This is a genomic window from Pseudomonas sp. 39004 (genome assembly GCF_028682155.1).
Taxonomy (GTDB): domain Bacteria; phylum Pseudomonadota; class Gammaproteobacteria; order Pseudomonadales; family Pseudomonadaceae; genus Aquipseudomonas; species Aquipseudomonas capeferrum.
Map to the genome: position 1 here is coordinate 1 of NZ_JANIAG010000011.1, position 56,669 is coordinate 56,669.

The following is a 56,669-nucleotide window of genomic DNA, read 5'->3' on the forward strand; positions in this document are numbered from 1 at the left end:
GTAGCGGGAGGCGAATCATACAGCGTTTAGAAGCGCTGTCAACCACCATCTTAACCGCTGACGATCTTTCGATCGAAGCCCTTCAAACTTCGTCTTGACTATTTAACTCGTTGAAACTCAAGGAGTTTTTCGTTCCGACTACGCTGGAAGTGGGGCGCATTATAAGGGGATTCGAAACCCCGTCAACCCTTAATTCCAATAAACTTCGATATCGCTGAAAAGCAAAGCGGGGAGGCCTTCGTCCTCCCCGCTATTTCATTGCTCTATATAGCCTCAAAGCACCCCGGCACTGCGTAAGCGGTGTACCGCCTCGGCGTCCAGCCCCAATACATCACTCAATACCGCCTCGGTATGCTCACCCAACAACGGTGGCGCCCGTCGGTACTCGACCGGTGTCTCCGACAGCCGAATCGGGCTGGCCACCTGCGGCACGCTCCCCGCCAGCGGGTGCGCGATACTCACCGCCAAGCCACGCGCTACTACCTGCGGGTCCTGGAACATCTGCGCCAGGTCATTGATAGGCCCGCAGGGCACGCCAGCCGTCTCAAGCTGGCTCACCCATTCTGCAGTGGTCTTGAATACCGTTGCCTGACGAATCAACGGAATCAGCTCACCACGATTGGCAACCCGCAGCTTATTGGTAGCGAAGCGCGGGTCATCCGCCCATTGCGGCCGCCCCGCCACCTCGGCGAACTTGCGAAACTGACTGTCGTTACCCACGGTAAGAATGAAATCGCCATCGGCCGTGGGGAAGTCCTGGTAGGGCACGATGTTGGGATGCGCATTGCCCAGGCGCCGGGGCGGGTTGCCCGTAGTCAGGTAGTTCATGGCCTGGTTGGCCAGGCATGCCACCTGCACATCGAGCAATGCCATGTCGACATGCTGACCGATGCCAGTTTGATCCCGATGGGCGAGGGCGGCCAAGATAGCCACCGTCGAATACAGCCCAGTGAGGATGTCAGTCAGCGCCACGCCAACTTTCACCGGCCCCGCGCCTTCCTCGCCCTCAGGCCGCCCGGTCAGGCTCATCAGCCCGCCCAGCCCCTGGATCATGAAGTCATAGCCCGCGCGCTTGGCATAAGGCCCCGTCTGACCGAAGCCGGTAATGGAGCAATAGATAAGCTTCGGGTTTAGCGCCTTCAGGCTTTGGTAATCCAGCCCGTAGGCCGCCAGGCCACCTACCTTGAAGTTCTCGATGACGATATCCGACTTGGCCGCCAGCTCACGCACCAGGCGCTGGCCTTCAGGCTGAGTGAAGTCGATCGTCACCGAACGCTTGTTGCGGTTGGCCGAAAGGTAATAAGCCGCCTCGCTGGTGTTCTCTCCCTGGGCGTCCCGGAGAAAGGGCGGGCCCCAAGAACGGGTATCGTCGCCACTGCCCGGGCGCTCGACCTTGATCACGTCAGCACCAAGGTCAGCCAGAATCTGGCCAGACCAGGGGCCGGCCAACACGCGCGAAAGGTCCAGCACCCGCAGATGTGATAGCGCGCCCATGGGCTGGCTCCTTATTAATAGAAGGCCTGGATGCCGGTCTGTGCACGCCCCAGGATCAGCGCATGCACGTCATGGGTACCCTCATAGGTGTTGACCACCTCGAGGTTGACCAGGTGGCGGGCCACACCGAACTCGTCGGAAATGCCATTACCCCCGAGCATGTCACGCGCCATGCGAGCGATATCCAAGGCCTTGCCGCACGAGTTGCGCTTCATGATCGAAGTGATCTCGACAGCCGCTGTGCCTTCATCTTTCATACGCCCCAGGCGCAGGCAGCCCTGCAGTGCCAAGGTGATTTCGGTCTGCATGTCGGCGAGCTTTTTCTGGATCAACTGGTTGGCTGCAAGCGGGCGGCCGAACTGCTGACGGTCCAGGGTGTATTGACGCGCGGTATGCCAGCAAGCCTCAGCGGCGCCCAATGCCCCCCAGGAAATGCCATAGCGCGCCGAGTTCAGGCAGGTGAACGGGCCCTTGAGGCCACGCACGTCCGGGAAGATGTTCTCTTCAGGTACGAATACGTTGTCCATCACGATTTCGCCGGTGATCGAGGCGCGCAGGCCGACCTTGCCATGGATCGCCGGGGCACTGAGGCCTTCCCAGCCCTTTTCCAGCACGAAGCCGCGGATATCGCCCGCGTCATCCTTGCCCCAGACCACGAACACATCGGCGATCGGGCTGTTGGTGATCCACATCTTGCTGCCGGTCAGGCGGTAGCCACCGTCGACCTTCCTGGCCCGGGTGATCATCGAACCGGGGTCGGAGCCATGGTTAGGCTCGGTGAGGCCAAAGCAGCCGATCCATTCACCACTGGCCAGCTTGGGCAGGTACTTCTGCTTCTGCGCCTCGGTGCCAAATTCGTTGATCGGTACCATGACCAGGGAAGATTGCACACTCATCATCGAGCGATAACCCGAGTCGATGCGCTCTACCTCGCGTGCAATCAACCCGTAGCACACATAATTCAGGCCGCTGCCCCCGTACTGCTCGGGAATGGTCGCACCCAGCAAACCGATTTCGCCCATCTCGCGGAAGATTGCCGGGTCGGTCCGCTCATGGCGGAATGCCTCGAGCACTCGCGGCGCCAGCTTGTCCTGGGCAAACTGATAAGCGCTGTCACGCACCATGCGCTCTTCTTCAGTGAGCTGCTGATCCAGCAACAGCGGATCGATCCAGTGGAAGCTTGCTTTACCGGCCATGAGTGAAATCCTCGATATAGAGAGAGCAAATTCTTGTGCCCTTGAGCCTAGGCCTGATCGGCTGCCGGGACAAACGAGGATTGCGCACGGATTAGTGATAATTTGTCACTCCGTAAATCGGCAGAACGCCACATTGACAGCCTTACAAGTGAGGTTGACGTACATGCGCCGCAAGATCCCCAGTACCGCCGCCCTGGTCTGCTTCGAGGCGGCGGCGCGTAACGAGAGCTTTACCAAGGCTGCGCAAGAGCTTGCGCTGACCCAGAGCGCCGTTTGTCGGCAGATCGGTGGCCTGGAGGCCTTCCTTAATGTCGAACTGTTTCGTCGCTCACGGCGTGGGGTAAAACTGACCGAGGCGGGCCTGTCCTATAGTCGCCAGGTCGCCGCGCAGCTGGATGCCGTTGAGCGCGACACCCTCTCGGTGATGCGCCAGCAAGGCGCCAACGTGATCGAACTGGCGGTGGTCCCGACCTTTGGCACCCAATGGCTGCTGCCCAGGCTCAAGGACTTCCAGCAGGGCCACCCGGACGTCACCGTCAACCTGACCAACCGCACCCGCCCGTTCCTGTTCGCCGACACCGCCTTTGATGCCGCCATCTATTTCGGTGATGCCGACTGGTCAGGCACCCAGTCGCACCGGCTGATGGGCGAAAACCCTGTACCCGTGTGCAGCCCGACCATGCTGGACGGGCAGGGCATGCTCGACGCCCGGCGCATTGCGCAACTGCCCTTGCTGCAGCAGACCACACGCCCGTATGCCTGGCGACAGTGGTTCGCCAGCCTGGGCATGAACGTGGAGCGCGACATGACAGGCCCACGCTATGAACTATTCTCCATGCTTGCGCAGGCAGCGATGCACGACATGGGCGTCGCACTGATACCACCCTTCCTGATTCAGCGAGAGTTGCAGGAGGGTAGGTTGGTAGTCGCTAACAGGCATGCCCTGAGCAGCGACAAGGCCTACTATCTGATGATTCCCGAGCGCAAGGTTGAGTCCGCTTCGCTGCGCGCCTTCCGCGACTGGCTGGTGGCACAAGCCAAGCAATACACGGCGTCAGCGTAGGAACACGGCGCAACCTGACCCCGTAGTCAATTATTTTAAACACCTACAGATATATGTATTTGTCGCATATACGTAAACTGTTATGTAAGCCTGAAAATCCCCTTTAACCCTGCTGACTACGCGGCTTTCAGGGCGGAATTGCGACATTCAGCAAGTCGTAAGCGAATTACGGCCATTTTTTTTGATTTTTTCTCCTAATCTCCCAATAGCCCATGTTTGACGGGCTGCGACGGTAGGCTTGCGACATACGGTCACAGGGTGACTTGTAGTTTTAACTTCGTTTCGCTCCATAACCGGTTGTAGGCCCCCGGGTTCATCTGCAAAATGCCTGGCCCGCCTAGGACTCGGCGGGTTGACGCTCAACGACCGCACCAGCGCACCACCCGAAGTACGCTGGCTTCCACAAAGACAAAAGGTCACCGCAGGAGATAAAGTCGTGCACATTGGTGTTCCTCTCGAGACGCAGACGGGTGAGACAAGGGTCGCCGCGACCCCTGAAACCATCAAAAAACTGGTTGCTCAAGGCCATCAGGTCACCGTCCAACGGGGGGCAGGGCTAAACGCCAGCATTCCGGACAGTGCCTATGAGGCCGTGGGTGCCTCCCTGGGAAGCGCCGCCGACGCCTATGGCGCGCAACTCGTACTCAAAGTGGTCGCGCCCAATGATCAGGAGCTCGCGCTGATCAGCAGTGGCAGCCTGCTGGTGGGTATGCTCAACCCGTTCAACGGCGAACTGATCGGCAAGATGGCCGAGCGCGGCATCACTGCCTTCGCCCTGGAAGCAGCGCCACGTACCTCACGTGCGCAAAGCCTCGACGTGCTGTCGTCGCAGGCCAACATCGCCGGTTACAAGGCAGTGCTGCTGGCCGCTCACTACTACCCGCGCTTCATGCCCATGCTGATGACCGCCGCCGGCACCGTTAAGGCTGCCCGCGTGCTGATTCTGGGCGCCGGCGTTGCAGGGCTGCAGGCCATTGCCACGGCCAAGCGCATGGGCGCCGTGATCGAGGCCTCGGATGTGCGCCCCGCCGTCAAGGAGCAGATCGAGTCGCTGGGCGCCAAGTTCATCGATGTGCCTTACGAAACCGACGAAGAGCGTGAGTGCGCCGAAGGCGTGGGTGGCTATGCGCGGCCGATGCCGGCCAGCTGGATGCAGCGCCAGGCCCAGGCCGTACACGAGCGCGCCAAGCAGGCCGATATCGTCATCACCACGGCATTGATCCCGGGCCGCAAGGCGCCGACCCTGCTCAGCGCTGAAACCGTCGCGCAGATGAAGCCGGGCTCGGTGGTCATCGACCTGGCGGCAGCCCAAGGCGGCAACTGCCCGCTGACCGTTGCCGACCAGGTGGTGCTGGAAAACGGCGTGACCATCGTCGGCCCCACCAACCTGCCAGCCCAGGTGGGGGCCGATGCGTCGGCGCTGTACGCACGCAACCTGCTGGACTTCATGAAGCTGTTGTTCGACAAGGACAACGCGCTGGTCATCAACCTCGAAGACGATATCGTCGCGGCCTGCCTCATGTGCCGCGACGGGCAAGTCGTCCGCAAGAACGGCTAAGGAGCACGACAATGGAAGACATGCTGATTTCCCATGGCATCTACAACCTGATCATCTTCGTGCTGGCCATCTATGTGGGCTACCACGTCGTGTGGAACGTTACCCCGGCATTGCACACGCCGCTGATGGCGGTCACCAACGCCATCTCCGCCATCGTCATCGTCGGCGCCATGCTGGCCGCCGCGCTGACCGTGACACCGGCCGGCAAGGTGATGGGTACGCTCGCCGTGGCCTTGGCCGCAGTCAACGTGTTCGGTGGCTTCCTGGTCACCCGTCGCATGCTTGAGATGTTCAAGAAGAAAGCCAAGAACGAGGCGAAGAAGTAAGCATGAGCATGAATCTGGTAACGCTTCTCTACCTGGTCGCCTCGATCTGCTTCATCCAGGCGCTCAAGGGCCTTTCGCACCCGACCACGTCACGCCGCGGCAACCTGTTCGGCATGATCGGCATGGGCTTGGCCATCGTCACCACCGTTGGCCTTATCTATAAGCTGGGCACAGAGCTGGCGACTGCCGGCATCGGCTATGTGATCGTCGGCCTGCTGGTCGGCGGCACCGCTGGCTCGGTCATGGCCAAGCGAGTCGAGATGACCAAGATGCCGGAGCTGGTCGCCTTCATGCACAGCATGATCGGCCTGGCTGCGGTATTCATCGCCATTGCCGCCGTGCTTGAGCCCCAGTCGATGGGCATCGTCGCCGCCATCAGCGACCCGATCCCCACCGGCAACCGCCTGGAGCTGTTCCTCGGTGCAGCCATTGGTGCCATCACCTTCTCAGGTTCGGTAATCGCCTTCGGCAAGCTGTCGGGCAAGTACAAGTTCCGCCTGTTCCAGGGCGCACCGGTACAGTTCGCCGGCCAGCACAAGCTGAACCTGATCCTTGGCCTGACCACCATCGCCCTTGGCCTGCTGTTCACCTTCACCGGCCATTACAGTGCCTTCACCCTGATGCTGGCCCTGGCCTTCATCATGGGCGTACTGATCATTATCCCGATCGGTGGCGCGGACATGCCGGTGGTGGTGTCGATGCTCAACAGCTATTCGGGCTGGGCCGCTGCGGGTATCGGCTTCTCGCTGAACAACTCGATGCTGATCATTGCAGGCTCACTGGTCGGCTCCAGCGGTGCGATCCTCTCGTACATCATGTGCAAGGCGATGAACCGTTCGTTCTTCAACGTCATCCTCGGCGGCTTCGGTGGCGCGACGGATGTTGCAGGCCCAGCGGGCGCCCAGGAAGCTCGCCCGGTAAAATCCGGCTCGGCCGACGACGCCACCTTCCTGCTCAGCAATGCCGACACGGTGATCATCGTGCCTGGCTACGGCCTGGCGGTTGCCCGTGCCCAGCACGCGTTGAAGGAGCTGACCGAGAAGCTGACCCACAACGGCGTGACTGTGAAGTACGCGATCCACCCGGTGGCAGGCCGTATGCCAGGGCACATGAACGTGCTGCTGGCCGAAGCCGAAGTGCCTTACGACCAGGTGTTCGAGATGGACGACATCAACGCCGAGTTTGGCCAGGCCGATGTGGTACTGGTGCTGGGCGCCAACGACGTGGTCAACCCGGCAGCGAAGAACGACCCCAAATCGCCGATTGCCGGCATGCCGATCCTTGAGGCGTTCAAGGCCAAGACCATCATCGTCAACAAGCGCTCCATGGCCAGTGGCTATGCAGGCCTGGACAACGAACTGTTCTACCTGGACAAGACCATGATGGTATTCGGTGATGCCAAGAAGGTAATCGAGGATATGGTCAAAGCGGTGGAGTAACTCCATCGCGGCAAACCGTGCGCTATATAAGAAGCCCCGCCGAGAAATCTGCGGGGCTTTTTGCATTTGCCTGATCCAGATCAACGGCTCTACTTCCGGGCTTCTCATACGACCATGGTCGTGGGACGGCAACCGGCGAAATCTCTAGACTGCGCTCCAGTAGCTTCAGTAGCCTGAGATAACAATCCATGTACCGTGATCGTATCCGCTTGTCCTCCCTGCACAGCAAGGTAATGAGTGCGGCTGATGCCGCTGGTCTGATCGAGGACGGCATGACTGTCGGCATGAGCGGTTTCACCCGCGCCGGCGAAGCCAAAGCCGTACCCCATGCCCTGGCCGAACGTGCCAAGCAGTCGCCACTGAAAATCAGCCTGATGACCGGCGCCAGCCTGGGCAATGACCTGGACAAGCAGCTGACCGAGGCCGGCGTGCTGGCCCGCCGCATGCCCTTCCAGGTCGACAGCACCTTGCGCAAGGCCATCAACGATGGCCAGGTGATGTTCATCGACCAGCACCTTTCGGAAACCGTCGAACAACTGCGCAACCAGCAGCTCAAGCTGCCGGATATCGCGGTTATCGAAGCGGTGGCCATTACCGAGCAAGGCCACATCGTGCCGACCACCTCGGTGGGCAACTCGGCCAGCTTCGCGATCTTCGCCAAGCAAGTGATCGTCGAGATCAACCTGTCGCACAACGCCAACCTCGAAGGCCTGCACGACATCTATATCCCGACCTACCGCCCGACCCGCACACCGATCCCGTTGGTCAAGGTCGATGATCGCATCGGCAGCATGGCCATCCCGATCGACCCGGCCAAGATTGTCGGTATCGTCATCAGCGACCAGCCGGACTCGCCGTCCACCGTGTTACCGCCTGACCACGAGACCCAAGGCATCGCCGACCACCTGATCAACTTCCTCAAGAAGGAAGTCGACGCCGGCCGCATGACCAACAAGCTCGGCCCGCTGCAGGCCGGTATCGGCAGCATCGCCAACGCGGTGATGTGCGGTTTGATCGATTCGCCGTTCGAAGACCTGACCATGTACTCCGAAGTACTGCAGGACTCGACCTTCGACCTGATCGACGCTGGCAAGCTGAGCTTTGCCTCGGGCAGCTCGATTACCTTGTCCAGCCGCCGCAACGCGGATGTGTTTGGCAACCTGGAGCGCTACAAGGACAAACTGGTGCTGCGCCCGCAAGAAATCTCCAACCACCCCGAGGTGGTACGCCGCCTGGGCATCATCGGTATCAACACCGCACTGGAGTTCGATATCTACGGCAACGTCAACTCCACCCACGTCTGCGGCACGCGGATGATGAACGGCATCGGCGGTTCTGGCGATTTCGCCCGTAACGCCCACCTGGCTGTGTTCGTCACCAAGTCGATTGCCAAGGGTGGGGCGATTTCCAGCGTGGTGCCGATGGTCAGCCACGTTGACCACACCGAGCACGATGTCGACATCCTGGTCACCGAGCAGGGTCTGGCAGACTTGCGCGGCCTGGCGCCACGCGAGCGCGCCCGGGCGATCATCGACAACTGTGTGCACCCGGATTACCGCGCAGCGCTTAACGATTACTTCGAGCGTGCGTGCCAACGTGGTGGCCATACCCCGCACATTCTGCGCGAGGCGTTGAGCTGGCACGAAAACCTGGAAGAGACTGGGCGTATGCTCGCCAGTTGATCAGTTGGAAGGGGGCTGCTGCACAGCAGCCCTTTCGCGACGCAAGGTCGCCCTCATGATCATCTGAACAAACTGTACTACTGTACTGATCATCACGCTTCAAGCCTGCCTTCACAAACCTGTCTTTACTCATTAACGCACCATAAAAGTGCAGACCAGTACAGTTGCGCCTATTTCGAGTGCAACAGTAGGGTTACACAGTTAACTGAACCATCGTAATGCAACAGAACTGTATCTACTGTTATGGACAAGAGAGGAGGATCATTGGCATCAGTTAAATCACTACCTAATCCCGCCATAAGCGGAAGGATGAAACATCATGGAACGTACACTCAGTTCCGGTCTGGTTTTTGAAAGCAACGCCCAGCAATCCAGCGCTTCGATGCCTCTGCGCGCTCTGTCCACCCTGCTGCTGTGGCAGCGTCGCATGGCCAGCCGCCGTCAACTGGCTCGCCTGGACTCCCGCCTGCTGGCCGACGCCGGTATCAGCGAGTCGCAGCGTTACGAAGAGCTGAGCAAGCCTTTCTGGCGCTAAGCTCCGGCTTGCCGGCTGCGGCCGGCACCGCAAATTCCAAAACCCGTTGCAGGTGACTGCAACGGGTTTTTTGTGTCTGGCCCTCGCGCTAGAGCACTTGGCAGCACAACAGGTACAGTTTATTTAAAATCATAAACACACCAGCACAGTTTTTGAGCGCGCCGTTCATTAACATCCAGAAACACCGGCGCGTGATACGCTTGGCTTAACAGTCTGGTAGAACCGGATGTTGAAAAAGTACCGAGGCGCGCAGTGCGAGCGTCCGATTAGCAGAATCCCCAGGAGTCCACGATCATGTCCCGTAAACATCTGATTGGCGCCGCCCTGATGCTGAGCCTGGCAGGCACCGCCAGCGCCACCAGCTTCGTCGTCACCACCGACGCAGTCGTGGGCGCTGTAGCCGCCTCGACCGACGCCACTTCCGACGTGTCTTCGTCGTTCCGCGACGACAAGATCGTCCAGGCCGCCCGTGACGACGCCGCCAGCTTCGTCGGCAGCCAAGGCGCTATTCGCGGCGCCAAGCTGGAAAGCGCCTTCCTGCACATTCGTGGGCAAATGCCGACCCTGCAGGCCAGCGACGCACAGTTGGCACAGGCCATCCTGGCGCTCTGACCTGCCACCGAGCCATGCGGCTGCGCGGGTGTTCGCCCGCACAGCCGCATGCGCCTTCACTGCCCACGTTTTCAGCCTTTAGAAGCCCATGCGTTATCTTTTGCCGTTGTTGTTCGCCGCCGTTGGCGTGCCCCTGAGCATGGCAAGTGCCCATGCCATGGACACCACCACACAAAGCCTGGTCATCACCGGCTATGTCACCAGCCAAGTCACCACCGCGCCGTTCGACCGCAAGCTGGTCAGCCAAGCCCGTGACGATGCAGCAGCATTCGTCGCCAGCGATGGCATGATTCGCGGTGCGCGCCTGGAAGCGGCTCTCGATTCACTGCGCCACCACTGTGCACGGCAGGCTGTCGGCGACCTGGAACTGGCGCAGGCAATTCTCGTCCAATGACTACACCTGACTCCCTGTATTTTTCGGAGATGCTCCATGCGTAAACCGCTGATCGCCGCTACCCTCGGCATGCTGCTGCTGGCCGACCTGGCCCAGGCACAGACTCTGGTGGCCACCAGCAATATCATCGTGCGCGCCTTCGGCCGCTCGATCGATTTCACCTCAGACACCACGACATCGATCCGTGACTCCAAAGTCGTGCGTGAAGCGCACGACGATGCTGCCAGCTTCGTCGCCAGCAACGGTGACATCCGTGGCGCCCAACTCGAGGCTGCCTTCAACACCCTGCGCGAGCGCCTGCCTGAAGCGCGTGGCGCCAGCGACCAGGTACTGGCCGAAGCCATCTTGGCACTGTGAACCAGGTGCGTGCCTGGCTGCTCGGCTGCGCCCTGACGCTGCTCGGTACGCCCGCCCTGGCCGACCTGCAGCTGGTGCTGCAGGCTTCCGGCCTCGACCCTCAACAAACTCAAGCCAGCCAGGCACTGCTCGACGAAGCGCTGGGCAAGCTGCCGCCGCGCTTCAAACAGCAACTGGACCGGCGTGTGCTGGTCAGCTGGAGCGCGCGCATGCCTGCCGACGCATATGGCCAGGCATCGCTGGTTTCCACCCTGGAGCTCAACAGCCGCCTGTTGCCAGGGCTGGCCGATGGCAGCGCCGCCCACGAACGTACCGACCGCCCGCATGGCACCGTGCGGGAGGAGCTGTTGGCCACTGTGCTGCATGAGCTGACCCACATTTACGACCGCGCACGGCTATGGCCCGCTACCGAGCGCTCGCTGATCGCCCGCTGCAAGCGCCAGCAGGGCACCGTGGGCAAAGTCGGCCTGCCAGAGGCGTGCCGCGGCCAGGCCGAGCGGCGCTTCACCTTGAGCGATGACCCACGCCTGCTCGACCTTGCCGGCTGGCAGCAGTATGTCGGCCGCCGTGGCGAACGCGAGCAGCACAACGGCCAGTTCGTACGCAGCCCCGACAGCTATGAGCTGAGCAGCCCCAAGGAATTCATCGCGGTCAATATGGAGTACTTCCTCCTCGACCCGAGCTATGCCTGCCGGCGCCCAGCCTTGAACCAGTACCTGCGCGACCACTTCGGCTGGGCCCCCGAGCAGCAAGCCTGTGCCAAAGGCCTGCCGTTCCTCAATGCCGGCAGCGACTTCGCCCGCCAACCATTGGGCGAGATCGACCCCGAGCGCGTCTATGAGGTCGACTACCTGCTGGCCGAGGCCAATCAGAACTGGGTCAGCCGCTGGGGCCACAGCATGCTGCGCCTGGTCATCTGCAAGCCTGGGCGGCCGCGCGGCCCGGATTGCCGCCTGGACCTCGACCAGCACCTGGTGCTGTCGTACCGCGCCTTCGTCAATGATGTGCAGCTGTCCAGTTGGGACGGCCTGGTCGGCGCTTACCCGTCGCGGTTGTTCGTGCTGCCGTTGGGCCAGGTGATCGACGAATACACCAAGACCGAGCTGCGCAGCCTGGCCTCGATCCCGCTCAGGCTCGACCGCCAGGAAGTCGAGAGCCTGGTGCGCCAGGCTGCAGAAATGCACTGGAGCTACGACGGCAATTACTACTTCCTGTCCAACAACTGCGCGGTCGAGTCGCTGAAACTGCTGCGCAGCGGCACGGCTAACCCACGCCTGAACGACCTGGACAGCATCATGCCCAACGGCTTGCTGGAAGTGCTCAAAGGGCGGGGCATTGCCGATACCCGTGTGCTCGATGACCCACGCGAAGCGCTGCGCCTGGGTTACCGCTTCGACTCCTACCGCGACCGCTACCAGGCCATGTTCGACGTGCTTAAAAAACAGCTGCCGATCAAGCAGGACAAGGTCGAGGACTGGCTGGCCCTGGATGCCGAGCAGCGCCGCAGCTGGTTCGCCCAAGCCGACCTGCGCACCAGCGCCGCCTTGCTGCTGCTGGAACAGGCCAGCTTGCGGCGCCAGCTGTTGCTGGCCCAGGACGAAGTCAAGCAGCGCTACCTGAACGCTGCTGCACTGAAGGATGGCAGCATCGACAAGGCCAACCAGACGCTGCAGCAGATGCTCGCCAATAGCGGTTTTCTCAGCCGCCCGGCAGAACTGCTGGATGCCAAAGGCTACGGCCTGCCGCAGCCTGATGAGCGCAAGCACCTGGAGAAGGTCAGCAGCGAGCGGCAGGCCCAGTTGCTGCGGTTGAGCACCGACCTGGACAAAGAGGTGAGGGCGCTGCTGGACCCGTCGCGGGCCAAGGAAATTGCCGCGATAGAGGCCAACGTGAAGCAAGTGGGCGAGCATTTGCGGGCATTGCACAAGGCCGCAGGTGGGCTGCAGTTGTAGGAGAGGCCTACAAGCTTTCCTCAGCCTCGCCCGGCAAGTCCTCATCCAGGTGCAACCAGGGCAGCCGGCTACCAATCCAGATATGCCGGTTGGCCCGCACCCGTTCCGGGTGGTCCAGCGTCGCCACCGTCACATCGATGCTGTGCGGGCTGTGCGCAGTGACCAGTGCCACATGCGCCCCGCAATGCCCACAGAAGTACCGGCTGCAACTGGCCGGCGCCACATAGCAGTTCGGCTCGCCCGACAGCCATTGAAAACCCGTGCGGGGCAGGGTCAGCCAGGTCACCACCAAGCCACCACTGACCCGCCGGCAAATCGTGCAATGGCAGTGGGCAACATCCGTCAGCGTGCCCTCCAACCGATAACGCAAGGCGCCACAATGGCAGCCACCCTCGGTCACATCCTGCATCACCTACCTCCTGTCGCCTTTGTCTCAGCGAAAGCTGGCTGAAAGCTTGCCCTCATAGGATAGCGCCCACTACCGGCACAAGACCGGTCAGCCAGGGCATCCGGAATTTTCCGCGCCCGGCCCAATCAACAACAACAATGGTGATTCTGATGTATTCCTGTGCCCGCCCTCTCGTAGTGCCCCTTCGCAAGCTCCCTGCGCAGCGCCCGACGCGCTGATCCGCCCGAATCGACAGTCCTTTCGCCGCGCCACGCCTGGAGTATTGCCATGCTGACCTTCCTCGGCTTTGCCATGGTCATCACCTTCATGTACCTGATCATGACCAAGCGCCTGTCGGCCTTGATCGCGCTGATCCTGGTACCGATCCTGTTCGCCCTGTTCGGTGGTTTTTCCGCCAAGATCGGCCCGATGATGCTCGAAGGCATCAGCAAACTCGCGCCCACCGGTGTGATGTTGATGTTCGCCATTCTCTATTTCGCCCTGATGATCGACTCTGGCCTGTTCGACCCGGCCGTGCGCAAGATCCTCAAGCTGGTCAAAGGCGACCCGCTGAAAGTCTCGGTGGGCACCGCCGTGCTGGCCCTGGTGGTCTCGCTCGACGGTGACGGCGCCACCACCTACATGATCTGCTGCGCCGCCATGCTGCCGATGTACAGCCGCTTGGGCATGAGCCCGCGGATCATGGCCGGCCTGATCATTCTCGCCGGCGGTGTGATGAACATGACCCCGTGGGGTGGCCCGACCGCCCGCGCCGCCAGCGCCCTGCACGTGGACCCATCGGACATTTTTGTGCCGATGATCCCGGCGATGCTGTTCGGCGTGCTGGCGATCCTGGCCATTGCCTATATGTACGGCAAACGCGAGCGTGCCCGCCTGGGCGAGCTGCACCTGCCGACCGACGACATCGACCACAGCGAAATCACCGTTTCGCAGTACCCGGATGCACGCCGCCCCAAGCTCCTGTACTTCAACGGCGCCTTGACCGCAGCCCTGATGGTTGCCCTGATCGCAGGCGTACTGCCACTGCCGGTGCTGTTCATGATCGCCTTCAGCATCGCCATGATCGTCAACTACCCCTGCCTGCAACAGCAGAAGGACCGCATTGCCGCCCATGCCGGTAGCGTGCTGGCCGTCACCGGGTTGATCTTTGCCGCCGGTATCTTCACCGGCATCCTGTCGGGCACCGGCATGGTCGATGCCATGTCCAAGAGCCTGCTGGCGGTCATCCCCGATGCAATGGGCCCGTACCTGGCGGTGATCACTGCGATCGTGAGCATGCCGTTCACCTTCTTCATGTCCAACGACGCCTTCTACTACGGCGTGTTGCCGGTGCTTGCCGAAGCGGCCAGCCACTATGGCATCAGCCCGGTCGAGATGGCCCGTGCGTCGATCGTCGGCCAGCCGGTACACCTGCTCAGCCCCCTGGTACCCTCCACCTACCTGCTGGTGGCCCTGGCCGGCATCGAATTCGGCGACCACCAGCGCTTCACCTTGAAGTGGGCAGTTCTGGTGTGCCTGTGCATAATGCTCGCCGCATTGCTGATGGGCATTTTCCCGCTGTTCAGTAGTCTTTAATAAACACGTATTACCCTACCGCGACGCGCCCCTTGTCCGGGCGCGTCGCCTTTATCGCTCGAAGGAATACACATGGAATGGCTGACCAGCCCGGAAATCTGGGTTGCCTTTTTCACCCTCACCGCGCTTGAGATCGTGCTCGGGATCGACAACATCATCATGATCTCGATCCTGGTCAGCCGCATGCCCAAGCACATGCAGCCACGTACCCGGATCTTCGGCCTGGCCCTGGCCATGGTCACGCGCATCCTCTTGCTGCTGTCGATCACCTGGGTCATGCGCCTGACTGCCGACCTGTTCGAGGTCTTCGGCCACGGCATCTCCGGGCGCGACCTGATCCTCTTCTTCGGTGGCCTGTTCCTGCTGTGGAAGAGCTCGCAGGAGATCTACCACGGCCTGGAAGGCGAAGACGAAAGCAGCGACGAGCCAAAAGGCGCGGGCGGCAAGTTCTTCTACACCATCATCCAGATCGCCATCATCGACATCGTGTTCTCGCTGGACTCGGTGATCACCGCAGTAGGCATGGTGTCTCATGTGCCGGTGATGATCGCCGCCATCGTCGTCGCCGTGCTGGTGATGATGCTGTGCGCCGGTGCCATCAGCAACTTCATCGACAAGCACCCTTCGCTGAAGATGCTCGCGCTGTCGTTCCTGATCGTGGTCGGTACCGTACTGATCGCCGAATCGTTCGACGTGCATGTGCCAAAAGGCTACGTCTACTTCGCCATGGCGTTCTCGCTGGCGGTGGAAGCGATCAACATCCGTATGCGCACTGCCTTGTCGCGCAAGGATGGCAAAGAGAGTGATCCGGTGAAACTGCGCAAGGACATTCCGGGTCAATAAACCCAGGAAGCGTTTTGCAGAAAAGGGCCCTACGGGGCCTTTTTTCGTTTCTGAGGCCACAGAAATACAGGGCAATCATTCATGCGCGGTGTGTTTCAAATGAATGACAGCCATGCGAAGCTGGCAACAGCTGCGCAAAACAACTAAAGCTTTGAGTGGGCACTGAAATTTCTCAAGCGCCCACGCTCCACTTCTTGGCCCGCATGGGCCATCGGCAACAGGGGGCTTCGCCATGCTGACCCTGCTCAACCTGCTCTCGGCCGTGACGCTATTGGTCTGGGGCACACATATCGTGCGTACTGGCATCCTGCGGGTATTCGGGTCCGACCTGCGCCGCATCATCAGCCAGAACATGAACAAGCGCCCCCTGGCGTTCATCGCCGGGATCCTCGTCACCGCCATGGTGCAGAGCAGCAACGCCACTGCCATGCTGGTCACATCCTTCGTTGGCCAGGGCCTGATGGCCATGACGCCGGCCCTGGCGATCATGCTCGGCGCCGATGTCGGCACCGCGCTCATGGCCAGGGTGCTGACCTTCGACCTGTCGTGGCTGTCACCGCTGCTGATTTTTCTGGGGGTGATCTTCTTCCTTTCCCGCAAGCAGACCCGGGTCGGCCAGTTGGGCCGGGTAGGGATCGGGCTTGGCTTGATCATCCTGGCCCTGGAGCTGATCGTGCAGGCCGCTGCGCCGATCACCCATGCCCAGGGGGTGAAAGTGCTGTTCGCCTCGCTGACCGGCGACATCTTGCTCGATGCCCTGGTCGGCGCGCTGTTTGCCATGATTTCCTATTCCAGCCTGGCGGCCGTGTTGCTCACCGCGACGCTGGCCGGCGCCGAACTGATCAGCTTGCCGGTGGCCATCGGCCTGGTGGTCGGTGCCAACATCGGTAGCGGCTTGCTGGCGTTCATCAGCACCAGCATGCAGAACGCCGCCGGGCGGCGTGTGGCCCTGGGCAGCTTGCTGTACAAGCTGATCGGCCTGGTGCTGATCATTCCGGTGCTGCACCCGCTGGTGACGTGGATGGACACACTGAGCTTCAGCCCTCAGGAACTGGTGATCGGCTTCCACCTGCTCTACAACACCTTGCGCTGCCTGATCATGCTGCCCACCGTCAAACCCATGGGCCGACTGTGCAACACCTTGCTGCCCGAACGCGAAAACGGCAACGGCCAAGTGCGCCCGCGCCACCTCGATGCCTCGGCGCTCGACACCCCCAGCCTGGCACTGGCCAATGCCGCCCGCGAGACCCTGCGCCTGGGCGATATCGTCGACAGCCTGCTCGAAGCCATGCTCGGCGCCCTGCGCGGCACCCAGACAGCCCTGCCACAGCAGGTGCGCGCCTTGGGCGAGGACGCCGAGGCCTTGTACAGCGCCATCAAACTGTACCTGGCGCAAATGACGCGGGAGGACCTCAGCGAGCGCGACAACCGGCGCTGGGCCGAAATCATCGAACTGGCGATCAACCTCAAGCTGGCCTGCGACCTGGTCGAGCGCATGCTGCGCAAGGTCCAGCAGCAGAAAACCAGCCAACGCCGGGCGTTTTCCCAGGTCGGCCTGGAGGAACTGACCGGCCTGCAAGAACAGCTGTTGTCGAACCTGCGCCTCGGCCTGTCGGTGTTTCTCAGCGCAGACCCCGAGAGCGCGCAGCTGCTGCTGCGCGAAAAACGCCGTTTCCGGGCGCAGGAAAGGCGCCTTGCCCACGCGCATGTCAGCCGCCTGCAACGCAAGGTGGTGCAAAGTATCGAGACCAGTTCGCTACACTTGGAGCTGATTGCCGACATGAAGCGGTTGAACTCTTTGTTCTGCAGCAGTGCCTATGTGGTACTAGGCGGCTCTGACACCGGCGGGCTGATGCTCGACACTGTGCCGGACGAAGCCCGCTTGCCGTGATTTCGCCTACCAGGAGAGCCAAGCTCGCCCATGCGTTGCCTGATGTTCGTTTGCCTGCTGATCTGCAGCCTGCCCACCCTGGCCCTCGACCGCTCGCGGGTAGAGGGGTACCTGTTGCCCAACGGTCTGCAGGTCATCCTCAAGGACGGCTATGAACGTGACCACGTGGCCATCCGCCTGGTGGTCGGGGTTGGCCTGGATGACTTCGACTGTGAGCAGAAGGAGCTGCCACACCTGCTCGAGCACCTGCTGTTCAGCGGTATCGACGAAACCGGCGAGGGCGGCCTGGAAGAGCGCCTGCAAGCCTTGGGTGGCGAGTGGAACGCCTATACCAGCAGCGCCGACACCACGTTCGTGATCGAGGCACCTGCGCGTAACCAGCGTAAAGTGCTCGACCTGCTGCTGGCGGTGATCCGCGACACCCCTATCGACGCCAAGGCCCTGGCCACGGCGAAAAGGATCATCGAGCGCGAGGACGGCGGCCACTATGGCCACCTGCAACGCTGGCTGGACCGCCAGGACATCGGCCACCCCGCCAGTGACCAACTGGCGACCGAACTGGGCCTCAAGTGCGCCGAGCGCTCGAACATCGACGACATGACCCTGGAGCAGGTGCAGGCCTTGCGCGACCGCTGGTACGCGGCCAACAACATGACCCTGATCATGGTCGGCGGCCTCGACCGCCTGCTGCCGGCGTACCTGGAGCGCACCTTTGGCGAGCTGCCGGCAACCGAGCCGGAAGAGCGCCGCAACCTCGAAAGCATCAGCCAGCAGGCCGAGCAACGCCGCGACCTGACCCGCGGCTGGCTGGGCGACAGCGTCAAGCTGCACTGGCTGTTCATCGAGCCGGTGCTGGACAACGACCATCAGCCGACCCTCGACCTGCTGTCGCGCTACCTGGATTGGGCGCTGTATGACCAGCTGCGCCTGCGCAATGGCTTGTCCTACGGGCCGTCGGTACAGCGCGAGAGCTTCGGTGACAGCGGCATGCTCAGCCTCAACGCCGACCTGGAACGCGACGACGTCGACCAGGCGGTCAAGGTGATGCAGGGGTTGTTCGACCACCTGCGCAAGGAAGGCCTCGACCCGGACACCTTCGCCCGCATCAAGGGCGCCAGCATGGCCCGGGAAAGCTGGAGCACCCAGGGCAACAGCGCCTTGGCCGACTACTACTGGGGGGCGTTGAACGACTACAACGACGGGCGCTTTGCCAACCCGGTGCGCAAGTTGCGGCAGGTCAGCCTGGCGCAGGCCAACGAAGCGTTGCAGGCTCTGCTCAAGGATCAGGGCTACCTGCGCATCGAGAAGCCCCTGCTGGGTTATGACGAGCTGTACGGGTTGCTCGCCTTGCTGCTGGGGCTGATCCTGGCGGCCGGGTTGCTGCGTTGGCGCCGGCATACCCCGCAACCACCGAGCGGTGCTACACGCAAAGCGTGATTCGGCGGTATCCTTTAGCCAGTACCGGCCTCTTCGCGGGGTTGCCCGAAAAGAGACCGGCACAGCCACCCTATCTCTCCCTGTTGTAGACCCATGCCCCCAATTCCCCGCATCGTCCAGCGCATCATCGAACTGCTTAAACGCTACCCCGGCATCATCGCGCTCGGAGGTTTCCTCTCCGGCATCGGCAGCTTCATCCTGGTCGACCGCCAGGCCGGCCTGGCCAGCTGGGTGGCGATCCTGATGCTGGTCAGCTGGGTCTGGCTGATGCTGGAAAACACCCTCACCGGCCTGTTCGCCCGCACCTTCAAGCGCGAGATCCCGCAACCGTTGCTGCGCTATGCGACGCAGATGATCCACCAGGAAACACTGTTCTTCGTCCTGCCGTTCTTCTTCATCACCACCACCTGGAACAGCGGCCAACTGGTGTTCACCGGCCTGCTCGCCGCCGCCGGGCTGATCTCGATCGTCGACCCGCTGTACTACAAGTGGTTGGCGCCACGGCGCTGGCTGTTCCTCGCGCTGCACACACTGACCTTGTTCGCGGCGCTGCTCACCGCACTGCCGATCATTCTTCACCTGACCACCGCGCAAAGCTTCAAGTTGGCATTGATCATTGCCATGGCCCTGTCGTTCCCGAGCCTGGCCAGCAGCTTCCCGGTCAATACCTGGCGGCGCGGCGTGGCGCTGGTTCTGGTAACCCTGTCGGTGGGCGGCGGGGGGTGGTTGCTGCGCTCGTGGGTACCACCGGCGACGTTGTGGATGACCGAAGTGGCCGTGAGCACCGAAGTACTCAATCGCCAACCTGGCGAGTCGCTGGACGAGATTGCCGCCAGCCGCATCAAGACCAGCGGGCTGTATGCGTACACCTCGGTCAACGCACCCCGGGGTCTGAACGAGCGCATCTACCACGTGTGGCAAAAAGACGGCAAGGAAGTGGACCGGATTGCGCTGGATATTCATGGCGGGCGCAAGGAAGGCTACCGGGCCTGGACCCACAAGCAGAACTTCCCGCCTAACCCGGTCGGTAAATGGCAGGTGAGGGTGCTGACCGAGGACGGCCAGGTGATCGGGGTGCTGCGGTTCAAGGTGGTCGACGATGCGCCGAGCCCATAGCTTCCTGGTTTAAGCACACAATCAATAAACCGCCCCATGCCCTCTGCGCTATGATCAGCCCCTAAGCCTTAGCGCCGAGTCAGTTGCATGGAGCCTATGACACCCCCCAGCGCCACCTTGGACACCAGCCACCAACCGCCCTGCCTGCGTATTACCGGTGACTGGACCCTGGCCCACTACGCCAGCCTCAAGCGCGACAGCGAACGCCTGCGCACGCAATGCAGCAACGACGCCGTTGCCGACCTCAGCCAACTGGGCCGTCTCGACACCGCCGGCGCCTCGCTGCTGGCCGAACTGCTCGGCGCCGAACGCCTGTCGCACTGCACCGATGGCCTGCCCGACGCCAGCCGTGCCCTGCTCAAGACCGTGTACTGCTCGGTGCAGGACTACTGCATTCCGGTCAAGGAGGCCGAACGCCCGGTGCTGCTGTTGCTGCTCGAGCGTATCGGCCGTGCCGTCAGCACCCTCTGGCAAGACACCCGGCAGTTGCTCGGCTTCGTCGGCCTGATTCTCGAAACCTTGCTGCGCCGGGCCTTCCAGCCCCACCGCTGGCGGCTTACGCCGGTCGTGGCGCACATCGAACAGACCGGCCTGGATGCTGCGCCCATCGTCGCCTTGCTGACCTTTCTGGTGGGCGCAGTGGTGGCGTTTCTGGGCGCAACGGTGCTGGCCGCGTTCGGCGCGACCCTTTTCACCGTCGACCTGGTGGCGTTCTCGTTCTTGCGTGAGTTTGCCGTGCTGTTGACCGCCATCCTCATGGCCGGCCGCACGGCCAGTGCCTTCACCGCGCAGATCGGCTCGATGAAGGCCAACGAAGAAATCGACGCCATCCGTACCCTGGGCCTCAACCCCATGGAGCTGCTGGTGGTGCCACGGGTATTGGCACTGCTGATTTCGTTACCACTGCTGACCTTCCTCGCGATGATCTGCGGCATCGTCGGCGGCGCGGTGGTGTGCGCCCTGTCGCTGGACATCTCGCCCGCCATGTTCCTGTCGCTGCTGCAAACCGACATCGGTGTGCAGCACTTCCTCGTCGGCCTGGCCAAAGCACCGTTTTTTGCCTTCCTGATCGCCGCCATCGGCTGCCTTGAAGGCTTCAAGGTCAGCGGCAGCGCGGAGTCCGTGGGCGCCCACACCACCTCGGCAGTGGTGCAGTCGATTTTCGTGGTCATCGTGCTGGATGCGGTGGCGGCACTGTTCTTCATGGAGATGGGCTGGTGAGTGGCCGGGAAACCGTGATCGAGGCACGGGGCATCTGTAACCGCTTCGGCAGCCAGAGCGTGCATGAAAACCTCGACCTGGACCTGTACCGGGGCGAGATCCTTGCCGTGGTCGGTGGTTCGGGTAGCGGCAAATCGGTGCTGTTGCGCAGCATCATCGGCCTGCGACGGCCAAACGAGGGGCAGATCAAGGTATTTGGCCAGGACCTGGCCGAGTTGCGTGAAGAACAGCGTTCGTTGGTCGAGCGACGCTTCGGCGTGCTGTTCCAGAAGGGCGCGCTGTTCTCGTCGCTGACCATCACCGAAAACGTCGCCTTGCCGCTGATCGAACACGCCGGCTTGTCCCGCACCGACGCCGAGCACCTGGCCGGGGTCAAGCTGGCCCTGGCCGGGCTGCCCATCTCGGCCGCCGACAAATACCCCGCCTCGCTGTCCGGCGGCATGATCAAGCGCGCAGCGCTGGCACGTGCCCTGGCGCTGGACCCGGACATCCTGTTCCTCGACGAGCCCACCGCAGGCCTCGACCCGATCGGCGCCGCCGCGTTCGACCAGTTGATCCTGACCCTGCGCGACGCACTCGGCCTGTCGGTGTTTCTCATCACCCACGACCTGGACACCCTTTACACCATCACTGACCGGGTGGCGGTGCTGTCGCAGAAAAAGGTCCTGGTGGCCGGCCCCCTGGCCGAGGTCGAGCAAGCCGACGACGCCTGGATTCAAGAATACTTTCACGGCCCACGCGGGCGCGCAGCCGAACAGGCCGCCGCCCGCCCGGGCCAGGAGCGCTGAACGATGGAAACCCGAGCACATCACGTCCTCATCGGCCTGGTCACCGTCCTGGTGGTGGCCGGTGCCATGCTGTTTGGCCTGTGGCTGACCAAGTCCAGTGTCGACGATGCCTTCAAGGATTACGAAGTGGTGTTCAACGAAGCCGTCTCGGGCCTGTCCCGCGGCAGCCCGGTGCAGTACAACGGCATCAAGGTGGGCGACGTGTCGACCCTGCGCCTGGACCCGAAGGACCCTCGCCGCGTGCTGGCCCGGGTACGGCTGAGCGGCGACACGCCGGTCAAGGAGGATACCCAGGCCAAGCTGACCCTGGCCGGGGTCACCGGCAACGCGTTCATCCAGCTCAGCGGCGGCACGCCGCATAGCCCCGAGCTCAAGGGCAAGGATGGCAAGCTGCCGGTGATCATCGCCTCGCCTTCGCCAATCTCGCGCCTGCTCAACGACAGCAGCGACCTGGTTACCAACATCAATCTGCTGCTGCACAACGCCAACCTGATGTTCTCGGAAGACAACATCGGCCACCTCAGCAGCACCCTGGCCAATCTCGACAAGACCACCGGGGCCTTCGCCGGCCAGCACGGCAGTATTGCCGAGGCCATCACGCAACTGGTGCAGGTCGGCAAACAGGCCAGCGCCACCCTGGCCGAAACCCAGGCACTGATGCGCAACGCCAACGGCCTGCTCGGCAGCGAGGGCAAACAGGCCATCGGCAGCGCCGAGCAGGCCATGCAGTCGCTGGCCGAAAGCACGGCGACCATCAATGCGCTGCTCAAGAACAACAGTGAGGCCATCGGTGACGGTGCCCAGGGCCTGAACCAGCTAACCCCCGCCATCCGCGAGCTGCGCGAAACCCTCAACGCACTCAAGGGCATTTCCCGGCAGCTGGAGGCCGACCCGAGCGGCTACCTGCTCGGACGCGACAACAACAAGGAGTTCCAGCCATGAACGCATCGCTGCGCCTGTTGGCCCTGGCGGCCGCGGTGAGCCTGGCCAGTGCCTGCTCGATCCTGCCGCAAAGCGAACCCGTGGACCTGTATCGCCTGCCGGTGAACCAACCCAGCCGCGTTGCCGCGCCGCTGGACTGGTCGCTACGGCTCAACAAACCGCTGGCCAGCGAAGTACTGGCCGGCCCACGGATCGCGGTGATCCCACAGGGAGACGTGGTCAGCAGCTACAAGGGCGCACGCTGGAGCGACGCCGCGCCAGTGCTGCTACGCAACCGCCTGCTCGATGGCTTCCAGCGTGACGGCCAGGTTCAACGCCTGAGCGCCGATGACAGCAACCTGCAGGCCGACTACGAGCTGGCCGGCGAGCTGCAGGCGTTTCAGAGTGAGTACCGCCCGGACGGGGCCGTGGAGGTGGTGATTCGCTACGATGCGCGTCTGGTCCAGGGGCGCAGCCAGCGTATCCTCGCCAGCAAACGCTTCGAGATCCGCCAACCGCTGGCCGCCAGGCAGGTTTCGGCGGTGGTGGCAGGCTTCGGCGGCGCCAGCGACCAACTGGTCGGGCAGGTGGTCAGCTGGACCGTCACCCAGGCCACGCAGGCCCAAGCTCAGGTCCAGGCTCAGCCGAAGAACCAGTAGCAGACCAAGATCGCCGCGACCACGCCGGAAAATTCGGCCAGCAGGGCGCAACCGACCGCGTGGCGTACCCGCTGGATGCCCACGGCACCGAAGTACACCGCCAGCACATAGAAGGTGGTCTCGGTGCTGCCCTGAACGGTCGCCGCGACCAGTGCCGGGAAGCTGTCCACACCGTGGGTCTGCATGGTCTCGATCAACATGGCCCGCGCCGCACTGCCCGAGAACGGCTTGACCAGCGCGGTGGGCAGGCCTTCGACGAAGCGGGTATCCATGCCCATCCAGTTCACCGCATGGCGAATGCCGTCCAGCGCCAGCTCCAGCGCGCCCGAGGCGCGCAGTACGCCGACTGCCACGAGCATGGCCACCAGGTAGGGCAGCAGGCTCTTGGCCACATCGAAGCCTTCTTTGGCGCCTTCGACAAAGGCTTCGTACACCTTGACCCGCTTCAGCGCACCAATCACCAGGAACAGGATGATCACGCCGAACAGCGTGAGGTTGCCAAGGATCGACGACAGGCCCGCCAGCGCAGCCGCCGACAAGGTGCCGAGGAAGGCCATGAAGCAGCCCAGCAGCAATGCACCGGGGATCAGGTAGGCCAGCACCACCGGGTCCCACAGGCGCAGGCGCTGCATCACCGCCACCGACAGCAGGCCCACCAAGGTCGACACGCTGGTAGCCAGCAGAATCGGCAGAAACACCAGCGTCGGGTCGGTCGCGCCTTGCTGCGCGCGGTACATGAAGATGGTCACCGGCAACAGGGTCAGCGACGACGCATTGAGTACCAGGAACAGGATCTGCGCGTTGCTTGCGGTGCTGCTGCTGGGGTTCAGCTCCTGCAGCGCACGCATGGCCTTCAGGCCGATCGGCGTGGCTGCGTTGTCCAGCCCCAGGCCGTTGGCCGCGAAGTTCATGGTGATCAGGCCCAGGGCCGGGTGCCCCGGCGGCACCTCGGGCATCAGCCTGGCGAACAGCGGGCCGAGAACCTTGGCCAGCCACTCGACGATACCGGCCTTCTCGGCGATTTTCAGAAAGCCCAGCCACAGGGTCAGGGTACCGAACAACAGGACCATCACCTCCACCGACAGCTTGGCCATGGCGAAGATGCTCTCGACCATGGCGGCGAAGATGCCGGCGTTGCCGCCGATCAGCCACTGGGCCAGGGCGGAGACGGCCGCCACCAGGAAAAAGCCGAGCCAAAGGCCGTTGAGCATCCGATTGTTCCCCCTGAAAAGTGCCCGAATGATAACGGAGATTGCAGGCGCCCACACAAGACGCAGTCCCTAGAAAGGGGCGCAACGCGCCCCCCCACAATCCCCCACACAACAAAAAGCCCCGACAAGTCGGGGCTTTTTGTTCAACGCATCAGCTTCAGCGCTTGGCGGCTTCGCCAACCACCACGGCTTCCTGCTTGTCGGCCATCAGCGAGGCATAGTACTGCTCGCCCTTGGCAGCGTCGTACATGCCTTCCCAGCGTGCGATGACCAGCGCGGCCAGGGCGTTGCCGACCACGTTCAGCGCGGTACGGGCCATGTCCATGATGCGGTCGACACCGGCGATGAAGGCCAGGCCTTCCAGCGGGATGCCCACGCTGCCCAGGGTCGCCAGCAACACCACGAACGATACGCCCGGTACACCGGCAATACCCTTGGAGGTGACCATCAGGGTCAGCACCAGCAGCAGCTGCTGGCTCCACGACAGGTCGATGCCGTACAGCTGGGCGATGAAGATTGCCGCGATGCTCTGGTACAGGGTCGAACCGTCGAGGTTGAACGAGTAGCCGGTCGGCACCACGAACGAGCAGATCGACTTCGGCGCGCCGTACTTCTCCATCTTCTCGATCACCCGCGGCAGCACGGTTTCGGAGCTGGAGGTGGAGTAGGCCAGGATCAGCTCATCTTTCATGATGCGCATGATCTTGATCACCGAGAAGCCGAACACGCGAGCCACCAGGCCCAGCACCATGAAGGCGAAGAAGGCGATGGCGAAGTACACCAGCAGCACCAGCTTGGCCAGCGGTAGCAGCGAGCTGAAGCCGAAGTTGGCGACGGTGACGGCGATCAGGGCGAACACGCCGATCGGGGCGTAGTTCATGATCATGTGGGTGACCTTGAACATGGTCTCCGACACGGCCTGGAAGGTACGCACCAGCGGGTCGCGCAGCTCTGCCTGAAGGCTCGAAAGGCCCAGGCCGAACATCACCGAGAAGAAGATGATCGGCAGCATTTCGCCACGCATCAGCGCCGCGAAGATGTTCGACGGGATCAGGTTGAGCAGGGTTTCGATGAATGCATGCTCATGCTGCACTTCGGCCGCAGTGGCCTGGTACTTGGAGATGTCCACGGTACCCAGGGTGCTCATGTCGATGCCGGCGCCCGGGTGGAACAGGTTGGCCAACACCAGGCCGACGACGATGGCGATGGTGGTCACCACCTCGAAGTAGAGGATGGTCTTGAGGCCGATGCTGCCCAGTTTCTTCGCGTCGCCAACCCCGGCGATGCCCACGATCAGCGACGAGATCACGATCGGAACGACGATCATCTTGATCAGGCGAATGAAGATGTCACCAGCGGGCTGGAGGACGTTGCTGATCCACCATGCCTTTTCCGCACTGAAATGATTCAGTAGCGCGCCGATTGCAACGCCCAGGACCAGACCGATAACGATCTGCCAGGCGAGGCTCAGTTTTGCCTTCTTCATGTCTTTACCCTTTGTTCTAGTGGTCATGGGCGCCGGACGAAAACGCGCGTAACAGAGCCGTTGGCAACGTCACGGTGAGCGAAAAGCTTCCGTCCGGTGGCCTCATGCAAGGACACCGCGAGCGAGCGACAGGGCGCTCGGGCCAGCGAAAAGGCGGCAACTATTGCGATGGGGAAGGGGGAAATCTAATGCCGGAAACGCATACCCTATGCCGATACTGCATAGTGTTTTGCGCTAAAAATGGCATGTCGCAAGTGCTTGATTTATAACGTTCGGAATCCCGAACAAGACCAAAGCGCCATTTTTAGGCAGATTTGGCAGCGTGTGCGAAGGGGGATAGATGGCTTGTTCGACAATCCGAATGGCCGAAATGCCACTTGCGAGGGCACCCTGGCGGGCGAAAAAAAGTTGATGTACGGTCGAGACAAAATGTGTCTTTGAGGGGAAAACACGCAAGAAGGGTAATTTGCCTGATTGCCTTGACGGCTCCTCATTGGCTCCTCGGAAGTCAGGTCGGCACATGGTATCCCTGATGACACCACCGACCTGAGGCTTCCGATTCCGCCTTTCCTGACCCGGCCCATTGCTGGAGGCACTCCCTGTACCCCTAGGCCACTCCGACCCTGCAACAGTCAGAACAGCCCGGCCCCTTGGTCATGTGCTGCCCCTCCTCGGGGCGGCGCATCATAGAAGGCTGAAATATAAAAAGGTTCAGCTTCTATTACGTGACAGTGCATAACCGTTCATCGGTAACGGCTTATAAAAGCTCAGTACCACTTCGGGTCACGCTTGAGTTGCTCGCGCAACATCGCCTGCATGCCATCATCCGGTTCGCCAATAAAGCGGTACTGCGCATGACGGGTAGGCGACTTGTCGCTCGGCAAGCCCTCGGGCACCTCTACGAGCATCCCGTAGGCTTGGTCCTTGTCCCAGCTAAACGCCACGACCAGACGCTTGTAGGTGCAGTTTTGCGCCGTTTCACACAAGGGCCCGACCAGATACTGGTCGCCGTCCTCGGTGACTGCCGACATCTGCTCCTGGGCACTGCCGGTGAGGTTGACTACCCAATCGGGCAGGCGCTCCTCGCCCTTGATCGTGTCCTGCCAGGTTTCCCGGTATTCAGGGTCCGAGCCGAGCAACTGATCGACCCGGACCTGGCCGTCATTGGCCGCCATCGCCGCTGCACTGCCGCCCAGCAAGCAGGCGGCAGCCAGGGCTGTGCAAAGCTTCCTGTGCATCTTCAACCTCGACCACGTCCAAAGAAGAAGGAGGCTACGAACAGGACCAGGAAGACGATGAACAGGATCTTCGCGATACCCGTGGCCGCGCCAGCGATACCACCGAAGCCCAGTACGGCGGCGACAATGGCGATGATGAGGAAAGTGATAGCCCAACTCAGCATGGTGGTTCTCCTTTCTTTTTTGAAATCAATCCGGCCTTGGGGTACAGCACAGGCTCAGAACACCCAGCGATCCTGTGGCACGACGTTTTCCAGGGTGGCCGGTGAAGCGGTGGCATTGCTCGATGGCAGCGGGTCGGCTGCCTTCACGAGGCTGGTGGCACGGGTTGCCTGAATCTGCGTCAGAAGCGCGGTCTGTGCCGCCACTTGCTCCGCCAGACGCGCGGTCTGCCAGCTGTAGTAGAAGAGGCCAGCGGCCAAGGTCAGCAGCAGCGCCATCCCCAGTAACAGGAACTGGCGCAAAGGCAGTGCGACGTTCTGCGAGCGGTTGACGGATTGGCGGTTCATGCCGGCTCCTCCTGCTGTAATTGTTGTTCAAACCTGAACAGGTAATTGCAGCCTGCATGCCAGCCTTTGCATCATTAAAAAATCCTTTTAAATCAAACACTTAAACCAATCACACATTGCACCGAAGGACGTATCCTGCACGATGGCCCCTGAGGCGTCGTGCGAATTGCACGATCAGCCCTCGACCTTGGTCGCCACCTTGAGCAGATCGGCGTCCACACCGCGCACGCCAATGATCTGCCGGGCAATCTCGACAGCAATGGTCTTCTGCTCGCTGCTGACCACTTCGCCCGACAGCCGCACCAGGCCCTCCTCACTGGCGACCTTGAGGTTCAGACCATCGAGGTTGCGGCTGAAACGGAAGCTGTTCTGGATCTTGTCGACGATCCAGCTGTCGCTAGGCTGCGGCCCGGTCGGCGCGCCTACCGGGTTGTCGCGTGCCTTGGCCATGGCGGCGGTGTCCAGGCTGACCAGGTTGTTGACCAGGTGCACCCCGTCGGTGGTGCGCGCCACTACGCCGGCCAACTCCTTGGCCTCTGCGCTGTCGACCCTGCCGCGCAGCGTCACTACGCCTTCGCTGCTTTGCACTTCTATAGGCGCCTTCTCGGTGGTGCGGCTCCACAGCAGCCGTGCGCGTATCACCGCCGCCAACGTTGCATCCTCCAGCCGCTGGGCATAGGCACGCAGCTCGAGCGGGCGCTCCACCAGTTGGGCATTGACCTGCAACTGGTTGTCGACCTGTTCGATGCCGCGGGTGGCCAAGGCGACATGCTCGGCCAACTGGCGCTCGACAGTGTTTTCGACCTCACCCGATAGCCGCGCCTGCTTGCCGTCTACCACCACATCGATACGAAAGGGGTTGAGCATGCGGTTGAGCGACAGGGCTGTTTGCAGCGAGCCCTCCAGGCGGGCGTCCTGCACAGGGTCAGCGAATGCCGGGTTAAAAACCGGCAGCAAAGTGGCCGCCAACACGGCCAGTCGTGGGAAAAAGGGCATGGCAGTGCCTCCTTTGTTGGCAAAAACAGAAAATAGTCGCAACCAATGTGCCATCGCGCACCTCTAAGCAAATCATCGAGATATCGCGGCTCAAGGGCATTGTTTGGCCATTGGCTAGCATGCAAAGGACAGAATCCTTCAGAATTGACCATGCAACTTGCCCGATTTTTCCCACACTAATTGAAGATCTATCCTAAGGAGCGCAGGAAATGGAATCAGCCCAGGACAAGCAAGGCCGCATTCTGCTGGTGGATGACGAGTCCGCGATCCTGCGCACCTTCCGCTACTGCCTCGAAGACGAAGGCTATAGCGTGGCCACCGCCAACAGCGCCGCACAGGCCGAAACCCTGCTGCAACGCCAGGTGTTCGACCTGTGCTTCCTCGACCTGCGCCTGGGCGAGGACAACGGCCTCGACGTGCTGGCGCAGATGCGTATCCAGGCCCCGTGGATGCGCGTGGTGATCGTAACCGCGCATTCGGCGATCGACACGGCGGTGGATGCTATCCAGGCCGGTGCCGCCGACTATCTGGTCAAACCCTGCAGCCCCGATCAACTGCGCCTGGCGACCGCCAAGCAGCTGGAAGTGCGCCAGCTGTCGGCGCGACTCGAAGCCCTTGAAGGCGAGGTGCGCAAGCCCAAGGACGGCCTCGACTCGCACAGCCCGGCCATGATGGCGGTGCTGGAAACCGCGCGTCAGGTCGCCACCACCGACGCCAACATCCTCATCCTCGGCGAGTCCGGCACCGGTAAGGGTGAACTGGCCCGTGCCATTCATGGCTGGAGCAAGCGGGCGCGCAAAGCCTGCGTCACCATCAACTGCCCTTCGCTGAATGCCGAGCTCATGGAAAGCGAGCTGTTCGGCCATACCCGCGGCGCCTTCACCGGCGCCAGCGAGAGCACCCTTGGCCGCGTCAGCCAGGCCGACGGGGGCACGCTCTTCCTCGATGAAATCGGCGACTTCCCGCTGACCTTGCAGCCAAAGTTGCTGCGCTTCATCCAGGACAAGGAGTACGAGCGTGTCGGCGACCCGGTCACCCGCCGGGCCGATGTGCGCATTCTCGCCGCCACCAACCTCAACCTTGAAGAGATGGTGCGCGAAAGCCGCTTCCGCGAAGACCTGCTGTACCGCCTCAATGTCATCACCTTGCACCTGCCGCCGCTGCGCGAACGCAGCGAAGACATCCTGACCCTGGCCGATCGTTTCCTGGCCCGCTTCGTCAAGGAATACTCCAGGCCCGCCCGTGGTTTCAGCGACGAGGCCAGGGCTGCCCTGCTCAACTACCGCTGGCCCGGCAACATTCGTGAACTGCGCAACGTCGTGGAGCGCGCCAGCATCATCTGCCCGCAGGAGCGCGTGGAGATCAGCCACCTGGGCATGGGCGAACAGCCGGCAGGCAACGCGCCCCGCGTGGGCGCGGCATTGAGCCTGGATGAGCTGGAGCGCGCGCATATCGGCGCCGTGCTGGCCGCCAGCGATACCCTCGACCAGGCCGCCAAGACCCTGGGCATCGATGCCTCGACCCTGTATCGCAAACGCAAGCAGTACAACCTATGAAGTGGCAGATGAAGCTGCGTACGCGGCTTTTCCTCAGCATTTCGGCGCTGGTCACAGTGGCCCTGCTGGGCCTGATGCTGGGCCTGGTCAGCGTGCTACAGATGGCCACGGTGCAACAGCAACTGGTACGGGACACCACCCACGCGCTGGAAGTGGGACTGAAACTGCGGCAAAACCTTGGCGAACAGCTGACCCTGATCCTCGACGAGAACACCGCGCCGCAAAACCTGCGGCTGTTGCAGGACAACTTCCAGGCGCTGCTCGACCAAGGGCTCGAACAAGGCGGTGAACGCACCGGTTTCAGCAAGGCCAGCAGCAATTACCAGACCTTCCTCCGGGCCTACCGCGACAGCCCCGCACCTGCACGCAGCATGGGCAGCGACGAGCCACTGGGGGCAGCCTTCAACCAGCTACGCACCGACCTCATCGATTCGCACAAACAGGCGCTGGAACACATCACCCGCAGTGAAGAACGTACCCGTGATCGCGCCTTGCTGGTCAGCGGCGTGCTCGGCCTGATGGGCTTGGCGATACTGGTATTGGGCTTTGTCACCGCGCACAACATCGCGCGACGCTTCGGCCAACCGATCGAAGCCTTGGCCAAGGCGGCCGATCAACTCGGCAAGGGCAACTTCGACGTCACCCTGCCAGTCACCCAGGCCAGCGAGCTCAACCAGCTGACCCGCCGCTTCGGGCTGATGGCCGACGCCTTGCGCAAGCACCAGGCCACCAACGTCGATGAGCTGCTGGCCGGCCAGCAACGCCTGCAGGCCGTGCTCGACAGCATCGACGATGGCCTGCTGATCATCGACCGGCAGGGCCGCCTGGAACACCTCAACCCCGTGGCCCAACGCCAGCTGGGCTGGAACGACAGCCGCCTTGGCAGCACCCTGGCCGAAGCCTTGCAGCGCCCGGAGCTGGAGCAGCAGCTGCGCCAGGTGCTGCGCGGTGGCAGCCTCGATCGCCCGCCAGACGACCTGAACATCGACGTCGATGAAGAAACCCGCCTGCTGACCTATAGCCTGACACCGGTCAGCCACCCTCAGGGGCCGATTCTGGGCGCGGTGATGGTGCTGCACGATGTGACCGAGCAGCGGGCCTTCGAGCGCGTGCGCAGCGAGTTCGTCCTGCGAGCCTCGCACGAACTGCGCACACCGGTCACAGGCATGCACATGGCGTTCGGCCTGCTGCGTGAGCGGGTCAAGTTCCCACCCGAGGCGCGCGAGTACGACCTGCTCGAAACCATCGGCGAAGAAATGCAGCGCCTGACTCAGCTGATCAACGACCTGCTGAACTTCTCTCGTTACCAGAGCGGCTTGCAGAAGCTCGAACTCGCCCCTTGCGCCATCGATGAGCTGCTGGAGCGCGCGCAGCTGCGTTTTGCCGAACAGGCCGTACACAAGCAGATCGAGCTGATCAAGGAGCTGGAGCTGCCGCTGCCTCGCATCCAGGCCGATGTCGCCCAGCTCGACCGGGTACTGGACAACCTGCTGCACAACGCCGTGCGCCATACCCCCAGTGGTGGCCGCATACGCCTGCACGCAAGGCGCCATGCCGAGCGCGTGATCATCAGCGTCGAGGACAACGGCGAGGGCATCGCCTATGGGCAGCAGGGGCGTATCTTCGAGCCCTTTGTACAGGTGGGGCGCAAGAAGGGCGGTGCAGGGCTGGGCCTGGCGTTGTGCAAGGAGATCGTGCAACTGCACGGCGGCCGAATGGGCGTGTTTTCCCGCCCGGGGCAGGGCACCCAGTTCTACATGGCGTTGCCGGTGTAGCCAGCGGGGCGGGCCTCAGGACTCATCGTCGGCCCGCCGCCCAGCCCCCTCGCGCCGGCCGCGGGTGACCAGTTCGGCAAACTGGCGGGCATTCAACGGGCGGGCGAACAGCCAGCCCTGGCCATAGTTGACCCCTTCGCTGTTGAGCAGTACCGCCTGGTCTTCGCATTCGATGCCTTCGGCAATCACCCTCAGGTGCAAGTCATGGGCCATGCGGATGATGTGCGGGGCCACGCCGCTGCTGGCGGCGTCATGGCCCAGGGCATCGATGAAGGCCTTGTCGATTTTCAGGCAGTCGACGGGCAAGGTCTGCAGATAGGCCAGGCTGCAATAACCCGTGCCGAAATCGTCGATCAATACCTGATGGCCCACCGCACGCAGGGCCTGCAGGTTGTCACGGGCTACCACCACGTCGATCAGGCCACGCTCGGTGACCTCGAAAGCGATCTGGCTGGCCGATACGCGGTGCTGGGCCAGCAGCCGCGCTGCGACCCGGCCGATGCGAGGGACCATCACGTCGCACGCGGCAAGGTTCACCGAGATGTACAGGTTGCGGTGCGAACGCAGCAGCTGGCCAAGCTGTTCGAGCACCCGCTGCAAGACAAAATCGGTGATCTGGCGGATCTGCCCGGTATTTTCGGCCAAGGGTATGAACAGGTCCGGGCTGGTCAGGGTGCCGTCAGGGCGGCGCCAGCGCACCAGGGCCTCGGCACCCACACAGCGCCGGCTGTCGAGCTCGATGATCGGTTGGTACAGCACCTGCAGCTCGCCTCGGCGCAACGCGTTCTGCAACTCCGAGCTCATCGACCGGCGCTGCAGAATCAACTGCAGCACCAACCAGCCGATGCAACAGGCGGCCAGCACGCTGCCGGGGAACAGCAGCCAGAGCATGCCGTTCATGCGCAGGGGCAGGCTGGCGCGCGGCGCGATCAGCACCAGTTGATAGTCCGGTGATTTGGTCGGCATGCGGTAGATGAGGCGGTCGCTCAGCTCCAACAGCGACTTGTGGCTGGCTGTCCATGCCGACGGCGGTGGCCATACTTGCGGTGGCCCCAGCACCGGAATGGCCCGCGTACCGTTGTCCAGCACCACCACCAGGCTGCCACCAGGCGGCAGGTCGACCACGTCAGTCAGGTGACCGCGCGAGGTAGACACCACGAAATTGCCCCGCCCCAGCATCAAGGCCGCCAGGTTTTCGTTGGGTTCGGTGGTGGTATTGAGCCAATAGCTGTAGGTCGGCCCCTTGATGTCGGGCGCCCGCAGGGGTTCGAACGCCCGCTCATCACCCCGGTTGGAGCATGCGACATTGGCGTCCACGTAGGCTGCTTCATAAATGAAGCGCGAACTCAGGCCAACTTGCTGCAACGCCGCCAGCATCTGTGGGTTGCAACCTCGCAAAGGCTGCGCCTGCAAGATATCCACCCCTTCACGCAGCTGGCCGAACACCTGTTCGAGGCGTTCGAGAAAGCGCTCGCCCTGGGCATTCATCTGTTCGCTCTCGCTTTGCTTCATCTGCTGCAGGGCAATGCCGATGCTGGCGGTGAGCAACAGCGCGGCGCTGGCCATTGCTGCCAGTGAGGCCAGCATCCAGGGACGGTAGAAAATTTGGCGCAGCGTGGAGATGAGGGCTGACATCAAGGGCATCCAGTTGATTACTAAGGTATAGCAACTGGATCAGGAATCGCCCTCGCCGTTGGGCGCCTCAGCTCAACGCATGCGGTTGAGCACCTGCAGCATGGCGGCCGTTTGCGCGTCGGGCATGCCATCGAAACGTTGTGGCCGGAAACGCATCTGGAACGCGGCGATCACATGCCGCGTGGCAACGTCCAGCTCACCGGTTTGCGCGATGGCGTAGCCGAACCGCGCCAGTTCCTGCTGATACCAACCCACGCTTGGCGGGTTGACGCTGAAGAAGGCTTGTTGACGGGCGACGGCGTTAGCCTCTGGCCAGATACCGATGCCGGCATCGGCCAAACGCTTCCACGGGAACAACGGGCCCGGGTCGAGCTTGCGCAAAGGTGCGATATCGCTATGGCCAACGATGTGCCGGGGGTCGATCTTGTTACGCGTGATGATGTCCTTGAGCAGTGCGATCAAGGACTGCACCTGGGCTTCGCTGTAGGGGTGCCAGACCCGACCATTAGGGGTATCGGTGAACCCTGGGTTGACGATTTCGATGCCAATGGAGGTGGAGTTCAACCAGGTGCGCCCCTGCCATTGGCTGTCACCGGCATGCCAGGCACGGCGGCTTTCATCCACCAGCTGATAGACCGTGGCCGGGCCGTCGCCAATCAGGTAATGGCTGCTGACCTCGCCATGGGTCAACAGCGCCAATGAGCGCTCAAGCGAGGCATTGGTGTAGTGCAGGACGATGAACTGGATACGGTTGTCCTGGTTGACCGAAGGGTGGCTGCGGTCGATGCGCAGGCCCGTCGAGCAGCCCGCGACAGCAACAAGCATGCAGGTAAGCAGTGTTTTTTTAACAGTGGAAAGCACGTCAGCGGCCTCAGCGTGTAAGCGCTACAGTATAACGTGCTCTCAGAGGCGCGTGGTTGCCGCGAATCTGCGGCAACACTTTACCCCTGTTCGACACGGTTGCGCCCCAGATCCTTGGCCCGGTACAGCGCGGTGTCGGCGCGCTTGAGCACCTGGTCGCCGCGCTCGCCCGAGCGAAACGCGCCCAGCCCGATGGAGGCAGTGATCACCACGCGCTCACCCTTGAAGTGAAACGGGCAGGCTTCGATGGTCGCACGCAGCACCTCGGCCATTTGCGCGGCGGCCGCTGGCGAGGTCTGCGGGAACAGCAGCACGAACTCCTCACCGCCGTAGCGCGCGATGAAATCGCGCCCTCGCAGGCGTTTGCGCAGCTGGTCGGCGACGATCTTCAACACCTTGTCCCCCGCCAGGTGCCCATAGTTGTCGTTGATGCGCTTGAAGTGGTCCAGGTCGAGGATCGCCATGGCCAGATGGCCGCCACTTTCATGCCAGTCGAGCATCTCGCGTTCCAGGTGCTCGCTCCAGGCCGCGCGATTGGGCAGGCCGGTCAGCGGGTCCAGCAACGCCTTTTGCCGTTGCTCTTCGAGGTGCTCGCGATAGCCGAGCGCCTCGTGTTCCATGTTCGCTACCCGCTCGGACAGGCCTTGCAGGCGCCCGGCGAGCTCCTGCTCGCGACGATCACGCTCGTGCTTGTGTTCGTCCATGGTTACCAGCAGGCCTTCGAGGCGGTTTTCCAGGATGTGCTTGAGGCTGTCCACATCGGCGGCACCTTGCACACTGCTCTGCAGCCCATCGACCTGCTTGCGCAGCTGGGTATCGAGTTCCTGGGCGGCGCTGCTGTTGTCGGCATGCCCGGCACTGGCTTCGTGCAGGTGGCTCTGGAAGCTTTCCAGGCGCTCGTTGATCTGTTGCAGGTAAGTCTCGAATTCGTGCTGGCCGCTGTCGGTTATCGCCAACATCAGCACCGCCAGGTCATCCAGCACCGGGATCAGCTCATACCAATTCAGCCCGCGTGCCACCCGCTCGCGCATTTCCAGGGCCTGGGCCTTGTGCCGTTCGGGCAGGCTGAGGTCGTCGAGCAGGCCGATCAGGGTCTGTTCGATGTGTGCGGCCACTTGGCTGTAGGGCGGCTCTACCGCATAGGGCAGGGCATAGGGGCCATCTTCGCCGAAGGTTTCTTCGAGTGTCTGGGCAGGTTCTGCATCAGCCGTAGGTGGGATGAGGGCAGGTTCCAGCTCGGGCGCCTCGTCCGGCACGGGCTCAGGGTGGGGAGTGGCCGGCGTGTCTGCGGTTTCGATCAGCGCCGGGCCTTCAGGGGCCTGCGCCTCAGTCAGCGGGGCTGGCAACGGCAGCAGGGCGTCCACATCGTCGGGCTGCGGGTCTTCGGCTGTGCGCTGTACGGGGGCTGCTGCCGGCTGCGGCACTGCGTCTGCCATCACGCCCGCAGGCGCTGCTGCCAGCGTAGCCTCGGCGTCAGCTTCGCCGGGTTGCTCGTTCTCGCGCCCACCAAACAAACGCTGCAAAAAGCCCGGTCGCTCTTCCTCGGGCTTGCCCAAGGCAGAGAGTGCGCGGCCTTGCAGGCCACTCAGCTCGCCCAGCAGCGGGGGCAATTCACGTGACTGGGCGACCCCACCATCGAGCTTCTTGGCCAGCTTTTTCAGCGGCCGCGAGATGTCGCTGGGCAACGGCAGGCCTTGCAGCTGGCTCACCAGCGATGTCAGCGCATCGCTGACCTGGTTCATACGGGTTTCCCGGCGCTGCTCGGAGTCCAGCACCGCCTTTTCCAGGCGCGGGATCAGCCCGGCAAGGCCCGCGTCCATATTGTCGCTGCGGATGACCTCGCGCATTTCCTTCATGCACGCGTCCACCACCTTGTCGCTGCCTTCGGCGGCCAGGGTGCTGCGCACAAGCCCGCGACGCAGCAAGTCGAGACGTGCGTCCCAACGGCGCTCAAGCTTCTCTTGCTGCTCGATGCTCTTAAGGTATTTCTCTTTCCAGCGCTCAGCGTCGTCAGTCATGCCCAGGTCCGCAAACGGTGATGGCAATTAGCTCAAAACCGGCAGCGTATCCACAGTCAATGCATCAGGCAATCGAATCTCGACGGCAACGGGAAGGTGATCGGAAATTGGCTGCGCCAACACCTCGACACGCTCAAGCGTAAGGGTTGGGCTGAGCAGGATATGGTCCAGGCACCGTTGCGGGCGCCAACTGGGGAAGGTGGCCTCGACCTGAGGGGCAACCAGGCCCAGATCGCGCAGGGGCGAGCGCTCCAGCAGGTCGGTGGCATGGGTATTCATGTCACCCATCAGCACCTGATGGCGGTAGCCGCCGATCAGCTCGCGAATATAGCTGAGCTGCAGGGCGCGGGTCTTGGCGCCGAGTGCCAGGTGCATCATCACCACGATCAGCGCATCTTCACCTTCGCCGAAACGCACCAGGATTGCACCGCGACCGGACGGGCCGGGCAAAGGGTGGTCTTCAAGGTGTTGCGGCTTGAGGCGGCTGAGCACGCCGTTGCTGTGCTGGGCAAAACGCCCAAGGTTGCGATTGAGCTGCTGGTACCAATAGGGGAAGGCACCCAGGTGAGCCAGGTGTTCGACCTGGTTGATGTAGCCTGAGCGCAGGCTGCCACCATCGGCTTCTTGCAGGGCCACCAGGTCGAAGTCACCGAGCAGTTGGCCGATCTTCTGCAGGTTGCCGGCACGCCCGGTATGCGGCAGCAGGTGCTGCCAGCTGCGGGTCAGGTAGTGCCGGTAGCGTTCGGTGCTGATGCCGACCTGAATGTTGAAACTGAGCAGCCGCAGGCGACCATCCTCTGGCAGGCCGGGAGCCTGCAGATGATGTTCGTTGACCTGCGGCTGGTGCAGGCCAATGCCACGCGTGGTTCTGAAGCGGGGCATGGGTACGCCGCTTACTTAGCGGCGCGCTCCTTGTCGATCAGTTGGTCGGCCACTTTCAGCACGCCTTCCGGCCCGCCTGCAGTGCCCAGGTCGAAGCGGTACTTGCCGTTGACGACCAAGCTCGGTACGCCGGTGATTTCGTACTTCTTCGCCAGCTCTTTGGCCTGGTTGACCTGGCCTTTGATGGCGAAGGAGTTGAAGGTGGCGAGGAACTTGTCCTTGTCCACGCCTTGAGTGGCGAGGAAGTCGGCCATTTCGTCTGGCTTGGTCAGGTGCATGCGCTTGTTCTGGATGGCATCGAACACTGCTGCGTGAACCTTGTGCTCGACGCCCATGGCTTCGAGGGTCAGGAACATCTGGCCGTGTGCGTCCCACGGGCCACCGAACATGGCGGGTACGCGCTTGAAGTTGACGTCTGCTGGCAGCTTTTCGGCCCACGGGTTGATGGTCGGCTCGAAGTGGTAGCAGTGAGGGCAGCCGTACCAGAACAGCTCGACCACTTCGATCTTGCCGGGCACGGAAACCGGAACAGGGTTGCTCAGCTCGATATATTCCTTGCCGGCAACAGGCTCGGCGGCCTGAACGGCGGTCATACCGAATACGCTGGCGGCGACCAACGCAGCGCTGAGAATCAGTTTACGCATGCTTTACTCCTGAGCATTCATGGGTCGCCTCGACGCGACCTGTACCTGAGACAGGTCGGGCCAGGCCCGAGTTCTGTAGTGTAACGGCTGCGGACGCAAAAAAGGGCGGTCCGGCCGCCCTTTCATCTTTGGCTTACAACATTAACCGAATGTTAATGCGCCAATTTCTTCGCGGGTTCAGCCGCGAAGAAATCGACAACCACCTCAGTGCAGGCCCTGGATGTAGCTGGCCAACGCTTCGATATCGTGGTTGCTCAGCTTGCCCGCGATGGTGCGCATGGTCGTGGCGTCGCCATCGTTGGTACGCACGCCTTCACGGAACTCGGTCAACTGCTTGGTCACGTACTGCGCGTGCTGCCCGCTCAGGTGCGGGAAGCCGGCCAAGGCGATACCTGCGCCGTTTGGCGAGTGGCAGCCGGTACAGGCAGGCAGGCCTTTTTCCAGGTCGCCGCCGTTGAACAGGGCACGGCCACGTTCGACCAGCTTGGGGTCGGCCGCCCCGACGCTGCCCTTCTGGCTGGCAAAGTACGCGGCGATATCGGCCAGGTCCTGGTCACTGAAGGCGGCCAGCATGCCGGTCATTTCCAGCACGGTGCGCTTGCCGGACTTGATATCGTGCAGTTGTTTTTCGAGGTAGCGCTGGCCCTGGCCTGCCAGTTTCGGGAAGTTCGGTGCCAGGCTATTGCCGTCGGGGTTGTGGCAGGCACCACAGACGGCCGTCTTGGCCTGGCCGGCGGCGGCATCGCCTTTGATAGGTTGCGCAGCAGTGGCCGCACCTGCGACACCCATGGTCAACAGCAGACTCACGACTAGTTTGTTCATCAGCTAATCCAACACGGCTAAGGGTGAAATGTTATGTATCGGGACTGCCGCTCATCCAAAGGATGACCAAACGGTAGTCCTCGGCACTGCAGTCCATGCACAATCCACGCGGCGGCATAGCCTTGAAACCCTGGGTCACATGCCTCACGAGTACATCCACACCTTGCGCCAGCCTTGGCTCCCACGCTGCCCGGTTACCCCGCTGGGGGGCCTGTGGCAACTGCCCGGCGTGACAGGCCGCACACGTGCGGTTGTACAACACCTCGGGATCCTGTGTAGCCTGTGCGCTGAAAAACGGCAGGAACATACCGACAGCAAGCAGCCATTTCGCCATGCGGAACGACCTTCAGGGTTGGGGGCCGCGCTGCGTTCTGATGCGCGAGCTATTGTTCGACACCCCATGCTCGCTCTCCTTCGCTGGGAGAATGAGCACACAAAAACTGGGGCATTATATACTTCCGCCATCCAAACGGAAACGACACCGCTTGCCAGGCTCAAGCCTTCAGAGTCAGGCAACACCCACATCGGATATCCCATGCAAGTCAAGAACCCCATCCTCGGCCTCTGCCAGAAAGCCACATTCGCCCTCAGCGCTGCCAAGGTCGAACAATGTCCGGAAGACCAGGGTTACGAGGTGGCTTTCGCCGGCCGTTCCAACGCCGGCAAATCCAGCGCCCTCAATACCCTGACTCATGCCAGCCTGGCGCGTACCTCGAAAACCCCGGGGCGCACCCAGCTGTTGAATTTCTTCAGTCTGGACGATGAACGGCGTTTGGTCGACCTGCCGGGCTACGGTTATGCAAAAGTACCGATCCCGCTCAAGCAGCACTGGCAGCGCCACCTGGAAGCCTACCTGGGCAGCCGCGAGTGCCTGCGCGGGGTGATCCTGATGATGGACGTGCGCCATCCGATGACCGACTTCGACAAGATGATGCTCGACTGGGCCAAGGCCAGCGGCATGCCGATGCACATTTTGCTGACCAAGGCCGACAAGCTGACCCACGGCGCGGGCAAGAACACCTTGCTCAAGGTGCAGTCCGAGATCCGCAAGGGGTGGGGCGACGCGGTGACCATCCAGTTGTTCTCGGCGCCCAAGCGCCTGGGGCTCGAAGAGGCCTACCGGGTGCTGGCGGGTTGGATGGAACTGGAAGACAAGCCTGCGGAATAAAGACTGATCACTGATCCTGGAGCCTTGCCGCAAGGCCGCTCCAGGGATCGCATGGTGGTCAAATTCCAGGCAAAAAAAACCCCGGACTTCGTATGGGGAGGGGGAAGTTCGGGGTCCAAGTCCGGACCGCTAGGGCGGGGTCCAGATATCTGCCAACACTTAACACAACATAGGAGCATCGAAGGGCTTCACCAGCCATTCAGTTACTCTGAGTTCCGCTTCACCGGTTTAGTTCCGAGGCCTTGAAAACTATTTGCGATAGTTTCATGAAACCCCAGCACTAATGGCATCTAGCTATGCCAGGATCCGCGTCACTACGTCGCAGATCCTACACAGCTTTGCAGGCTCAATCAGTGAGCTTCGTCCCAATTCGCGCCAATTCCTGCTTCGACCAGCAACGGCACATCCAGCTGCGCGGCACGGCTCATGTGCAGGCGGATTTCATCTTTCACCTGCTCGACCAACTCCTCACGCACCTCCAGCACCAGTTCATCGTGCACCTGCAGGATCACCCGGGCATCCAGGCCGCTCTCGGTCAGCCAGTTGTCCACGTTGACCATCGCCCGCTTGATGATATCGGCCGCAGTACCCTGCATCGGGGCGTTGATCGCCGTCCGCTCGGCGCCTTTGCGCAGAGCCGGGTTCTTGGCGTTGATATCCGGCAAGTACAGCCGGCGGCCGAACAGGGTTTCGACGAAGCCTTGCTCGGCCGCCTGGGCGCGGGTGCGCTCCATGTAAGCCAGCACGCCTGGGTAACGGGCGAAGTAACGGTCGATGTAGTCCTGGGATTGCTTGCGGTCGACGCCAATCTGCTTGGCCAGGCCAAAGGCACTCATGCCGTAGATCAGGCCGAAGTTGATGGCCTTGGCGCTGCGGCGCTGGTCGGTGGTGACATTTTCCAGGGCCACACCGAACACTTCGGCAGCAGTGGCGCGGTGCACGTCGAGGTTGTTGCGGAAGGCATGCAGCAAACCTTCGTCCTTGGCCAGGTGGGCCATGATGCGCAGTTCGATCTGCGAATAGTCCGCCGCCAGCAGCTTGTAGCCGGGGCTGGCCACGAAGGCCTGGCGGATACGCCGGCCTTCGGCGGTGCGGATCGGGATGTTCTGCAGGTTCGGGTCGCTGGACGACAGGCGCCCGGTGGCGGCCACTGCCTGCTGGTAAGAGGTGTGAATGCGCCCGGTGCGCGGGTTGATCTGCCCCGGCAGCTTGTCGGTGTAGGTGCTCTTGAGCTTGCTCAGGCTGCGATACTGCATCAGTACTTCGGGCAGCGGGTAGCCTTGCTCGGCCAGCTCGTCGAGTACCGCCTCGGCAGTGGACGGCTGGCCCTTGGCAGTCTTGCTCAGTACCGGCATGCCCAGCTTGTCGTAGAGGATCGCCCCCAGCTGCTTGGGCGAGCCGAGGTTGAACGTCTCGCCAGCCAGTTCATAGGCCTGGCGCTCCAGTTCGGCCATTTTCACGCCCAGTTCGCCGCTTTGCACGTGGAGCAGTTCGGCATCCACCAACGCGCCCTGGCGCTCGATCTTCGCCAGCACCGGCACCAGCGGCATCTCGATGTCCATCAGCACCGGTTGCACACTTGGGGTCTTGGCCAGGCGCAGCTGCAGTGCCTGGTGCAGGCGCAGGGTGATGTCGGCATCTTCGGCAGCGTATGGGCCGGCCTTGTCCAGCGGGATCTGGTTGAAGGTCAGCTGTTTCGCGCCCTTGCCGGCAATCTGCTCGAAGGTGATGGTGGTGTGGTCGAGGTACTTCTGCGCCAGGCTGTCCATGTCGTGACGGGTGGCCGTGGAGTCCAGCACATAGGACTCGAGCATGGTGTCGTACGCCACGCCGCGCATCTGGATGGCCGGGGCGCCGTTGGCCAGGATGTTGATATCGTACTTGGCGTTCTGCCCGACCTTGGCTTTGGCCGGGTCTTCCAGCAGGGGTTTGAGCGCCAGCAGCACGGCCTCGCGGTCCAGCTGGACCGGGGCGCCTTCGTAGTCGTGCGTCAGCGGTACATACGCCGCCTCATGCGGCTCGACCGCGAACGACAACCCGACCAGCTGCGCCTGCTGGGCATCGAGGCCGGTGGTTTCGGTGTCGAACGCGAACAGCGGGGCCTGGCGCAGCTTGTCCAGCCAGGCATCGAAACGGGCCTGGTCGAGCACCGTCTCGTACTTGGGTTCGACCTTGGCCGCCGGCGCGTCCTCCGGCACGGTCACGGTCGCCCCGGCCCTGGCGGCTTCGCGCTGAACGTCGGCGACCCAGCTCTTGAATTCCATCTCGGTGTACAAGGCCAGCAGTGCATCACGGTCTGGCTCGCCGCAGACCAGCGCCTCGACTTCGATATCCAGCGGCACGTCGAGCTTGATGGTGGCCAGCTCATAGGACAGGAAAGCCGCCTCACGGTGCTCTTCAAGCTTGGCCGGCAGGGTCTTGGCGCCGCGGATGCTCAGGGTCGGCACCTTGTCGAGGTTGTCGTAGACGTCGCGCAGGCCGCCACCAATACCTGTCAGCAGGCCGGCAGCGGTCTTCTCGCCCACGCCCGGCACGCCGGGGATGTTGTCGACCTTGTCACCCATCAGGGCGAGGAAATCGATGATGTGTTCAGGGCCGACACCAAACTTTTCGTGCACCCCGGCAACATCCATCACGCTACCGGTCATGGTGTTGACCAGGGTGACATGGCCGTCCACCAACTGCGCCATGTCCTTGTCGCCGGTCGAAATGATGACCGACCGGCCCTGCGCCGCACTGCTGCGCGCCAAGGTGCCGATGACATCGTCGGCCTCCACGCCCTCGACGCACAGCAGCGGGTAGCCCAAGGCCTTGACGCTGGCATGCAACGGTTCGATCTGCACCCGCAGGTCGTCAGGCATGCTCGGGCGGTTGGCCTTGTACTCGGCGAACATGGCATCGCGGAAGGTACCGCCCTTGGCGTCGAATACCACCGCAAACAGGCTGTCGGGGTATTGCTTGCGCAGGCTCTTGAGCATGTTCAGCACACCCTTCACCGCGCCGGTAGGCATGCCCTTGGAGGTGGTCAGCGGCGGCAATGCGTGGAAAGCGCGGTAGAGGTAGGAGGAACCGTCCACCAGGACGAGGGGCGCTTGGCTCATGAGCAGAATCAACCTTTTCGGCGGGTCCGGAGCTAGAATAGCCGGATCAATGACGACAAAGGGACAAGGTTATCATGCGTACACTCAATCGCCTGTTACTGCTCGGTCTGTTGGCAACCATGCCAGTCGTCACCCTGGCGGCGGACGACGCCCCCTCGGCCGATCCCGAGGTGACCATTCGCACGGAAGGCGATAAAACCATCCAGGAATACCGCCAGAACGGCTTCCTGTATGCGATCAAGATCACGCCGAAAAACGGCAAGCCTTATTTTCTGGTACGCGCCGATGGCACTGATGCCAATTTCATTCGTTCCGACCAGCCGGACATGCTGATTCCGTCCTGGAAGATCTTCGAGTGGTAAGCTGACGCGTATCGTTCACATCAACCCGGCACTTCCCGGCGGAAGTGCCCGTATGGGCATTTTTTCATCATGTCAGTCTTCACCCCTGTGACCCGGCCTGAGCTGGAAACCTTTCTGGCGCCGTACCAGCTGGGCCGTCTGCTCGATTTCCAGGGCATCGCCGCCGGCACCGAAAACAGCAACTTCTTCGTCAGCCTGGAACAGGGTGAGTTCGTCCTGACGCTGATCGAACGTGGCCCGAGCGAAGACATGCCGTTCTTCATCGAGCTGCTCGACGTGCTGCATGCCGCCGACATGCCCGTGCCCTACGCCCTGCGTGACCGCGACGGCAATGGCCTGCGCGAACTGTGCGGCAAGCCTGCACTGCTGCAGCCGCGCTTGTCGGGCAAGCACATCAAGGTGCCGAACAACCAGCACTGCGCGCAGGTAGGCGAATTGCTCGCGCACATTCACCTGGCTACCCGTCACCACGTCATCGAGCGCAAGACCGACCGCGGCCTGGACTGGATGCTGGCCTCGGGAGCCGAGCTGATGCCGCGCCTCACGGCCGAACAGGTTGCGCTGCTGCAGCCTGCGCTGGACGAAATCAACGCGCACAAGGCGCAGATCCTGGCCTTGCCGCGGGCCAACCTGCACGCTGACCTGTTCCGCGACAACGTGATGTTCGAAGGCACCCACCTGACTGGGGTGATCGACTTCTACAACGCCTGCTCGGGCCCGATGCTGTATGACATCGCCATCACCGTGAACGACTGGTGCATCGATGAGCAGGGCGCGCTCGACGTGCCACGGGCCCAGGCGCTGCTGGCGGCCTATGCGGCGCTGCGGCCGTTCACCGCAGCCGAGGCCGAATTGTGGCCGGAAATGTTGCGGGTCGGCTGCGTGCGCTTCTGGCTGTCGCGCCTGATCGCGGCGGAGTCGTTTGCCGGGATGGATGTGATGATCCATGACCCGAGCGAGTTCGAGGTGCGCCTGGCGCAACGCCAGCAAGTGGCGTTGCACCTGCCGTTCGCGCTCTAGAACCTCGCCGGCTTCTTCGCGGGGCAAGCTCGCGAAGAAGCCGCTACAGGTTTACAACTGCTCCATGCACCCAGCCAGGTCACCGCCCAGCTTCTCCAGCAAGCGCTCATAGCCCTTGCCGTCCACCGGGTCGGTACCGCCCAGGGCATCCAGCTCGGCAAGGCGCACCGGCAGCCCGGCGGTCAACGTCTCGGCCAAGCGCGGGCGCAGCGGCGGTTCGCTGAACACACAGGTCTTGCCCACTTCCTGCAGGCGTTTGCGCATGGCCGCCACATGCTGGGCGCCCGGCTGCACCTCCGAAGCCACGCTGAACACCCCGGCATGCTTCAAGCCATAGGCGGCCTCGAAGTAGTCGAAGGCTTCGTGGAACACGAAGTACGGTTTGTCGGCGATGCCGGCCACACGTGCCTTGATGCGCCCATCCAGGGCATCCAGACGCTCGACGAATGCCTTGAGGTTGCTTTGATAGCGCGCGGCATTGGCCGGGTCGACCTCGGCCAGGTCCGCCGCCATCTTCGCCGCGATCACCCGGGCATTGACCGACGACAACCACAAATGCGCATCCAGGCTGCCCGGGCGGTGGTCGTGATCATGGTCGTCCTGGTCGGTTTCTTCATGCGAGTGGCTGTCTTCGCCAAAATGGCGCAGCTGCATGCCGGTCAGCGACTGAACCGCGATGGTGGCCTTGTCCCGGCCTTTGAGCACCCTGGGCAGGAAGTTCTCCATGTCCGGGCCGATCCAGTACAGCAGGTCGGCGTCCGCGACGCGCCGTACGTCGGAGGGGCGCAGGGCGTAATGGTGCGGCGAGGCGCCAGGCGGCAGCAGCACATCCGGGCTGCCGACCCCGTCCTGAACGGCGGCGGCGATCTGCTGCAGCGGTTTGATGCTGGTCAGCACACGCACGTCGGCCTGGGCTGAAAATGCGATGAAAGCGACAAAAAGGGCTAGGAATCGGGACACGGTGAATACTCGGCTCGACAGAAACAGGTAACATAATAACGTCTCCATCCAGAACCGTCGCTGCCCATGTCCATCACGCCGCTGGCCAACCGCCCCCACGATCACTCCCATTGCGTACACAGCGCACTGGCCGAAGCCGATGCCTTGTGCACCCGCCAAGGGTTGCGCCTGACCGCGCTGCGCCGCCGTGTGCTGGAGCTGGTATGGCAAAGCCACAAACCGCTGGGCGCCTACGACATTCTTGCCGTGCTCAGTGAGCAGGACGGCCGCCGCGCCGCGCCGCCAACCGTGTACCGCGCCCTGGACTTCCTGCTCGACAACGGCCTGGTGCACCGCATCGCCTCGCTCAATGCCTTCATCGGCTGCAGCCACCCCGAGCACGTGCACCAGGGCCAGTTCCTGATCTGCCGCGCCTGCCATGTGGCCATCGAGCTGGAGCAGGCCAGCATCAGCGACGCCATCATCAACAGCGCCAAGGGCGTCGGCTTCAGCGTCGAAACCCAGACCGTGGAAGTGGTAGGCCTGTGCGGCAGCTGCCGGAGCGCGGCATGAGCGACGCACTGATCCGCCTGGAGCAGGTCGGTGTGACCTTCGCCGGCGAAGCGGTGCTCGACAGCATCGACCTGTCGGTGGCGCCAGGCCAGATCGTGACCCTGATCGGCCCCAACGGGGCAGGCAAGACCACCCTGGTACGCGCCGTGCTGGGGCTGCTCAAGCCGCACCGGGGCAAAGTGTGGCGTAAACCGCGCCTGCGCATCGGCTACATGCCGCAAAAAATCCAGGTTGACGCCACGCTGCCGCTGTCGGTGCTGCGCTTCTTGCGCCTGGTACCGGGCGTCGACCGGGCAGCGGCGCTGTCGGCGTTACAGGAAGTGGGCGCCGAGCACGTCATCGACAACCCGATCCAGACCGTTTCCGGCGGCGAAATGCAGCGCGTTCTGCTGGCACGGGCCCTGCTGCGCGAGCCGCAACTGCTGGTGCTGGACGAGCCGGTGCAAGGCGTCGATGTGGTCGGCCAGACCGAGCTGTACAACCTCATCACCCGCCTGCGCGACCGCCACGGCTGCGGCGTGCTGATGGTCTCCCACGACCTGCACCTGGTCATGAGCACCACCGACCAGGTGGTCTGCCTCAACCGCCACGTGTGCTGCTCCGGCCACCCGGAGCAAGTCAGCGGCGACCCGGCTTTCGTCGAACTGTTCGGCCAGAACGCGAAAAGCCTGGCCATCTATCACCACCATCACGATCACAGCCACGACCTGCATGGCTCGGTGGTCGCCCCTGGCACCCATGTTCACGGAGAGCACTGCAAGCATGGCTGATTTTCTTCTTTACGCCCTGCTTGCCGGTCTGTCCCTGGCCCTGGTGGCCGGCCCACTGGGGTCTTTCGTGGTGTGGCGGCGCATGGCCTATTTTGGCGACACCCTGTCCCACGCCGCTTTGCTCGGCGTCGCCCTGGGTTTCGCCCTGGACGTCAGCCCAGCCCTGGCGGTGACCGTGGGCTGCCTGCTGCTGGCGATCCTGCTGGTGACCTTGCAGCAACGCCAACCACTGGCTTCCGACACCCTGCTCGGCATCCTTGCCCCCAGCACGCTTTCCCTGGGCCTGGTGGTGCTGAGCTTCATGCACGACGTGCGCATCGACCTGATGGCCTATCTGTTCGGCGACCTGCTGGCCATCAGCACCACCGACCTTGCCTGGATCCTCGGTGGCAGCGCACTGGTACTGCTGTTGCTCGCCGCACTGTGGCGGCCTTTGCTGGCGGTGACCGTGCACGAGGAACTGGCCATGGTCGAGGGCCTGCCCGTGGCGAGCCTGCGCCTGGCATTGATGCTGTTGATTGCGGTGGTGATTGCCGTGGCGATGAAGATCGTCGGCGTGCTGCTGATCACCTCGTTGCTGATCATTCCGGCCGCTGCGGCGCAGCGCCACGCCCGCTCGCCCGAACAGATGGCCCTGGGTGCCAGCCTGCTGGGGGTGACCGCGGTTTGTGGCGGCCTGGCCATGTCCTGGTTCAAGGACACCCCAGCCGGCCCTTCGATCGTGGTCTGCGCGGCAGTGCTATTCTTGCTGAGCCTGGCCCTGCCGAAACGCTGAAAGCCAGGGCGCCCGAAGGCGCGCCCTGCAACCTTTTCACGGGTAAAGGGTCTGTAAGACTTGTTTTCGAGCGTGCGCACCTGGGTGTAGACTTGCTCGCTTTTTGCGCAAATAGAGAGTCGCAGGAATGAAGCCGTTCGCCTCCCGTTATCTGCTTGTTGCCGCGTTTTCCCTGTTCCTGGCTGCCTGTTCCAGCGCACCGGTCGAACAGGCCGATGCACCTGCTCAAGCCGATGCCTGGCAGCAGTTGCAACAAAACATTGCCAGCAATGAGCTGGCCACCGCCGAAGACCAGCTGGCTGCCTTGCAGGCACAGTCGCCGGTAGACCCGCGCCTGGAGCAATACCAGCGGCAGTTGGCCGAGGCGTATCTGCAGCGTAGCCAGATCGTCCTGCAGAAGGGCGATGTCAACGCTGCGGCCACCGCTCTGGCCCGCGCCCGCGCCCTGATGCCGCAAGCCCCGGCAGTAACCGGTGGTGATGCCGTCAGCCAGGCGCGCAAGGCCGAGCTGGAGAAAGCCGAGGCGGCGTTGAAAGCTGCCGAGGCCAAGCCCCAGGCGCGGGTCATCGACCCGACTGCGCCAAGCACGGTGATTGCGCTGAAGACTACGGACATGGCTGCCATGCGCCGTCAGCTCGATGAGATTGCCAAGGACGTGGTCAATTACCAGTGCGAGGTGGTGTTTCAGGTACCGCGCACCGAGGACGCCCCTTGGCTGAAGACCCTGCTGGAAAAGCGGGTTCACAAGCTCGACAGCAGCTTTGCGCTGAAGCAGAAGCATGAAATCCAACGCAAACTGCCGGCACAGGTGGTTCTGGTCCCGCACCAGCGCTGAATGCTTCGCGGGGCAAGTCGGATTGCCCCGCGAAGCGGCCCTGTCAGGCTGGCACTGCTTCAGCAGCTGCCTCCCGCTCCCACACCCGGTGCCCTTCAACGGCTTTCACAAAGGCATCTACGGTCTTCTGGTCATCCCCCAGCAGCAGGCCCTTGTCCTCCTTGAGCCCCAAGCTGTCCAGCAAGGCCTTGCCTTCCTTGGCCAGCGTGATCGCCTTCAGATGCTTGTAGCCCTCTAGCAGGAAGTGCTTGGCCAGCCCACTGGCAGCCAACGCATCCAACGACGCCTTGCCAGCCGGCACCACAATGCCGTCGAACATGATCGACGGCATGCCTTCCATCGATGCATCCACCGGCAGTGGCTTGCCTTGGGCGGTTTTAACCGGCGCCGAAGTAGGTCCAAGGACCATGATGCGGGCACTGTGCGCTTCCAGCGCCTTGACCTGTTGATCGACGCTGGCACCGTCTACGCCGTCAGCCACCAGCACGGCAATCTTGCGGCCCTTGATGCCAACATCGCCGGGGTGGTTCATCTGGCTCAAAGCGGGCGATTGCGCCAGCTTGCTGCCTTTGACCTGAACCGTGCCGGCCTTGGGCGCAGGCAGGCCGAGGTTGGCCGCCACGGCCGCAGCCAGTTTCAGGTCGATGTTGGCCAGAATCTCATTCACCTCACGCACCCGGATATGCTCACGCTCCACCTTGCCCAGCTCGAAGCTGTAGGCCTTGATGATGTGCTGCTGCTCATTCGGGCTCATGCTCTGGAAGAACAATCGCGCCTGCGAGAAGTGATCACCGAACGACTCGCTGCGCTGGCGTATCTTCACCGCATCGATACGCTCCTGGTAGCTCTCGAAACCGCCATCCTGGGCTGCGGCAGGGGTTTCTTTCGGCCAGCCGCCATCGATCGAGTTCGGCTCGTACGAGGCGCGGCCCTTGTGGATGGTCTGCCGGTGCAGCGCGTCACGCTGGTTATTATGGTTCGGCGCGACCGGGCGGTTGATCGGGATTTCATGGAAGTTGGGCCCGCCCAGGCGGCTCAGCTGGGTGTCGGTATAAGAGAACAACCGGCCCTGCAGCAGGGGGTCGTTTGAGAAGTCGATGCCAGGCACGATATGCCCAGGGCAGAAGGCAACCTGCTCCACTTCGGCAAAGAAGTTGTCGGGGTTGCGGTTGAGTACCATCTTGCCCAGCGGCGTGACCGGCACCAGTTCTTCGGGGATGATCTTGGTGGGGTCGAGCAGGTCGAATTCGAACTTATGCTCGTCGGCTTCGGGCACGATCTGCACGCCCAACTCCCACTCTGGGTAGTCACCCATCTCAATCGCTTCGCTCAGGTCGCGGCGGTGGAAGTCGGTGTCCTTACCCGCCAGTTTCTGCGCCTCATCCCACAATACCGAGTGAACCCCTTGGCGCGGCTTCCAATGGAATTTGACGAAGCTGGCCACCCCTTCGGCATTGATCAGGCGGAAGGTGTGGATGCCAAAGCCTTCCATCATCCGCAGGCTGCGGGGGATGGCACGGTCGGACATGGCCCACATGACCATGTGCGCAGACTCCGGCACCAGCGAAACGAAGTCCCAGAATGTGTCGTGAGCCGAGCCGCCCGTAGGTATCTCGTTGTGTGGCTCGGGTTTGACCGCATGCACGAAGTCGGGGAACTTGATCGCGTCCTGGATGAAGAACACCGGCATGTTGTTGCCGACCAGGTCGAAATTCCCCTCATCGGTATAGAACTTCACTGCAAAACCACGTACATCACGCACGGTGTCGCCCGAGCCGCGTGGGCCCTGCACGGTTGAAAAACGCACGAACACCGGGGTGGTCTTTTCTGGGTCCTGCAGAAAACCGGCCTTGGTCAGGGCGGCATGGTTGCCGTAGCTCTGGAAGTAGCCATGGGCACCGGTGCCGCGTGCATGGACGATCCGCTCCGGGATGCGCTCATGGTCGAAGTGGGTGATCTTCTCGCGCATGATGAAGTCTTCGAGCAGCGAAGGCCCGCGGTCACCGGCCTTGAGCGTGTTCTGGTTGTCGGCGATGCGCACGCCTTGGTTGGTCCGCAAAGCCTGGCCCGTCGCATCGCTGCGCACAGCCTCGAGGCTCTGCAGTTTGGCATTGGTATTGGCCTTGTCGGGCGTCTGGGTACCGGCGGCCTGGCTCTCTTTGGGCGCGTCCGTTTTCTTGCTGGGCATGGTCGGCTTTCCTCATCAGTCTTCAGGCTTGCCCGTGTGGGCTTGTTCTAGTAGTGACTGGAGCCCGATTGGCTACGTTCAATAAGCTTTACCGGTTGTCGCGTTATGCCCGCTGGGTTGGTGCATGACGAAATAAATGCTAAGAACAGCTATGGGAAAAGGCTAAAATGCGCGACCCCAGCTAACCGCTGACCCAAAATTCCATGCGCCCCACAAGGTTCGCTACGTGATCGAGTTCCAACATGTCCATAAGACCTACCGCGTCGCCGGTAGGGAAATCCCCGCCCTCAACCCGACCAGCCTGACCATCGAAGACGGCCAGGTGTTCGGCCTGATCGGCCATTCCGGCGCCGGCAAAAGCACCATGCTGCGCCTGATCAACCGCCTCGAAGAGCCCTCGGGCGGCACGATCATCGTCGATGGCGAGGACGTCACCGCGTTCAACGCCAACCAGCTGCGCGGCTTCCGCCAGCAGGTCGGGATGATTTTCCAGCACTTCAACCTGCTGGCATCCAAGACCGTGGCCGACAACGTCGCCCTGCCGCTGACCCTGGCCGGCGGGCTGTCGCGCAGCGAGATCGACAAGCGCGTCACCGAGCTGCTGGCCCGCGTCGGGCTTTCCGACCATGCCAAGAAGTACCCGGCGCAGCTGTCCGGCGGCCAGAAGCAGCGCGTGGGCATCGCCCGGGCCCTGTCCACCAACCCGAAGATCCTGCTGTGCGACGAGGCCACCAGCGCCCTCGACCCGCAGACCACTGCGTCGGTGCTGCAACTGCTGGCCGAGATCAACCGTGAGCTGAAGCTGACCATCGTCCTGATCACCCACGAAATGGACGTGATCCGCCGGGTCTGCGACCGCGTGGCGGTCATGGACGCCGGGCAGATCGTCGAGCAGGGCTCGGTGGCCGATGTGTTCCTGCACCCGCAGCACCCGACCACCAAGCGTTTCGTCCAGGAGGACGAACAGGTCGATGAAGGCGAACAGCGCGACGACTTCGCGCACGTACCGGGGCGCATCGTGCGCCTGACCTTCCAGGGCGAGGCCACCTACGCACCGCTGCTGGGCACCGTGGCCCGCGAGACCGGCGTCGACTACAGCATCCTGGCCGGGCGTATCGACCGTATCAAGGATGTCCCCTATGGGCAGCTGACCCTGGCCGTCACCGGCGGCGACATGGAAGCGGCGTTCGACCGCTTCAAGGCAGCTGACGTACATATGGAGGTACTGCGTTGATGGACGCCCTGAATTTCTTCGCCAACGTCGACTGGGCCGAAATCTGGCTGGCCACCGTCGACACCATGGTCATGCTGTTCGGCTCGCTGTTCTTCACCGTGCTGCTGGGCCTGCCGCTGGGCGTGCTGCTGTTCCTTTGCGGCCCGCGCCAGATGTTCGAACAGAAGGGCGTGTACGCGCTGCTGTCGCTGGTGGTCAACATCCTGCGCTCGCTGCCGTTCATCATCCTGCTGATCGTGATGATCCCGTTCACCGTGCTGATCACCGGCACCTCGCTAGGCGTCGCCGGCGCCATTCCACCGCTGGTGGTAGGGGCCACACCGTTCTTCGCGCGCCTGGTCGAAACCGCCCTGCGCGAGGTCGACCGCGGCATCATCGAGGCCACCCAGTCGATGGGCGCGACGACGCGCCAGATCATCACCAGTGCCCTGTTGCCGGAAGCCCGTCCGGGCATCTTCGCGGCCATCACTGTCACCGCCATCACCCTGGTTTCGTACACCGCGATGGCCGGTGTGGTGGGCGCGGGCGGCCTGGGCGACCTGGCCATCCGCTTCGGCTACCAGCGCTTCCAGACCGATGTCATGGTCGTGACCGTGGTGCTGCTGCTGGTGCTGGTTCAAGTCCTGCAAAGTGTGGGCGACAAACTGGTCGTGCATTTTTCCCGTAAGTAACCCCAATGGGGTCGGCCTGGCCGACCCGTTCGGGGGCCGTCGCGGCCCTCACAAGGAGTGATTCATGAAGAAGCTGCTTGCTGTCGCTGCCGCTGTTGCGGCCTTTTCGGCCCACGCCGATACCCTGACCGTTGCCGCCACCCCGGTGCCGCACGCCGAGATCCTCGAGTTCGTCAAACCACAACTGGCTAAAGAAGGCGTGGACCTTAAGGTCAAGGTATTCACCGACTACATCCAGCCGAACGTGCAGGTCGCCGAAAAGCGCCTGGACGCCAACTTCTTCCAGCACCAACCGTACCTGGATGAGTTCAACAAGGCCAAGGGCACCGCCCTGGTCAGCGTTGCCGGCGTGCACATCGAGCCGCTGGGCGTGTACTCGTCCAAGTACAAGAAGCTCGCCGAGCTGCCTTCGGGCGCCACCGTGGTCATTCCCAACGACGCCACCAACGGCGGCCGTGCCTTGCTGCTGCTGGCCAAGGCCGGCGTCATCACCCTCAAGGACAACAGCAATATCCTGTCGACCGTGAAGGACGTTGCCGAGAACCCGAAGAACATCAAGTTCCGTGAGCTGGAAGCGGCCACCATCCCGCGCGTGCTGACCCAAGTCGATGCTGCCCTGATCAACACCAACTACGCGCTGGAAGCCAAGCTGAACCCTGAGAAGGACGCGCTGGCCATTGAAGGCAGCGACTCGCCTTACGTGAACATCCTGGTTGCCCGCCCGGATAACAAGGACTCGGATGACATGAAGAAACTGGCGGCTGCACTGCACTCGCCAGAGGTGAAGCAGTTCATCAACGAGAAGTACAAGGGCGCTGTAGTACCCGCTTTCTGATCCGAAATCCATGGGGCCGCTTTGCGGCCCTTTCGCGACTACAAGGGATCGCATTCCCCTGTAGGAGCGGCCTTGCCGGGGCGCCGGACCGGTCGGAAAGGCCTGCGCAGCAGGCCCAAAATCTCAATCCCGCTTCACCAGCCCCGGCAACTGCGCCAGCAGCTTCTGGTTGTTGAACGGCGCACGAATGAACCCACGCTGGCGCCCATCCGGCCCGACAATCGCCAGGTTACCGCTGTGATCCACGGTATACCCAGGCTTGCTGGTATCCGCCGGAATGAACGGAATGCTCAAGGCATTGGCCAGCTTCTGAGTGTCTTCGATCGACCCCGCCACCCCGACGAAATCCTTGTCGAAGTAACCCAGGTACTGCTTGAGCTGGTTCGGCGTGTCGCGGTTCGGGTCCACACTCACCAGCACCACTTGCAACCGGTCCACCGCCTCCTTGGGCAGTTCGCTCTTCACCTGGCGCAACTGGGCCAGAGTGGTCGGGCAGATGTCCGGGCAATAGGTGTAGCCGAAGAACAGCAGCGACCACTTGCCCTTCAGGTCATCCAGCGCCACCGGCTGGCCGTCCTGGTTGGTCATGGTCACGTCCGCCACCGTGCGGCTCTGCGGCAGCAGGATGATGCCGGCGTCGATCAGCTCGGTGGGGTTGGGCTGGTCGCGGCCATTGAGCACCTTGTTGACGGTCAGGCCCAGGATCAACGCGACCAGGGCGACGAGGATGAAGACGGTTTTCTGGGTTCGGGTCATAGATTCAGCAACAGGTAGTGGTCAAGGAGCAACGCGACGAACAGCGCGAACAGGTAGCCGATAGAGTACTTGAAGGTGCCGATTGCCGCGTGCGGGCGGCTGCCACGGTACAACACCCAGGCCCAATGCAGGAAGCGCAGGCCCAGGGCCAGGGCGCAGGCCAGGTACAACGGGCCGCTCATGTGGATGGCATAGGGCAGCAGGGTGACGGCCAACAGTATCAGGGTGTAGAGCAGGATGTGCAGCTTGGTGTAGCGCTCGCCGTGGGTCACCGGCAGCATCGGGATATCGGCCTTGGCGTATTCCTCCTTGCGGTGGATGGCCAGGGCCCAGAAGTGCGGTGGGGTCCAGGCGAAGATGATCAGCACCAGCAACAAAGGCTCGGCGCTGACATGGCCGCTGACCGCCACCCAGCCAAGCAGCGGCGGCGCCGCGCCGGCCAGGCCGCCAATCACGATGTTCTGCGGTGTGGCACGTTTCAGAAAGCCGGTGTAGAGCACCGCATAGCCCAGCAGCGAAGCCAGGGTCAGCCAGGCGGTGAGGGCGTTGGTGAACACCAGCAACAGCGCCATGCCCAGCAACGCCAGGGCCAAGGCAAAGGCCAGCGCCGGCAGCGGCGCGACCCGGCCTGCAGCCAATGGCCGTTTGTGGGTGCGCGCCATCAAGGCGTCGATACGCCGGTCCACCACATGGTTGACCACCGCAGCGCCGCCCGCGCACAAGCCAATGCCCAGGTTGCCGAACAGCAGCACGCTCCAGGCAACGCCTGCGCGGCTGGCGAGGAACATCCCTGCCAGGGAAGTGATCAGCATGAGCACCACCACCTTGGGCTTGGTCAGCTCCAGATAGTCGCGCCAGCCTGCCCGTTGTGCGCCTAGAAGCGTCGCCACGAATCGTTCCTCATTGGGTGCGAGATATCCACGCCCACCACCGGCGTCAGGCGCCAGCCGTGGCCGACGCGCACTTTGTCGGCCACGCGGATGCGGTAGTTCACCAGCACCATGCTCAGTAACAACATGGCCCCGCCGGCGTTATGGGCCACTGCCACGCCAAGCGGCAGGTGGAACAGTACGTTGCTGATGCCTAGCCCGACCTGCACCGCCAGGGCCAACAGCACCAGCCGCGCCAGGCCAGCGAGGCCGCAACGGTAAAGCTTGAAGCTCAGCATCAGCAGCACGGCACTGACCAGCAACGCACCCAACCGGTGGCTGATGTGGATGGCCGTGCGCGCATCGCTGTCCAGTTGCCCGCCCAGGTAGTTGGGGCCGACGTGCTGGGTCAGGTGGAAGCCGTTGCTGAAGTCCGCCGCCGGCCACCACTGGCCATGGCAGGTGGGCAAATCGATACAGGCGACCGCCGCATAATTGGCGCTGACCCAACCGCCCAGGGCGATCTGGCCGACCACCACCAGCAGCGCCAGGGCCGCAATGCGGCGCAGGCTCAGCGGTAGTTTAGGCAACGGCGCAAAGGCCCGGGATAGCCGCAGGCACAGCAGAAACAGCAGGCTCAAGGTAGTGAACCCACCCAGCAGATGCGCGGTGACGACTTGTGGCCAGAGTTTCAGCGTCACGGTCCACATGCCAAACGCCGCCTGGGCAAGCACCACCACCAGCAACAGCACGGGCAAGCGGTAGGGTTGGCCATCACGCGCATGGCGGCGTACGGCCTGCAAGGCCAGCCAGGCGATCACCAGCGCCAGGGTGCCGGCGAAGTAGCGATGGACCATTTCGGCCCAGCCCTTGGCGGCCTCCACCGGGTGCTCGGGGAAGTGCACTTCGGCGTGGGCCAGTTGGGCGTCGGTCTTGGGCACACTGATGAAACCATAACAGCCTGGCCAATCAGGGCAGCCCAGGCCGGCATGGGTCAGGCGGGTATAGGCACCGAGCAACACGACCAGCAGTGCCAGCAGGGTGGCGAACACAGCGAGGCGCAATCCGGGTCTGGCCATGGCAGGCTCCTAGCCGATGTTGGAGAGCTTGAGCAGGTGGCGCAGGTCGTCCAGCACGTGCTTGCCGTTGGCCTTGCTGTCGTAACGCAGCACCAGGTTGCCGTGGGGGTCGACGATCCATAGTTGCGGGCCGGGCTCGCCTACCTTCTGCAGGTAGCGCGGAGCATCCAGCGGGTAGCGTTGCAGCTGCGGGTACTCGCGACCAAGCAGTGCCTGGTAGTCGGCGGTCAGCGGTTGGGCGGTTGCCAGCGCATGGCTTGCGCGGCTGGCATCGCGGCCCAGGCCGACCTGGATTTGCCGGGCCAGGTACACCAGGCGCTGACAGTCCTCGGTACAGGCTTCGGGCGCACTGACCAGCAACTGCCATCGCTCGTCCTGGCCTGCCACGCCGAT

General features: G+C 62.8%; 53 protein-coding genes and 1 pseudogene (1 of these 54 running past the window's edge). 31 read left to right on the forward strand and 23 right to left on the reverse strand.

The window, feature by feature from the left end; genetic code table 11:
- Window positions 1-273: 273 nt before the first annotated feature.
- Both NP534_RS03405 and NP534_RS03410 read right to left on the reverse strand, forming a co-directional pair.
- Window positions 274-1,494, reverse strand: coding sequence for a CaiB/BaiF CoA transferase family protein (locus NP534_RS03405; protein ID WP_274097779.1), 1,221 nt, complete (start codon window positions 1,492-1,494; stop codon window positions 274-276).
- Window positions 1,495-1,508: 14 nt separating this feature from the next.
- Window positions 1,509-2,690, reverse strand: a complete 1,182-nt coding sequence (locus tag NP534_RS03410) for an acyl-CoA dehydrogenase (RefSeq protein ID WP_047583850.1) — start codon at window positions 2,688-2,690, stop codon at window positions 1,509-1,511.
- Window positions 2,691-2,853: 163 nt separating this feature from the next.
- Here NP534_RS03410 and NP534_RS03415 point away from each other — a divergent pair, with 163 nt between their 5' ends.
- From NP534_RS03415 to NP534_RS03460, 10 genes are all read left to right on the forward strand, one after another.
- Window positions 2,854-3,753 (forward strand): LysR family transcriptional regulator, encoded by a 900-nt coding sequence (locus NP534_RS03415; RefSeq protein WP_274097780.1) that lies wholly within the window; start codon window positions 2,854-2,856, stop codon window positions 3,751-3,753.
- Window positions 3,754-4,189: 436 nt separating this feature from the next.
- Window positions 4,190-5,311, forward strand: coding sequence for a Re/Si-specific NAD(P)(+) transhydrogenase subunit alpha (locus tag NP534_RS03420; RefSeq protein WP_274097781.1), 1,122 nt, complete (start codon window positions 4,190-4,192; stop codon window positions 5,309-5,311).
- Window positions 5,312-5,322: 11 nt separating this feature from the next.
- Window positions 5,323-5,637 carry an NAD(P) transhydrogenase subunit alpha gene (locus NP534_RS03425; protein ID WP_033702562.1) on the forward strand — a complete coding sequence of 105 codons (315 nt, stop codon included), beginning with the start codon at window positions 5,323-5,325 and terminating at the stop codon, window positions 5,635-5,637.
- Window positions 5,638-5,639: 2 nt separating this feature from the next.
- Window positions 5,640-7,076 carry an NAD(P)(+) transhydrogenase (Re/Si-specific) subunit beta gene (locus tag NP534_RS03430; protein ID WP_274097782.1) on the forward strand — a complete coding sequence of 479 codons (1,437 nt, stop codon included), beginning with the start codon at window positions 5,640-5,642 and terminating at the stop codon, window positions 7,074-7,076.
- A gap of 188 nt (window positions 7,077-7,264) precedes the next feature.
- Window positions 7,265-8,758 (forward strand): acetyl-CoA hydrolase/transferase family protein, encoded by a 1,494-nt coding sequence (locus NP534_RS03435; RefSeq protein ID WP_033702560.1) that lies wholly within the window; start codon window positions 7,265-7,267, stop codon window positions 8,756-8,758.
- 319 nt (window positions 8,759-9,077) lie between these two features.
- Window positions 9,078-9,293 (forward strand): DUF1127 domain-containing protein, encoded by a 216-nt coding sequence (locus NP534_RS03440; protein WP_186661706.1) that lies wholly within the window; start codon window positions 9,078-9,080, stop codon window positions 9,291-9,293.
- A 294-nt stretch (window positions 9,294-9,587) separates the two neighbouring features.
- Window positions 9,588-9,905 carry a DUF2388 domain-containing protein gene (locus tag NP534_RS03445; protein WP_033702558.1) on the forward strand — a complete coding sequence of 106 codons (318 nt, stop codon included), beginning with the start codon at window positions 9,588-9,590 and terminating at the stop codon, window positions 9,903-9,905.
- A gap of 88 nt (window positions 9,906-9,993) precedes the next feature.
- Window positions 9,994-10,299 (forward strand): DUF2388 domain-containing protein, encoded by a 306-nt coding sequence (locus tag NP534_RS03450; protein ID WP_186663668.1) that lies wholly within the window; start codon window positions 9,994-9,996, stop codon window positions 10,297-10,299.
- A gap of 36 nt (window positions 10,300-10,335) precedes the next feature.
- Window positions 10,336-10,656 carry a DUF2388 domain-containing protein gene (locus NP534_RS03455; RefSeq protein ID WP_027591949.1) on the forward strand — a complete coding sequence of 107 codons (321 nt, stop codon included), beginning with the start codon at window positions 10,336-10,338 and terminating at the stop codon, window positions 10,654-10,656.
- On the forward strand, window positions 10,653-12,608 hold the full coding sequence (locus tag NP534_RS03460) for a DUF7844 domain-containing protein (RefSeq protein WP_274097783.1): 1,956 nt from the start codon (window positions 10,653-10,655) through the stop codon (window positions 12,606-12,608). The genes NP534_RS03455 and NP534_RS03460 overlap by 4 nt, the downstream gene beginning before the upstream one ends.
- Window positions 12,609-12,615: 7 nt before the next feature.
- Here NP534_RS03460 and NP534_RS03465 read toward each other — a convergent pair whose 3' ends face one another.
- Complete coding sequence (locus NP534_RS03465) at window positions 12,616-13,017, reverse strand: GFA family protein (RefSeq protein WP_274097784.1); 402 nt, start codon at window positions 13,015-13,017, stop codon at window positions 12,616-12,618.
- A gap of 267 nt (window positions 13,018-13,284) precedes the next feature.
- Here NP534_RS03465 and NP534_RS03470 point away from each other — a divergent pair, with 267 nt between their 5' ends.
- The 9 genes from NP534_RS03470 to NP534_RS03510 all read left to right on the forward strand — a co-directional run bounded on the left by NP534_RS03470 (window position 13,285) and on the right by NP534_RS03510 (window position 23,468).
- On the forward strand, window positions 13,285-14,592 hold the full coding sequence (locus NP534_RS03470) for a CitMHS family transporter (protein WP_033702554.1): 1,308 nt from the start codon (window positions 13,285-13,287) through the stop codon (window positions 14,590-14,592).
- A gap of 72 nt (window positions 14,593-14,664) precedes the next feature.
- A complete protein-coding gene (locus NP534_RS03475; protein WP_274097785.1) occupies window positions 14,665-15,435 on the forward strand; it encodes a TerC family protein in 771 nt (256 codons plus the stop codon).
- A 232-nt stretch (window positions 15,436-15,667) separates the two neighbouring features.
- The gene (locus tag NP534_RS03480; RefSeq protein WP_274097786.1) at window positions 15,668-17,326 is read left to right on the forward strand and encodes a Na/Pi cotransporter family protein; all 1,659 of its coding nucleotides are present in this window, start codon (window positions 15,668-15,670) and stop codon (window positions 17,324-17,326) included.
- Between the two features lie 30 nt (window positions 17,327-17,356).
- Window positions 17,357-18,763: a M16 family metallopeptidase gene (locus tag NP534_RS03485; RefSeq protein WP_047583845.1), complete on the forward strand. Its 1,407-nt coding sequence runs from the start codon at window positions 17,357-17,359 to the stop codon at window positions 18,761-18,763.
- Between the two features lie 93 nt (window positions 18,764-18,856).
- Window positions 18,857-19,879 (forward strand): DUF5924 family protein, encoded by a 1,023-nt coding sequence (locus tag NP534_RS03490; protein WP_274097787.1) that lies wholly within the window; start codon window positions 18,857-18,859, stop codon window positions 19,877-19,879.
- Window positions 19,880-19,966: 87 nt separating this feature from the next.
- Window positions 19,967-21,100, forward strand: coding sequence for an ABC transporter permease (locus tag NP534_RS03495; RefSeq protein WP_186655280.1), 1,134 nt, complete (start codon window positions 19,967-19,969; stop codon window positions 21,098-21,100).
- Window positions 21,097-21,888, forward strand: coding sequence for an ABC transporter ATP-binding protein (locus NP534_RS03500; RefSeq protein ID WP_274097788.1), 792 nt, complete (start codon window positions 21,097-21,099; stop codon window positions 21,886-21,888). Before NP534_RS03495 ends, NP534_RS03500 begins: the two co-directional genes overlap by 4 nt.
- 3 nt (window positions 21,889-21,891) lie before the next feature.
- Window positions 21,892-22,830, forward strand: a complete 939-nt coding sequence (locus tag NP534_RS03505; protein WP_274097789.1) for an MlaD family protein — start codon at window positions 21,892-21,894, stop codon at window positions 22,828-22,830.
- On the forward strand, window positions 22,827-23,468 hold the full coding sequence (locus tag NP534_RS03510) for an ABC-type transport auxiliary lipoprotein family protein (protein ID WP_274097790.1): 642 nt from the start codon (window positions 22,827-22,829) through the stop codon (window positions 23,466-23,468). Before NP534_RS03505 ends, NP534_RS03510 begins: the two co-directional genes overlap by 4 nt.
- Here the strand turns inward: NP534_RS03510 and NP534_RS03515 are convergent.
- The 6 genes from NP534_RS03515 to NP534_RS03540 form a co-directional block, all read right to left on the reverse strand.
- A complete protein-coding gene (locus tag NP534_RS03515) occupies window positions 23,450-24,679 on the reverse strand; it encodes a nucleoside recognition domain-containing protein (protein ID WP_033702545.1) in 1,230 nt (409 codons plus the stop codon). The genes NP534_RS03510 and NP534_RS03515 overlap by 19 nt on opposite strands.
- A gap of 157 nt (window positions 24,680-24,836) precedes the next feature.
- Window positions 24,837-26,165, reverse strand: a complete 1,329-nt coding sequence (gene gltP / locus NP534_RS03520) for a glutamate/aspartate:proton symporter GltP (protein ID WP_274097791.1) — start codon at window positions 26,163-26,165, stop codon at window positions 24,837-24,839.
- Window positions 26,166-26,932: 767 nt separating this feature from the next.
- Window positions 26,933-27,403: an inhibitor of vertebrate lysozyme family protein gene (locus NP534_RS03525; protein WP_274097792.1), complete on the reverse strand. Its 471-nt coding sequence runs from the start codon at window positions 27,401-27,403 to the stop codon at window positions 26,933-26,935.
- Window positions 27,404-27,405: 2 nt separating this feature from the next.
- Window positions 27,406-27,567 (reverse strand): DUF1328 domain-containing protein, encoded by a 162-nt coding sequence (locus NP534_RS03530; RefSeq protein ID WP_003252966.1) that lies wholly within the window; start codon window positions 27,565-27,567, stop codon window positions 27,406-27,408.
- A 54-nt stretch (window positions 27,568-27,621) separates the two neighbouring features.
- Window positions 27,622-27,912, reverse strand: coding sequence for a hypothetical protein (locus tag NP534_RS03535; RefSeq protein WP_033702541.1), 291 nt, complete (start codon window positions 27,910-27,912; stop codon window positions 27,622-27,624).
- Window positions 27,913-28,086: 174 nt separating this feature from the next.
- Window positions 28,087-28,908 (reverse strand): BON domain-containing protein, encoded by an 822-nt coding sequence (locus NP534_RS03540; RefSeq protein WP_274097793.1) that lies wholly within the window; start codon window positions 28,906-28,908, stop codon window positions 28,087-28,089.
- Window positions 28,909-29,117: 209 nt separating this feature from the next.
- Between NP534_RS03540 and algB the strand changes: the two genes are divergently transcribed.
- Window positions 29,118-30,464 (forward strand): sigma-54-dependent response regulator transcription factor AlgB, encoded by a 1,347-nt coding sequence (gene algB, locus NP534_RS03545; protein ID WP_186655300.1) that lies wholly within the window; start codon window positions 29,118-29,120, stop codon window positions 30,462-30,464.
- Window positions 30,461-32,239, forward strand: coding sequence for a KinB sensor domain-containing domain (locus NP534_RS03550; RefSeq protein WP_274097794.1), 1,779 nt, complete (start codon window positions 30,461-30,463; stop codon window positions 32,237-32,239). The genes algB and NP534_RS03550 overlap by 4 nt, the downstream gene beginning before the upstream one ends.
- A 15-nt stretch (window positions 32,240-32,254) precedes the next feature.
- Here the strand turns inward: NP534_RS03550 and NP534_RS03555 are convergent, their stop codons facing one another.
- From NP534_RS03555 to NP534_RS03585, 7 genes and pseudogenes are all read right to left on the reverse strand, one after another.
- Window positions 32,255-33,874, reverse strand: coding sequence for an EAL domain-containing protein (locus tag NP534_RS03555; protein WP_274097795.1), 1,620 nt, complete (start codon window positions 33,872-33,874; stop codon window positions 32,255-32,257).
- A 72-nt stretch (window positions 33,875-33,946) separates the two neighbouring features.
- Window positions 33,947-34,735, reverse strand: coding sequence for an N-acetylmuramoyl-L-alanine amidase (locus tag NP534_RS03560; RefSeq protein WP_274097796.1), 789 nt, complete (start codon window positions 34,733-34,735; stop codon window positions 33,947-33,949).
- A gap of 80 nt (window positions 34,736-34,815) precedes the next feature.
- The gene (locus NP534_RS03565; RefSeq protein ID WP_274097797.1) at window positions 34,816-36,753 is read right to left on the reverse strand and encodes a GGDEF domain-containing protein; all 1,938 of its coding nucleotides are present in this window, start codon (window positions 36,751-36,753) and stop codon (window positions 34,816-34,818) included.
- A gap of 27 nt (window positions 36,754-36,780) precedes the next feature.
- A pseudogene (locus NP534_RS03570) lies at window positions 36,781-37,613 on the reverse strand (endonuclease/exonuclease/phosphatase family protein).
- 33 nt (window positions 37,614-37,646) lie between these two features.
- Complete coding sequence (gene dsbA, locus NP534_RS03575) at window positions 37,647-38,279, reverse strand: thiol:disulfide interchange protein DsbA (protein ID WP_274097798.1); 633 nt, start codon at window positions 38,277-38,279, stop codon at window positions 37,647-37,649.
- A gap of 204 nt (window positions 38,280-38,483) precedes the next feature.
- Window positions 38,484-39,101, reverse strand: a complete 618-nt coding sequence (locus NP534_RS03580; RefSeq protein WP_033702531.1) for a c-type cytochrome — start codon at window positions 39,099-39,101, stop codon at window positions 38,484-38,486.
- A gap of 31 nt (window positions 39,102-39,132) precedes the next feature.
- The gene (locus tag NP534_RS03585; RefSeq protein ID WP_033702530.1) at window positions 39,133-39,435 is read right to left on the reverse strand and encodes a c-type cytochrome; all 303 of its coding nucleotides are present in this window, start codon (window positions 39,433-39,435) and stop codon (window positions 39,133-39,135) included.
- A gap of 201 nt (window positions 39,436-39,636) precedes the next feature.
- Between NP534_RS03585 and yihA the strand changes: the two genes are divergently transcribed.
- Window positions 39,637-40,269, forward strand: a complete 633-nt coding sequence (gene yihA / locus NP534_RS03590; RefSeq protein ID WP_274097799.1) for a ribosome biogenesis GTP-binding protein YihA/YsxC — start codon at window positions 39,637-39,639, stop codon at window positions 40,267-40,269.
- Between the two features lie 350 nt (window positions 40,270-40,619).
- Here the strand turns inward: yihA and polA are convergent, their stop codons facing one another.
- Window positions 40,620-43,370 (reverse strand): DNA polymerase I, encoded by a 2,751-nt coding sequence (gene polA / locus NP534_RS03595; protein ID WP_033702528.1) that lies wholly within the window; start codon window positions 43,368-43,370, stop codon window positions 40,620-40,622.
- A 74-nt stretch (window positions 43,371-43,444) separates the two neighbouring features.
- Between polA and NP534_RS03600 the strand changes: the two genes are divergently transcribed.
- Window positions 43,445-43,732 (forward strand): DUF2782 domain-containing protein, encoded by a 288-nt coding sequence (locus NP534_RS03600; protein WP_010951520.1) that lies wholly within the window; start codon window positions 43,445-43,447, stop codon window positions 43,730-43,732.
- Window positions 43,733-43,801: 69 nt separating this feature from the next.
- Window positions 43,802-44,752, forward strand: a complete 951-nt coding sequence (locus NP534_RS03605; protein ID WP_274097800.1) for a homoserine kinase — start codon at window positions 43,802-43,804, stop codon at window positions 44,750-44,752.
- A 51-nt stretch (window positions 44,753-44,803) separates the two neighbouring features.
- Here the strand turns inward: NP534_RS03605 and NP534_RS03610 are convergent, their stop codons facing one another.
- The gene (locus tag NP534_RS03610; protein ID WP_274097801.1) at window positions 44,804-45,760 is read right to left on the reverse strand and encodes a zinc ABC transporter substrate-binding protein; all 957 of its coding nucleotides are present in this window, start codon (window positions 45,758-45,760) and stop codon (window positions 44,804-44,806) included.
- An 18-nt stretch (window positions 45,761-45,778) separates the two neighbouring features.
- On the opposite strand from NP534_RS03610, the gene zur reads away from it, so the two are divergent.
- The 4 genes from zur (at window position 45,779) to NP534_RS03630 (ending at window position 48,644) form a co-directional block, all read left to right on the forward strand.
- On the forward strand, window positions 45,779-46,264 hold the full coding sequence (gene zur, locus NP534_RS03615) for a zinc uptake transcriptional repressor Zur (RefSeq protein WP_033702526.1): 486 nt from the start codon (window positions 45,779-45,781) through the stop codon (window positions 46,262-46,264).
- Complete coding sequence (znuC, locus tag NP534_RS03620) at window positions 46,261-47,034, forward strand: zinc ABC transporter ATP-binding protein ZnuC (protein ID WP_033702525.1); 774 nt, start codon at window positions 46,261-46,263, stop codon at window positions 47,032-47,034. The genes zur and znuC overlap by 4 nt, the downstream gene beginning before the upstream one ends.
- On the forward strand, window positions 47,027-47,809 hold the full coding sequence (gene znuB, locus NP534_RS03625; protein WP_274097802.1) for a zinc ABC transporter permease subunit ZnuB: 783 nt from the start codon (window positions 47,027-47,029) through the stop codon (window positions 47,807-47,809). The genes znuC and znuB overlap by 8 nt, the downstream gene beginning before the upstream one ends.
- A gap of 127 nt (window positions 47,810-47,936) precedes the next feature.
- Window positions 47,937-48,644, forward strand: coding sequence for a PA5502 family lipoprotein (locus tag NP534_RS03630; protein WP_033702523.1), 708 nt, complete (start codon window positions 47,937-47,939; stop codon window positions 48,642-48,644).
- Between the two features lie 43 nt (window positions 48,645-48,687).
- Here the strand turns inward: NP534_RS03630 and katE are convergent, their stop codons facing one another.
- On the reverse strand, window positions 48,688-50,832 hold the full coding sequence (katE, locus tag NP534_RS03635) for a catalase HPII (protein WP_274097803.1): 2,145 nt from the start codon (window positions 50,830-50,832) through the stop codon (window positions 48,688-48,690).
- Between the two features lie 226 nt (window positions 50,833-51,058).
- Between katE and NP534_RS03640 the strand changes: the two genes are divergently transcribed.
- From NP534_RS03640 to NP534_RS03650, 3 genes are all read left to right on the forward strand, one after another.
- Complete coding sequence (locus NP534_RS03640) at window positions 51,059-52,066, forward strand: methionine ABC transporter ATP-binding protein (protein ID WP_033702521.1); 1,008 nt, start codon at window positions 51,059-51,061, stop codon at window positions 52,064-52,066.
- Window positions 52,066-52,737 carry a methionine ABC transporter permease gene (locus tag NP534_RS03645; RefSeq protein ID WP_033702520.1) on the forward strand — a complete coding sequence of 224 codons (672 nt, stop codon included), beginning with the start codon at window positions 52,066-52,068 and terminating at the stop codon, window positions 52,735-52,737. The genes NP534_RS03640 and NP534_RS03645 overlap by 1 nt, the downstream gene beginning before the upstream one ends.
- A 64-nt stretch (window positions 52,738-52,801) precedes the next feature.
- Window positions 52,802-53,572, forward strand: coding sequence for a MetQ/NlpA family ABC transporter substrate-binding protein (locus NP534_RS03650; RefSeq protein WP_274097804.1), 771 nt, complete (start codon window positions 52,802-52,804; stop codon window positions 53,570-53,572).
- Window positions 53,573-53,695: 123 nt separating this feature from the next.
- Here the strand turns inward: NP534_RS03650 and NP534_RS03655 are convergent, their stop codons facing one another.
- The 4 genes in view from NP534_RS03655 to NP534_RS03670 are tightly spaced (at most 9 nt apart) and all read right to left on the reverse strand, a layout consistent with a single transcriptional unit that may run on beyond the window.
- Complete coding sequence (locus NP534_RS03655) at window positions 53,696-54,328, reverse strand: SCO family protein (protein ID WP_274097805.1); 633 nt, start codon at window positions 54,326-54,328, stop codon at window positions 53,696-53,698.
- Window positions 54,325-55,218: a heme o synthase gene (gene cyoE, locus NP534_RS03660; RefSeq protein WP_033702517.1), complete on the reverse strand. Its 894-nt coding sequence runs from the start codon at window positions 55,216-55,218 to the stop codon at window positions 54,325-54,327. The genes NP534_RS03655 and cyoE overlap by 4 nt, the downstream gene beginning before the upstream one ends.
- Window positions 55,203-56,276, reverse strand: a complete 1,074-nt coding sequence (locus NP534_RS03665) for a COX15/CtaA family protein (RefSeq protein WP_274097806.1) — start codon at window positions 56,274-56,276, stop codon at window positions 55,203-55,205. Before NP534_RS03665 ends, cyoE begins: the two co-directional genes overlap by 16 nt.
- 9 nt (window positions 56,277-56,285) lie before the next feature.
- Window positions 56,286-56,669, reverse strand: the 3' portion of a protein-coding gene (locus NP534_RS03670) for a hypothetical protein (RefSeq protein ID WP_274097807.1). 201 nt of this gene lie beyond the right edge of the window; 384 of the gene's 585 nt are visible here — the last part of the coding sequence; its start codon lies off the right edge, out of view; it ends in the stop codon at window positions 56,286-56,288.

Excerpts from the sequence above, each read along its gene's own strand:
- NP534_RS03405 (WP_274097779.1), bottom strand. The coding sequence starts at position 1,494 with ATGGGCGCGCTATCACATCTGCGGGTGCTGGACCTTTCGCGCGTGTTG.
- NP534_RS03410 (WP_047583850.1), bottom strand. The coding sequence starts at position 2,690 with ATGGCCGGTAAAGCAAGCTTCCACTGGATCGATCCGCTGTTGCTGGAT.
- NP534_RS03415 (WP_274097780.1), top strand. The coding sequence starts at position 2,854 with ATGCGCCGCAAGATCCCCAGTACCGCCGCCCTGGTCTGCTTCGAGGCG.
- NP534_RS03425 (WP_033702562.1), top strand. The coding sequence starts at position 5,323 with ATGGAAGACATGCTGATTTCCCATGGCATCTACAACCTGATCATCTTC.
- NP534_RS03430 (WP_274097782.1), top strand. The coding sequence starts at position 5,640 with ATGAGCATGAATCTGGTAACGCTTCTCTACCTGGTCGCCTCGATCTGC.
- NP534_RS03435 (WP_033702560.1), top strand. The coding sequence starts at position 7,265 with ATGTACCGTGATCGTATCCGCTTGTCCTCCCTGCACAGCAAGGTAATG.
- NP534_RS03440 (WP_186661706.1), top strand. The coding sequence starts at position 9,078 with ATGGAACGTACACTCAGTTCCGGTCTGGTTTTTGAAAGCAACGCCCAG.
- NP534_RS03445 (WP_033702558.1), top strand. The coding sequence starts at position 9,588 with ATGTCCCGTAAACATCTGATTGGCGCCGCCCTGATGCTGAGCCTGGCA.
- NP534_RS03450 (WP_186663668.1), top strand. The coding sequence starts at position 9,994 with ATGCGTTATCTTTTGCCGTTGTTGTTCGCCGCCGTTGGCGTGCCCCTG.
- NP534_RS03455 (WP_027591949.1), top strand. The coding sequence starts at position 10,336 with ATGCGTAAACCGCTGATCGCCGCTACCCTCGGCATGCTGCTGCTGGCC.
- NP534_RS03465 (WP_274097784.1), bottom strand. The coding sequence starts at position 13,017 with ATGCAGGATGTGACCGAGGGTGGCTGCCATTGTGGCGCCTTGCGTTAT.
- NP534_RS03470 (WP_033702554.1), top strand. The coding sequence starts at position 13,285 with ATGCTGACCTTCCTCGGCTTTGCCATGGTCATCACCTTCATGTACCTG.
- NP534_RS03475 (WP_274097785.1), top strand. The coding sequence starts at position 14,665 with ATGGAATGGCTGACCAGCCCGGAAATCTGGGTTGCCTTTTTCACCCTC.
- NP534_RS03480 (WP_274097786.1), top strand. The coding sequence starts at position 15,668 with ATGCTGACCCTGCTCAACCTGCTCTCGGCCGTGACGCTATTGGTCTGG.
- NP534_RS03485 (WP_047583845.1), top strand. The coding sequence starts at position 17,357 with ATGCGTTGCCTGATGTTCGTTTGCCTGCTGATCTGCAGCCTGCCCACC.
- NP534_RS03490 (WP_274097787.1), top strand. The coding sequence starts at position 18,857 with ATGCCCCCAATTCCCCGCATCGTCCAGCGCATCATCGAACTGCTTAAA.
- NP534_RS03495 (WP_186655280.1), top strand. The coding sequence starts at position 19,967 with ATGGAGCCTATGACACCCCCCAGCGCCACCTTGGACACCAGCCACCAA.
- NP534_RS03505 (WP_274097789.1), top strand. The coding sequence starts at position 21,892 with ATGGAAACCCGAGCACATCACGTCCTCATCGGCCTGGTCACCGTCCTG.
- NP534_RS03510 (WP_274097790.1), top strand. The coding sequence starts at position 22,827 with ATGAACGCATCGCTGCGCCTGTTGGCCCTGGCGGCCGCGGTGAGCCTG.
- NP534_RS03515 (WP_033702545.1), bottom strand. The coding sequence starts at position 24,679 with ATGCTCAACGGCCTTTGGCTCGGCTTTTTCCTGGTGGCGGCCGTCTCC.
- gltP (WP_274097791.1), bottom strand. The coding sequence starts at position 26,165 with ATGAAGAAGGCAAAACTGAGCCTCGCCTGGCAGATCGTTATCGGTCTG.
- NP534_RS03525 (WP_274097792.1), bottom strand. The coding sequence starts at position 27,403 with ATGCACAGGAAGCTTTGCACAGCCCTGGCTGCCGCCTGCTTGCTGGGC.
- NP534_RS03530 (WP_003252966.1), bottom strand. The coding sequence starts at position 27,567 with ATGCTGAGTTGGGCTATCACTTTCCTCATCATCGCCATTGTCGCCGCC.
- NP534_RS03535 (WP_033702541.1), bottom strand. The coding sequence starts at position 27,912 with ATGAACCGCCAATCCGTCAACCGCTCGCAGAACGTCGCACTGCCTTTG.
- NP534_RS03540 (WP_274097793.1), bottom strand. The coding sequence starts at position 28,908 with ATGCCCTTTTTCCCACGACTGGCCGTGTTGGCGGCCACTTTGCTGCCG.
- algB (WP_186655300.1), top strand. The coding sequence starts at position 29,118 with ATGGAATCAGCCCAGGACAAGCAAGGCCGCATTCTGCTGGTGGATGAC.
- NP534_RS03550 (WP_274097794.1), top strand. The coding sequence starts at position 30,461 with ATGAAGTGGCAGATGAAGCTGCGTACGCGGCTTTTCCTCAGCATTTCG.
- NP534_RS03555 (WP_274097795.1), bottom strand. The coding sequence starts at position 33,874 with ATGTCAGCCCTCATCTCCACGCTGCGCCAAATTTTCTACCGTCCCTGG.
- NP534_RS03565 (WP_274097797.1), bottom strand. The coding sequence starts at position 36,753 with ATGACTGACGACGCTGAGCGCTGGAAAGAGAAATACCTTAAGAGCATC.
- dsbA (WP_274097798.1), bottom strand. The coding sequence starts at position 38,279 with ATGCGTAAACTGATTCTCAGCGCTGCGTTGGTCGCCGCCAGCGTATTC.
- NP534_RS03580 (WP_033702531.1), bottom strand. The coding sequence starts at position 39,101 with ATGAACAAACTAGTCGTGAGTCTGCTGTTGACCATGGGTGTCGCAGGT.
- NP534_RS03585 (WP_033702530.1), bottom strand. The coding sequence starts at position 39,435 with ATGGCGAAATGGCTGCTTGCTGTCGGTATGTTCCTGCCGTTTTTCAGC.
- yihA (WP_274097799.1), top strand. The coding sequence starts at position 39,637 with ATGCAAGTCAAGAACCCCATCCTCGGCCTCTGCCAGAAAGCCACATTC.
- polA (WP_033702528.1), bottom strand. The coding sequence starts at position 43,370 with ATGAGCCAAGCGCCCCTCGTCCTGGTGGACGGTTCCTCCTACCTCTAC.
- NP534_RS03600 (WP_010951520.1), top strand. The coding sequence starts at position 43,445 with ATGCGTACACTCAATCGCCTGTTACTGCTCGGTCTGTTGGCAACCATG.
- NP534_RS03605 (WP_274097800.1), top strand. The coding sequence starts at position 43,802 with ATGTCAGTCTTCACCCCTGTGACCCGGCCTGAGCTGGAAACCTTTCTG.
- NP534_RS03610 (WP_274097801.1), bottom strand. The coding sequence starts at position 45,760 with ATGGAGACGTTATTATGTTACCTGTTTCTGTCGAGCCGAGTATTCACC.
- zur (WP_033702526.1), top strand. The coding sequence starts at position 45,779 with ATGTCCATCACGCCGCTGGCCAACCGCCCCCACGATCACTCCCATTGC.
- znuC (WP_033702525.1), top strand. The coding sequence starts at position 46,261 with ATGAGCGACGCACTGATCCGCCTGGAGCAGGTCGGTGTGACCTTCGCC.
- znuB (WP_274097802.1), top strand. The coding sequence starts at position 47,027 with ATGGCTGATTTTCTTCTTTACGCCCTGCTTGCCGGTCTGTCCCTGGCC.
- NP534_RS03630 (WP_033702523.1), top strand. The coding sequence starts at position 47,937 with ATGAAGCCGTTCGCCTCCCGTTATCTGCTTGTTGCCGCGTTTTCCCTG.
- katE (WP_274097803.1), bottom strand. The coding sequence starts at position 50,832 with ATGCCCAGCAAGAAAACGGACGCGCCCAAAGAGAGCCAGGCCGCCGGT.
- NP534_RS03645 (WP_033702520.1), top strand. The coding sequence starts at position 52,066 with ATGGACGCCCTGAATTTCTTCGCCAACGTCGACTGGGCCGAAATCTGG.
- NP534_RS03650 (WP_274097804.1), top strand. The coding sequence starts at position 52,802 with ATGAAGAAGCTGCTTGCTGTCGCTGCCGCTGTTGCGGCCTTTTCGGCC.
- NP534_RS03655 (WP_274097805.1), bottom strand. The coding sequence starts at position 54,328 with ATGACCCGAACCCAGAAAACCGTCTTCATCCTCGTCGCCCTGGTCGCG.
- NP534_RS03665 (WP_274097806.1), bottom strand. The coding sequence starts at position 56,276 with ATGGCCAGACCCGGATTGCGCCTCGCTGTGTTCGCCACCCTGCTGGCA.